Consider the following 57,671-nt stretch of genomic DNA (forward strand, 5'->3'; position numbering starts at 1 on the left):
AGACCGCCGACGTTACGCGAGATCGACATGTCGTTGTCGTTGAGCACGACCAGCATGTCGGCGCCGACTTCAGGGGCGTGGTTCAGGGCCTCGAAGGCCATGCCGGCGGTGAGCGCGCCGTCGCCGATCACGGCGATCGACTTGCGCTTTTTTCCCTGCAGGCGAGCAGCGATGGCCATGCCCAGGGCGGCACTGATCGAGGTGCTGGAATGGCCGACGCCAAAGGTGTCGTATTCGCTTTCGCTGCGGCGCGGAAAGGCTGCCAGACCGTCTTTCTGGCGCAGGCTGGCCATGCGTTCGCGGCGACCGGTGAGGATCTTGTGTGGATAGGCTTGATGGCCGACGTCCCAGACCAGACGGTCGCCGGGCGTGTCGTAAACGTAGTGCAGGGCGATGGTCAGCTCAATCACGCCGAGCCCGGCGCCGAAGTGTCCGCCGGTGCGGCCGACACTGTAAAGCAGGTCCTGACGCAGTTCGTTGGCGAGTTCTTCAAGTTCCGCTTCGCCCAGCCGGCGCAGTTGCTCGGGAGTGGCCGCGCGATCTAGAACGGGCGTTGCAGGGCGGACCCGAGGAATCTCATGGAACGTCTTGGGCATCGAACGAGTCGTTTTGGCTGAAAAAAGAGCCGCAGTTTACCCGATGGTTACAGCGAGAAGAACGACTCAAGCATCAACGGTTGCCGCCAGGTCGTGCCAGCGCAACGATCCGTGTGGCTCAGTTGCGGCGTTCGACGATAAAGCGGGCCAGCTGGCGCAACGGTTCGGCGCTGCTACCGAAGGAAACGACGGCTTCGAGTGCAAGATCGCGCAACTCCACCGCATAGGCCTTTGCCGCGTCCATGCCGAGCAGCGCGGGGTAGGTGGGTTTGTCACGGGCGATATCGGCGCCTTGGTGTTTGCCTAGCGTGGCGGTGTCGCTTTCCACGTCGAGAATGTCGTCCTGCACCTGAAAGGCCAGACCGATCGCCTGCGCGTATTGCTGCAGAGCGGCCAGCTTCTCGGCATCGGCACGGCCGCTGGCGAGGGCGCCGAGACGAACGCTGGCCTCGATCAGTGCGCCGGTCTTGTGCCGATGCATCAGTTCCAACGCGCTGCGGTCGAGCTTGCGGCCCACCGAACCCAGGTCGATGGCCTGCCCACCGACCATACCGGCCGGGCCGGCTGCGCGAGCGAGGCTGGTGACCATCTCCAGGCGCAGCGCGGGGTCTTGCGGATTGCGTACATCGGCTGCCAGCGCTTCGAACGCAAGGCTTTGCAGGCCATCACCGGCAAGGATCGCGCAGGCTTCGTCGAAGGCCTTGTGCGTCGTCGGCTGGCCGCGGCGCAGATCGTCGTCGTCCATGGCCGGCAGGTCATCGTGAACCAGCGAATAGGCGTGGATCAGCTCGACGGCGCAGGCTGCGCCATCGGCCTGTGCACTGTCTCCTTCAAGCGCCTCGCAGGCGGCATAGACCAGCAGCGGGCGCACGCGCTTGCCACCGTTCATGACGCTGTAGCGCATGGCTTGGTAAAGGCGTTCGAGTTGCGGGCGGGGGGGGACGAAGAGCGTCTCGAGGCAGTTGTCGACGCGTTGCTGACAGCGTTTCTGGTAGTCGCCGATCATGCTTCGGGATCCACCTCGAACGGTGCTTCCTGCAGCTTGCCGTCGCGTTCGAGCAGGATCTGTACTTTCTGTTCGGCCTGGCTGAGCGCGGCCTGACAGTCGCGGGTCAAGCCGATTCCCTGTTCGAAACAGGTCAGCGAGTCTTCCAGCGACAGCTCGCCGCTTTCCAGACGCTCGACCAGCTGTTGCAGCTCGGCGAGGGATTGTTCGAAATCGAGGGCGACTTTCTTGCGGGCCATGGCGGAACCTGTTCTTTGCGGCGGCTGTAAAACGGTCGCGACACTAGCAGAGCTGGGCGGCATAAGCCATACACCAAGCGGGCTACGCGCCTGTCGGTTATCGCCAGTAAACCGCCTGGAAGTAATAGAGCGTCATGAAGCTGCCAACCAGGATGACGAAGACCCGCAACCAATTGGCGGGTAGCTTCTTGCTCAGCGCGCCGCCAGCGTAGCCGCCGAGCGTGGTGCCGATCAGCAGGATCGCCAGTTCGTACCCGCTCACCCGACCGGCGATGATGAAGGTGGCCGTGGCGACGCTGTAGATCACGGCCGATATAAGGTTCTTCAGCGCGTTGGCGCGAACCAACTGATGACCTTCGATGGAAAATGCCGCCAACTGCAAAATGCCCATGCCCGCACCGAAATAACCACCGTAGATCGAAACCAGGCCATGTGCGGCGAGCGATGCCGGAGCGTGCGGAGGCACTGCGTTTTCTTCCTTGCGCCGTGCCGCCAGCCAGCGGCTCAGCCAGGGACTGGCGGCGAACAGTGCGGTGGCGAGCAGCAGCAACCAGGGGATCAGCAGGCTGAACACGTCGTCGCCGCTGGCCAGCAATAACAGACCACCGAGCAGGCCGCCGGCCAGTCCGGCCAGCAACAGTGGGATCAAATAGCGGCCCAGCGGACGCAGCGCCGAGCGCGCGGCCCAGGCAGCGGCGACGCTGGCGGGCCAGAGCGCCACGGCGTTGGTCGCGTTCGCCGTGACCGGAGGAAGGCCCGTTGCCAGCAGCGCAGGGAAGGAGAAGAAGGTACCGCCGCCGGCCAGGGCATTCATTCCACCCGCTGCGAAACCGGCAGCGATGAGCAGCAATATGTCGAACAGGGGCATCGGATGGGCTCGCGGCAAAAGGACGCAGATTATCGCTGCCGTCCCGCTGAGCCAAGCGTGCGGCTCTATTTGTCGGATGGACTTCGATCTTCATCCAGGCGGGTACTGGCCAGTTCGTCGAGGATGCCGCAGCCACCGGACGATTGACTACCGGCGCAGCAGCTACGTAAGTCCTGGAGCTGTCGCTCCAGCGCATGGAGGCTTTCCAGGCGCGTGCGGACGCGCTCGAGCTGCTCATCGATCAACAGGTTGATATCGCCACAGCTGGCATCCGGATGGTTGGAGAACTCCAGCAACCGACGGATATCGGCCAGCCCAATGTCCAGCGCCCGGCAATGACGGATGAATACCAGATGCGCGAGTTGCTTCGATGAGTAGGACCGGTAGCCGTTGGGTCCCCGTTCCGGGGCCGGCATCAAGCCGACCTTCTCGTAGTAGCGGATCGTCTCGACATCGACGTCTGCCGCCGTGCTCAGCTCACCGATGCGCATCATGGCCTCCTTCTTAATGCTGCGTTCGTTGACCGAAATGGGCTTGACCCTGGAGCCGCTCCAGGGTGTGCAATGGCTCCGAATATAGTTCAGGAGGCATTCCATGTCGTCGAGATGCTGTGATTCCGGTTGTTCAACCCAGGCGGTCAGCCCACGCTTTCGCAAAGCCTTGTGGATTGCGTTGGCGATCAACCTGGCCATGTTCGTCGTGGAAATCGTCAGTGGCTTACGCGCTGGCTCGGTCTCGCTGCTGGCGGACGCCATCGATTTCGCCGGTGACGCCGCCAACTACGGCATCACCCTGGTCGTGCTGTCGATGGGGCTGGTGTGGCGCTCACGCGCCGCAATGGTGAAGGGGTTGTCGATGCTCGCCTTCGGGGTTTTCGTCGTCGCCCGCGCCGGTTGGTCGATCTATGCCAACGTCGTGCCGGAGCCGCTGACCATGGGCGTCATTGGCGCGCTGGCGTTGGTTGCTAATGTCGTCGTGGCGCTGATGCTTTACGCCTTTCGTGAGGGCGACTCCAACATGCGTTCCGTCTGGTTGTGCAGCCGCAACGACGCAATCGGTAACATCGCCGTGATGATCGCAGCGGCCGGTGTGTTCGGTACCGGTTCTGGCTGGCCTGATTTTGTTGTGGCGCTGATCATGGCCGGGCTGGCGTTGTCTGCCGGTTTCTCGGTGGTACGTCAGGCTCGGCAGGAGTTGCGTACGTCCCGCTAGGCACGCCTAGTTGGCAATGGCAGCAACCAGCACCACGGCAACCACAGCCACCAGCGCCAGTCCGGCGGCGGCCAGCTTGCCTACCGTTTCGGCGCTCATGGCCAGCGCCTTGCCCTTCGCCTGATCTCCAAAACGGCCTTCGAGACGATGCAAGCCTTCTACAGGCTGGAACAGATTGTCTGGCTGCTCGGCGGTGGTTGGCTCATCGGTCATCTGGCCGCTCCAGGCCTGTTTGGCCATCATCCTATCGAGCAGGCCGGGCATGAACATATTGCCGATAATCGCCTGGAACGAGGCGCGCCCGAGCCACAATTCGCGCGGCGCATCGGTTGCAGCGCGGACAATCGCGCGAGCCGCGACCTCGGGCGTATGGATCGGCGGGACCGGCTGTGGACGTTTTTGCATTTTGTTACGCGACCAGTCGAACTGCGGCGTGTTGTGCGCCGGTAACTGGACCATTGTCAGCCGCACCCGGCTATTGGTATGGATCAGTTCGCAACGCAGCGAATCGGTAAAACCGCGAATGGCGAACTTGGCCGCGCAATAGGCCGACTGCAGGGGAATCGCCCGGTAGGACAATGCCGAACCCACCTGGACGATGGTGCCGCGATTGCGCGCCTCCATATATCGCAGCGCGGCCAGCGTGCCATGGACGAAGCCCAGATAGGTCACCTCGGTGACCCGCTTGAATTCCGCGGCGCTAATCTTGTTCACCGGACCGAACACCGTCGCCATGGCGGCGTTGACCCAGACCTCGATTGGCCCCAGTTCTGCCTCGATTCGTTCGGCCGCCTGATCGATCGCTCCAGCGTCGGCAACGTCGGCGGAAATGGCCAGGACCTTGACGCCGGCAGCTTCAAGTTCGTCGCGCGTGTCAGACAGGCCCTGTTCGCCGCGCGCAATCACGGCCACACGAAAGCCTGCCTGCGCGAATGCATGGGCCGTTGCGCGGCCCACGCCAGCGGTGCCTCCACAAACCACAGCAGCCAGTCCGCGGTCGCTCATAAAAAACTCCTGTCTGGATCGGGTTAACGCAGCAGCCTGTTCCAGCCGGCATAGCGATGACGAATCGGCCCGCGCGGCAGGCTCAGGCTGATCACCAGCACACCGGCGATCAAGCTACCAACGGTGGCGGCGAAACCGGCGCCCTCGAGAAATGAGGGCGCGGCGATCAACCAGGCGCCAATCGGCACATTGAGCAAACGCAGCGGTCGCGCGACTTCGGCGAAGGCCAGCACCGAGACGGTGATCAGCAACGAGCCCATGAGGTGGTCGTTGTTAGCCATCGCACCTTCGGTACCGAAGATCAGCCGCGTGCACATCAGCCAGACGCCGAGTGCACAAAGCAGCGTGAGCCCCCAAGGCAAGTTGACCCCGCGAAGCCCTTTCAATGTCATGGCCGACAGGCTGCCATCGAACTCGGGCGTGTTGTCTTCGCGCGCACCGTCCATGGCATCGCCCTGGAAAAATGTTTTCCAGAACGGTTTGCCGCGGCGGCGGGCATCCTTCAGAAACTGCCCCATGGCGACGAGCTCATCCAGCGCATAGGGCATCATCACCAGCATCGCCAGAGCCTGGATCAGGCACAGGGTGCACCAGGTATTGATGAAGATCGGCTGGGCAATGATGAAGAAGATGCTCACCGCGCCCAGCGGTACCACCACCACGCCGAAAGCGGCGACCATCCAGGGCATGGTCCGCCAGCGGCGTGCATCGCCCATCACCGCCATTAGCAGCTCGATCATATAAGCCATGACGCCGACTCCGGCGTCGGGCACCGGCCAGGCGCGGGACATATCGGAGGTGATTATGGTTTCCGTGCCGTTGGGCTGACTGCCAAAGAATGGTTCCCAGGCAGTCGAGGTATGGCCGAGTTGATAGGCGGCGAGATAGCGCGCCAGCAGAATGCCGATCACGGCGAGAATCGCGATGGGCAATCGCTGCAGCCAGGTCGACGGGTTGTAATCCCAGCCCGGTGGCACCGCGGCCTTCTGCATCATTCCGGACATGCTCATGCCGGGCATCATCGGCACCAGTGTGGAGAAGGCGATCACCAACCCGCCGACCAGCAATGCGTTTCCATAGCTGGCCGGGGAGGGCGTCCAGAACAGCAGCGGGGCGAACATCAGCCACAGCCCCATCGTCGTGTTCGCCCACTGGGCCCACGCGATTCGCCTCAACGAAAGGACCGAGAACAGCACGATCAGGCACCCGCTGGCGACGTCGCTCCAGGTCATCAGCAGCGCGCGAGTGGCCACGTCTGGCAAGTCACGTTCGGTCGCCAAACGGGCAAGATCGAGGTCGGTTGCCGAGATGTTCGTATAGCCGAATATGAACGGTGCGCTAAGCACCCATAAGCCGAGCAAGGCGTTAGCGAAATGGCACCACAAGGTGGCGAGACGGCGGCGCTTCATCATCTGCATGTGCGCGTCCATGCTCATATCCGACGGCATGGCGGCCTGTCTCAAGTATTCCCCCTGGTGCTCCATGAACCTCTCCCGCGCCAGTATCGGTTGTGTTCACAAGTCGCTGGTCAATTGACAGGGGCACTTGGGGTGAGTTGCAGAAAACTGGAAATCGCAGGGGCAGCGAGCCGCACCGACGAAGAATGTAACCGCCGACGTTGGCCCCTTCGTTGCCTTACGCAAGCAGGGAAATGACAGCGAGAGCCGGCGGGATGATCTGAACGCTATTCAGAGCAATCCGGCTCGACCGTGAAGGTTTTGGACGAATCCACCAGACCGATGTCTTCCAGCGTTCGGCGGCCTATCAGCACCGGGTAATTCATCTTGTCCCGGTCGTTCAGCGAGAACTGTTCTTCATGGATACGGTTTCCAAGACAGACCCTCATCATAACCACGGGCCGCTCCTCAGCGCCGCCCGCGCCGCGCACCGTAATGTCCCTGGCCACCTTACGCTCCAGACGCTTCTCGACTTCCTTATCGGTATCGATGTCTTCCAATTCAAGGGTAAAGCGCACCCAGTCCTCGCCATCCTTCTCGAATCGGTCGATATCTTCTGCATGCATTGATGAAGTCAGGGCGCCGGTATCGAGCTTGAACTTCACCGCGACCTTTTCCGGAAAGATCAGGCCTTTCTCGACCCAGCCAAAGACCTGTGGCGAATCAGCCAATGCTTGCGCGCTACAGACAGGCAGTAATACCGCCACCCCTAGGCATTTGAATAGACGGTTGGGGCGTATGGAATGGAACATCGATCACCTCTGGTCAGCAGTGCTTAAGGCAACGATAGAGTCCCTAGCGCCGGATATGTTCACGGCGGGCGCAGCGATGCGAGCGGTACGCATGCGTTGCCGACGGCATCCGAGACCGCGTGCAAGACAGTAACTAAAGCAAAGAGATCGATTGTTTTAATCAATTCGCCTCATAGGAAAACACAATCGGACGGCTGCCTTGGCTCGAACTCAACAAGTAGGGTCACTGATGATGTTGAGGTTCGCGGTGGCTCAATCTGACCAAAAGGAGGCAGTTACTAGGGAAGTCCAATTTGAGAGGTGAACCATGTTCGTCCACAACAAACGACTTCAGTACACCGTGAGAGTGGCGGGCCCCAATCCTGGGCTGGCCAATCTGATGCTCGAGCAGTTCGGCGGTCCTCAAGGGGAGCTTGCCGCAGCCATGCGCTACTTCACCCAGGGCGTGTCCGAGGATGATCCAGGCCGTAAGGACATGCTCATGGATATCGCCACCGAAGAACTCAGCCACCTGGAGGTGATCGGCTCGATCGTCGGCATGCTCAACAAAGGTGCGAAAGGGCAGCTGGCGGAAGGGGTCGAGCAAGAAGCCGACCTGTACCGTTCGCTCACCGACGGCGGCAACGACTCCCACGTCACCTCGCTGTTGTACGGTGGCGGACCTGCGCTAACCAACTCGGGTGGGGTTCCTTGGTCTGCCGCCTATATCGATACCATCGGCGAGCCGACGGCTGATCTGCGTTCCAACATTGCCGCCGAGGCGCGGGCCAAGATCATTTACGAACGCTTGATCAACGTGACGGACGACCCTGGAATCAAGGACGCGCTGAAATTCCTGATGACCCGCGAGATAGCCCACCAGAAGTCCTTCGAGAAGGCGCTACATGCCATTCAACCCAACTTCCCTCAAGGCAAACTGCCGGGCGAGCCGGAATTTGCCAGCGTCTACTACAACCTGTCGCAAGGCGAGGGCGACCTGCGCGGGCCTTGGAACCAGGGGCCGGAATGGGAATTTGTCGAGAACCCGCAGCCGGCGGTGGACGGTGGCGATGGCAAGCCGTCTGTGGATCTGAGTAAAGATCAACAGAAGGTGCTGCAACAAATGGCGGTACGGACCCAGTCCGATGTCTCTGTAGACCCCATGACAGGAGCCGACCTCGGCTCGGGCAAAGCGGTAAAAAAAGGCAAAGCCTGACGGGCGAAACGCAGTGCTGATACGTCTGTGACAGGGCGCCTCGACGCTGCGTTTTGTTTGTGGCTGATACTCGTTCGAAGCCGGCCTCGAGCCGGCTTTTTGTGCCGCATTGTCGAAATGTGCCGGTGCCGAGTGGGCGCGTTCAATGACGGTTGTGCAGCGGCACCACGACACCCGAATTCGGACGCCCGAGCGTGTCGCTGATCGCTACGTTGAGCGAGTGTTGTGTGAACGGCTTGGCCAGCGTGTGCAGTGGGCGACCTTCCTCCGACAGTTCCGCATAGCCGCTGACCAACAGGACCGGCAGATCGGACCTTTCAGCTTTTACAATCTTGGCCAGCTGGGTTCCGGTCATGCCAGGCATCATCTGATCGGTGATCAGAATATCGAAAGTCCCTTGCTGGCGGAGGACGTTGAGCGCGGCCTCGCCACTATCGACCGCAGTGACTCGATGGCCCAGATCTTCGAGCAACTCAGACGTATTGGTTAGCACGAGTGGGTCATCGTCCACCACCAGAATCGACAACATGGGTACGGATGTCACGATGGGCTCGTTTGCGAACTCTGGTGCCGGCGCGGCCGCTGGCGCGGGGACACCCAGCGGTAGCCACAGCTCGACTGTTGTCCCTTTGCCTAGGCTGCTCTCGATCACCAGTCGCCCCCCTGACTGCTCGGCTAAACCGTGAGCCATTGAAAGGCCTAGGCCCGTGCCCTTGCCTGGTCCTTTAGTGGTGAAGAACGGTTCGGCTGCCCGGGCAAGCGTCTCCGGGCTCATGCCGGTGCCGTCGTCGCGCACGATCAAGGCGACGAACTCCTGCGTCGGGTATTCCGGCGATGGGCTGAAGGCACGCAGTTGGCCTTCGATGCAGATCGTGCCGCCTGCCAGCATGGCATCTCTTGCGTTGACGACCAGGTTGATCAGCACCATTTCGAGCTGATTCGCGTCGACATAAGCAGGCGGAAGGCTGAGAGGGAACCGCGTTTCAATGTTGATGTTGGCCTCGACCGAGCGCTGCAGCAGCCCCCGCATATTCAACACCACGTCCGGTAGCACGACGGAACTAGGTTTCAACTCCTGCTTGCGGGCAAAGGCCAGCATGCGTTGAACCAGACCTGAACCACGTTGCGTCGCCTGCAGCGCGTTCTCGATCAGGCTGCCGACACGAGCTGTGTCGTTCGGCAACCGTTTACGAAGCAGTTCGAGATTTCCACCTACTACCGCGAGCAGGTTATTGAAGTCATGAGCGATGCCGCCGGTGAGCTTGCCGATCGCTTCCATTTTCTGGGCCTGACGGAGCGCGGCCTCTGCATGCCGACGTTCGGTGATGTTCACCAGGCCGCCGATAATGAGCGCGCCGCGGTTGGTCTGCTCGAGACGCGTGGAGGCCAGCACATCGATGAACGCACCAGCCCTGGCCACCAGGCGGTATTCGGCGTTGAGGCATTCGCCGGTTTCGAGCAACACCGGCCAATCCTGGCTGAGCATCTGGCGCGAGGAGTTTTCGGTCATGAAGTTGATCAATGGCCGGCCGATCACGTCCTCTCGGCGATGGCCCATCAACACCAGCCAGGCATCGCTGACCGACTCCAATCGGCCTTCTTCGTCCAGCGAATGCAGGGGCAACGGTGTCTTGCTATAGAGTTCGCGGAACCGTTCTTCGCTCTGACGCAATGCCGCCGCTTCCCGCTCGCTGATGATCGCCATGCGCCTGTCGTGCATCGAGGCGGCAAGGCCGAAAAACAGCACGATGAAGGTCGAGCCGGCGACCGATAGCGCTATTGTCATCAGGTCCAGGCCGCTGCCGGGTAGTGCGGGCATTGCGTCGTCCATCGGCGTAAAGCGAGCGCCTGCCATGGCCGAGTAATGCATGCCGGCCACGGCAAACCCCATGGCCACGGCGGAGACAGTCTGCAGCGACAATCGTCGTCCCCGCGCGGAGAGCCAGAGCGCTACGGTGGAGGCACCGATTGCGATGATGAGCGAGATGATGACCCATAGCGGGTCATAAGACAGTTCGGCATGCATCGTCATGGCGGCCATGCCCATGTAGTGCATCGCGCCAATTCCCAGACCCATGAACAGTCCGCCGATCCCTAGCGTTCCCCGGCCCAGTCCACGGGTGCCTACTGCGAAAAAGCTGATCGCCGTCACCGCAATCGGCACGACCAGCGACCAGAGGGTAAGCGCCAGATCGTATTGGATCTCCATGCCGGGCATGCCGAACGCAAGCATCCCAACAAAGTGCATCGACCAAATGCTGCCGCCCATGCATACAGCTGCTGCGCACAGCCAGGCGTGTTGCATCCAGCCTGTCGCAGCTCGTGCGCGGCTGGCTAGGTCGAGCGCCGTGAAGGAGCCGGCAATGGCAATCAGGATGGACAGGCTCACCAATGCGGTGTTGTAGGTGGTAGGCATAGCAAGATCCATTCAGACATTCGAGGCTGTCGCCCTTTATGTATTGCACGAGTCGTCGATGAGCGCCAGGTCGCTGGTCTATAGGTGCGATCGACGGATGCTGGGGCGGGCGACTTTCACGACGATCGGTTAGGCCTGGTAAACGTTGCAACTGACGGCACAGCCTGTCATCAATGGTGCTCGGTGCTAGCTGACCGGAAGCTAGCACGAGGGGAGCGGCAGGTACGTGGCCCTTCGGGAGCGGATCAGTTGCCAAGCTGAGAAAACTAAAAGCATAAAAAAGCCGGCTTGTGGCCGGCTTTCCGTTAGCGGTATTGGCTTATTTTTGGTAAGCCGCCACAGCCTTGGTGATTGCTGCACGGGCGGCGTCGGCGCCTTCCCAGCCTTCGACCTTGACCCATTTGCCTTTCTCCAGATCCTTGTAGTTCTCGAAGAAGTGCTTGATCTGCTCGATCAGCAGCGGCGGCAGGTCGGTGTATTCCTTCACGTCTTTGTAGAGCTGGGTCAGCTTGTCGTGCGGAACGGCGATCAGCTTGGCGTCGCCGCCGGCTTCATCGGTCATGTTCAGCACGCCGACCGGACGGGCGCGGATGACCGAACCTGGCGCGACCGGGTAGGGCGTTACGACCAGTACGTCGAGCGGGTCGCCATCGTCGGCGAGGGTGTGCGGAATGAAGCCGTAGTTGGCTGGATAGAACATCGGCGTGGCCATGAAGCGGTCGACGAACAGGCAGTCGGTGTCGTGATCGATCTCATACTTGATCGGCGCATGGTTGGCCGGGATTTCGATGGCGACGTAGATATCGTTGGGCAGGTCTTTGCCGGCCGGGACTTTGCTGTAGCTCATGAACATTGCTCCGTGATCGGCCAGCGCGGCCAGGGGCGAAAAAGTGGGCGCGATTATAGGCGCACTGTCGGGCGTTTTGCCATGCCGGCCGTGGCGGGCCGTTGCTGGCGTAGTGATGCGCGCATTCGACGGTCCGAAGTCATTGAGGTTCCGCGTACTGCGGATGGCTGTGCTGTAGCTGTCGCAGGCGCGTCAGCGGGTCCTGCCGATAGAAGGCCGCGAGTTGCTGGTAAACCTTGGGGTAGGCCTCGTGCAACAGGTCCGGCGCGCTGAAGAAATACTCGCTGGTGACGGCAAAGAACTCGGCGGGATTTTCGGCGGCATAGGGATCGATAGTTGTGTGAGCGTCGGGGTCGGCGTCCAGCGTGGCATTGAGCGAGTCGTAGGCGCCCTGCATCACGCTCGCCCAGGTGTCGATGCGCATGTTCCGGTGCAGCGGGGGCAGGCCATTGGCGTCGCCGTTGAGCATGTCCAGCTTGTGCGCGAGTTCGTGGATCACCAGGTTGTAACCTTCCCAGCCGCCGCTTTCCTGTACACCCGGCCAGGCCAGAATCACCGGGCCCTGTAGCCAGGCCTCGCCGCTGTGCTCGCCATCCCATTCATGCACCACACCGGCTGAGTCGCGGTGTTTCTGTGGGCTGTGAAAGTCATCCGGGTAGATGACGATTTCGTGGAAGCCTTGATACCAGTCCAAGTCGGAGAGATGCAGCAATGGCAGTTGTGCCTGAGCGGCCAGCCGCAGGCGGTCGACCAGTTCCAGGTCGACCCCGGGCAGGGCCGTCAGGCGCTTGGCATGCAGGAATAGCAGGCTACGGTCACGAAGGTGCTCGGTTTCCTCAAGGCTCAGGCCGTCGAGGATCGGCAGGCTGTTCAGAACGCGTTGCCAGAGTGCGGGTTCGATGGAGAGGCGGGCGAGGATGCGCTTGCGGCGCCAGTCACTAAATGACCACATGGGAAAGGTTCCAGCCTGGGGCCGACAACCTTAAGCGGGGCGCTGACCATCGGCAAGCGGTCGAGGCCGTAGCACGGGCGTCACGCCGCTATGGTGGGGTAGCTGAGCAGCGCATTCGCGTGCAGAGCGGTATGTCTTGTTTTTTGTCGCCGCGCTGACCGTAAAGCGCTTCGACTCAACCCAGCAGGAAGTTGCCGACCTTCGGCGCGGCGCCGAGGCTAAGCATCTCCGCTTCGTCCTTTAGGTTGACGCCCGAGAGCTGGCGTCGACAGGCCTCGCGCATCAGGTGGATCAGGCGGTGCGCGGCGAGGTTGTAGCTCAGGCCTTCGAGGCGGATGTTGGAGATGCAATTGCGGTCGGCATCGGTGCGCCCGACTTTTGGCGCATAGGTGAAATACAGACCGAGGCTGTCCGGTGAACTCAGGCCTGGACGTTCGCCCAGCAGCATCACCACCATTTTCGCCTTGAGTCGCTCACCCACTTCGTCGCCGAGCGCGACGCGGCCCTGCTGCACCAGGCTTATCGGCGCGAGGCTCCAGCCCTCTTTCTCGATCTGCTCCTCGATGCGCTGGAGCAAGGGTAACGCGTGACGCTGTACCGCCAGCGCGGAAAGGCCATCGGCAATGACGATCGCCAGGTCGTAGCCTGTCTCGTTTTGCCGCGCATGATTTTTGAGCAACTCAGCGGATTCATCGCTTAGCTGCCGGCCGAGATCGGGACGTTGAAGGTAGGTATTTCGATCCGGTGCGGCGCTGTGCAGTTGCAGGCAGCGATAGCCGCGCTGCTCCAGTTGCGCGGCCAGGTCGTCAATATTTAAGGCGAGGTGCACTGCATCGCGCGCCTGGGCATGGGCGAACTGGAAATCCAGCTGAGCGCCCGTAGGAAGGCTGGCGCCAGCCCGGCCCAAAGCGATGCGGGCGGGCGTGAGTTGGCGCAGGTGGTTCCAAGGGTTGGTGATGGTGGTGGGCCTATCGGACATAGCGACCTCCGAATGGTGGGCAAGCGTTATTCGCGAGCAAGCTCGCTCCTACGGAAGGGGGCTGGCGCTTTTTTGTAGGAACCAGCTTGCTGGCGAAGCGGGATGGGCGGCTCGTTATAACGGCCGGCGGCCGTTTCATGCCATCCGCTCCAGCGCCCGGCGAAAGGCCGGCGGAAGTTGCTCACCCATCTGCAATCGCCCGCCGTCCTGGCGCAGGATCTCCATCTTCATCAGCCATTCCTCGAACTCCGGCGCCGGCTTGAGGCCAAGGCTCTGACGTAGATAAAGGGCATCGTGGAACGATGTGGTCTGATAGTTGAGCATTACGTCGTCGGAGCCGGGGATGCCCATGATGAAGTTGATGCCGGCGGTGCCGAGCAGGGTCAGCAGCGTGTCCATGTCGTCCTGATCGGCTTCGGCGTGGTTGGTGTAGCAGATGTCGCAGCCCATGGGTACGCCGAGCAGCTTGGCACAGAAGTGATCTTCCAGCCCGGCGCGGATGATCTGCTTGCCGTTGTAGAGGTATTCCGGCCCGATGAAGCCGACCACGGTGTTCACCAGCAGCGGTTTGAATTTACGCGCCACGGCATAGGCGCGGGCTTCGCAGGTTTGCTGGTCGACGCCGTGATGCGCGTTGGCCGACAGCGCGCTGCCCTGACCGGTTTCGAAGTACATCAGGTTGTCGCCCACCGTGCCGCGCTTTTGCGACAGCCCCGCCTCGTGGCCCTCCTGGAGCACTGCAAGGTTGATTCCGAAGCTGGCGTTGGCCGCCTCGGTGCCGGCGATGGACTGAAACACCAGATCCAGCGGTGCGCCACGGTTGATCGCTTCGATGGACATGGTGACGTGGGTGAGGATGCAGCCCTGGGTCGGGATCTCGTAGCGCTGGATGATAGCGTCGAGCATCTTCAGCAGTTCGCAGATGCCGGCCGTGCTGTCGGTGGCCGGGTTGATGCCGATCACCGCATCGCCGTTGCCGTAGAGCAGACCGTCCACAATGCTCGCGGCAATGCCAGCGGCTTCGTCTGTGGGATGGTTGGGTTGCAGACGAGTGGACATGCGCCCGCGCAGGCCGATGGTGTTGCGGAAACGGCTGACCACACGGACTTTCTGCGCGACCAGAATCAGGTCTTGCACGCGCATGATCTTCGACACCGCGGCGACCATTTCTGGCGTTAGCCCCGGCGCCAGGGCTTTAAGCGCCGCCTCGTCGGCATCGTCGCCCAGTAACCAGTTACGGAAGTCGCCGACGGTCAGGTGGCTGACCGGGGCGAAGGCTTCTGCGTCGTGGCTGTCGATGATCAGGCGAGTGACTTCGTCCGTCTCGTAGGGAATCAGCGCTTCCTCGAGAAAGCGCTTGAGCGGGATCTGCGCCAGGCACATCTGCGCGGCAACCCGCTCGGCATCACTGCCCGCCGCGACTTCGGCGAGGTAGTCGCCGGAGCGCGCCGGGCTGGCCTTCGCCATAACATCGCGCAGGCAGTCGAACCGCCAGTTGGTGCCGCCTACGCTGTGCGCGTATCCCGTCATGCTCGTCTCCCATTGGCGGATCGTTGAAAATTACCTGCGTTGGCATTACTGCGTTGAAAGCAGCCTCGGTTGCGCGCCCAGTCGACATGCTCATTTCCAACATAAACTCGTACGCGAGCCCGGTCCGCTTTGTCGGCGTCCTGACTCGCGCCGCTCGCCCTTCCGTCTCCGTAGGGTGGGCCGGGCGGCGTTCCGTCAGCCCACCAATGAAGTGCACGGCTCGGTGGGCTGAAGCCCACCCTACTAGGCTGCTAGTTCAATGATGCTTCGGCATTTTCGATCGCCGCGAATTCCTCTTCCGGCGTGCCGGCTACCAGATGGTGCCGGCTGTACATCGCGAAATAGGCGATAAAGATTCCGTAGATGACCGCTGCGGCGATCACCACGCGCGGATCCACCAGGAAACCGGCGACGACGGCGATGCAGGCCAGCACCAATGCGATGCCGGACGTGACGATGCCACCGGGCGTTTTGTAGGGCCGAGGCATTTCCGGGCGCCGCAGGCGCAAGGCGATATGCGATGCCATCATCAGCACGTAGGAAATGGTCGCGCCGAACACCGCCACGAGAATCAGCAAGTCGCCCTGGCCGGTCAGCGAGAGCACGAAGCCGATGATGCCCGGTACCACCAGCGCCATCACCGGCGCCTTGTTCTTGTTGGTCAGCGACAGCTTGCGCGGCAGGTAGCCGGCACGCGACAGCGCGAAAATCTGCCGCGAGTAGGCGTAAATGATCGAGAAGAAGCTGGCAATCAGCCCGGCCAGGCCCACCAGATTGACGAAGCTGCTCATCCAGGTCGACGAGCCATAGGCGGTGGTCAGCGCTTCCACTAGCGGGTTGCCGGACTCGATAAGCGTGCTGGAGCCGGCGCCACCGGGGCCGACCAGCAAGATCAGCCCGGCGAAAGCCGCCAGAATCAGCATGGCGCCAATCAGCCCGCGGGGCATGTCGCGCTGCGGATTCTTGGTTTCCTCGGCCGCCAGCGGCACGCCCTCGACGGCGAGGAAAAACCAGATCGCGTAGGGAATCGCCGCCCAGATGCCGACGTAGCCGTAGGGCAGGAAGCTGCTGGCGCCCGCGGCAGTGGTCGGCGCGATGTCCAGCAGTTTATCGACGGAGAAGTGCGGCACCATCGCGACGATGAACACACCCAGCGCCAGCGCCGCCACGGCGGTGATGATGAACATCAGCTTCAACGCCTCACCGACGCCGAAGATGTGGATGCCGATGAAGATGATGTAGAACGCGAGGTAAATCGCCCAACCGCCGATGCCGAACAGCGACTCGCAATAGGCGCCGATGAACACGGCGATGGCGGCCGGAGCGATGGCGTATTCGATGAGGATCGCCGTGCCGGTGAGAAATCCACCGAGCGGGCCGAAGGCGCTGCGGGCGAAGCCATAACCGCCGCCTGCGGTCGGGATCATCGAGGACAGCTCGGCCAGCGAAAAGCACATGCACAGGTACATGGTCGCCATCAGCAGCGTGGCGATGAACAGCCCGCCCCAGCCGCCTTGGGCGAGGCCGAAGTTCCAGCCGGCATAGTCGCCGGAAATCACGTAGGCAACGCCGAGCCCGACCAGCAGCACCCAACCGGCGGCGCCTTTCTTCAGTTCGCGTTCCTTGAAATAGGTGCTGCCAACTGCTTCGAAATCGATGGCGTGTGTCGGGGGTGTCGCACTGCTGTGTTCGAGAGCCATGGGAATCATCCTCTGATGGGGTCGGGTACGGCAGGATCGTTAAAGCAAGCGCTGTGCCTTCGCAGAAGACCGCTGATTGCGGCGCACGACAGGCAGTGACGGAGACACAGGCGCACCAGCCCGACGCCGTTCGGCGCGGGCGGGCACTTTTTCAGAGCGTTGTGGGTGCTAGAAGAACCCCAGTGGATTGATGTCGTAGCTCACCAGCAGATTCTTGGTTTGCTGATAGTGGTCGAGGATCATCTTGTGAGTCTCGCGACCGACGCCGGACTTCTTGTAACCACCGAACGCCGCATGGGCGGGGTAAAGGTGGTAGCAGTTGGTCCACACGCGACCGGCCTTGATAGCCCGGCCCATGCGGTAAGCGCGGTTGATGTCGCGAGTCCAGACGCCCGCGCCGAGGCCGTATTCGGTGTCGTTGGCAATGGCCAAGGCCTCTTCCTCGTCCTTGAAGGTGGTGACGCCAATCACCGGCCCGAAGATTTCCTCCTGGAACACGCGCATTTTGTTGGTGCCCTTGAGCAGGGTCGGCTGGATGTAATAGCCCGTGGCCAGGCTGCCTTCCAGTTTCTCCACGCCGCCGCCGGCCAGCACTTCGGCGCCTTCCTGCTGGGCGATTTCCAGGTAGGACATGATCTTGTCGAACTGCTGCTGGCTGGCCTGGGCGCCAACCATGGTGTCGGTGTCTAGCGGGTCGCCGCGCTTGATCTGCGAGACCTTCTTCATCACCGCTTCCATGAACGGCCCGTAGATCGACTCCTGCACCAACGCCCGCGACGGGCAGGTGCAGACTTCGCCCTGGTTGAAGAAGCCCAGCACCAGCCCTTCGGCGGCTTTCTCGATGAAGGTCGGCTCGGCCTGCATGATGTCTTCGAAGTAGATGTTCGGCGACTTGCCGCCCAGCTCGACGGTGCTCGGGATGATGCTCTCGGCGGCGCGCTGCATGATGTGCGAGCCCACCGGAGTCGAGCCGGTAAAGGCGATCTTGGCGATGCGCTTGCTGCTGGCCAGCGCCTCGCCGGCTTCCTTGCCATAGCCTTGAACGATGTTCAGCACGCCGGGCGGCAGCAGGTCGCCCACCAGTTCCATCAGCACGGCGATGCCCAGCGGCGTCTGCTCCGCCGGCTTGAGTATCACGCAGTTGCCGGCGGCCAGTGCCGGGGCGAGTTTCCAGGCGGCCATCAGGATCGGAAAGTTCCACGGGATGATTTGTCCGACCACACCCAGCGGTTCGTGGAAGTGATAGGCGGCGGTGTGCTCGTCGATCTCGGCGCTGGTGCCTTCCTGAGCGCGGATGCAGCCGGCGAAATAACGGAAATGATCAGCGGCCAGCGGAATATCGGCGTTCAGGGTTTCACGCACCGCCTTGCCGTTGTCCCAGGTTTCGGTGACGGCGAGCATTTCGAGGTTCTGCTCGATGCGATCGGCGATCTTCAGCAGGATCAGTGACCGCGCTTGCACGCTGGTCTTGCCCCAGGCGTCGGCCGCGGCGTGGGCGGCGTCCAGCGCCTTCTCGATATCCGCTGCGTCGGAACGGGGGAATTCGGCGATGGGCTGGCCGTTAACCGGGGAGAGGTTGGTGAAGTACTGGCCGTTGACCGGTTCGACGAACTGGCCGCCGATGTAGTTGCCGTAACGGGATTTGAAGGAAACGACAGCGCCGTCGCTGCCGGGATGGGCGTAACGCATGGTGGGTCTCCGGGTCTTTTAATTGTGCTGGGACTACTGAGATTGAGCGTAGATCAACGCCCGTTCGTCGGTTGGCGAGGCGACGTGCGGTGGTGTCCGTGGCGGGGACTTCCAGCGGCATCGCTGTGCTAATCTGCCGCGCAGTTTTCGGTGCTGGCGATCACGGCTGAAGTCGTCTCTCATGTCTGCCGGCGCGGCTTTTTCAGAGGTCATTCATGCATATCCATATTCTCGGTATCTGCGGCACCTTTATGGGTTCGCTGGCCGTTCTCGCCAAGGAACTGGGCCATCGCGTTACCGGTTCCGACGCCAACGTCTACCCACCGATGAGCACGCAGCTCGAAGCCCAGGGCATCGAGTTGACCCAAGGGTACGAGCCGAGCCAGCTCGAACCGGCACCGGATCTGGTGGTGATCGGCAATGCGCTGTCGCGTGGCAACCCGGCGGTGGAGTACGTGCTGAACAAGGGACTACCCTATGTTTCGGGGCCCCAGTGGCTGGCCGATCACGTCCTGCAGGGCCGTTGGGTACTGGCCGCTGCCGGCACCCACGGCAAGACCACCACCAGCAGCATGCTGGCCTGGGTGCTGGAGCACGCCGGCATGAGCCCGGGCTTTCTCATCGGCGGGGTGCCGCAGAATTTCGGTATCTCGGCGCGCCTGGGCGGCACGCCGTTCTTCGTGGTCGAGGCGGATGAATATGACAGCGCCTTCTTCGACAAGCGCAGCAAGTTTGTCCATTACCGTCCGCGTACGGCGATCCTCAATAACCTCGAGTTCGACCACGCCGATATTTTTCCGGACCTAGCGGCTATCGAAAGGCAGTTCCACCATCTGGTGCGCACCGTGCCGAGCGAAGGGCTAGTCATCCATCCGCAATCCGAAGAAGCGCTCAAGCGCGTGATCGGCATGGGCTGCTGGACGCCGGTGCAGACCACCGGTGAGGGCGGCCAATGGCAGGCGAACCTGCTCAGTGCCGATGGTTCGCGCTTCGAGGTGATCTTCGACGGCGCCGTGCAAGGCGTGGTGGACTGGGAGCTGACCGGCCAGCACAACGTTAATAACGCGCTGGCCACGCTCGCCGCGGCGCGTCATGTCGGCGTGTTGCCGAAGCAGGGTGCCGAGGCGCTGAGCGAATTCCGCAGCGTCAAGCGGCGCATGGAGAAGGTTGCCGAGGTCAACGGCGTGACCATCTATGACGACTTCGCCCATCACCCGACCGCTATCGCGACCACGCTTGATGGTCTGCGCAAGCGTGTCGGCGATACGCCGATCATTGCCGTGATCGAGCCGCGTTCCAATTCCATGAAGCTCGGCGCCCACCGTGAGGGCCTGGCCGAGTCGGTAGTGCTGGCGGATCAGGCGATCTGGTACGCGCCGGCCAATCTCGGTTGGGATCTGGCGGCGACGGTCGCCGGCTCGCCGGTCGCGACCACGGTGTGTGATTCGCTGGAAGCGATCATCGCCAAGGTAAAGGCCGACGCCACGCCGGGCACACAGGTAGTGGTGATGAGCAATGGTGGCTTTGGTGGGTTGCACGGGAAATTGGCTGAGGCGCTGGCATAGGGTCTGATTGGTGGGCTGAAGCCCACCCTACGGGTATTCGGGCGGCTCCGGACCTGGTGATGCACAGAGCCGGGGTAGGGTGGGCTTCAGCCCACCAAAAAAACAACGCAATAGTGCGAGAAGAAACGAATGAGCGGCCCCGAACGCATCACCCTGGCCATGACCGGCGCCTCTGGCGCTCAATACGGCCTGCGCCTGCTGGATTGCCTGATCCAAGAAGACCGCGAGGTGCACTTCCTGATCTCCAAGGCTGCACAGCTGGTGATGGCCACCGAGACCGACGTCGTGCTGCCAGCCAAACCACAGGCGATGCAAGCGTTTCTCTCCGAATACACCGGCGCTGCGGTTGGACAGATCCGCGTGTTCGCCAAGGAAGACTGGATGGCGCCGCCGGCCTCCGGCTCCGGCGCGCCGACGGCCATGGTAGTGGTGCCGTGCTCGACCGGAACCCTTTCGGCGATTGCCACCGGCGCCTGCAACAACCTGATCGAGCGTGCCGCCGACGTTGCGCTAAAGGAGCGTCGCCAGCTGATCCTGGTGCCGCGCGAGGCGCCGTATTCGAGCATCCATCTGGAGAACATGCTCAAGCTGTCCAATCTCGGCGCGACCATCCTGCCGGCGTCGCCGGGCTTCTATCATCAACCGCAGACCATCGATGACCTGATCGACTTCGTTGTGGCGCGGATACTCAATCTGCTCAATATTCCGCAGGACATGCTGCCGCGTTGGGGCGAACACCATATCGTCAGTGACGACTGAGCTTCGCTTCGTAGGGCTGGTGAGCGCAGCAATGTTCATCAAGTGCTGCGAAGAACGAATTAAGGAGAGCGGCTGTGAAACGTTTAGCGATGCGACTCTGCTCGACGCTATTGACCGTCCTGCTGCTTTCCGGCTGCGCCACGGTGCGCACCCTCGATGCGGCCAAGCCCGGCGCACCGATCGTCTACTCCGGCACACGCCTGGACTGGTACAGCCTCAACGGCGGCTGCTGCCCGCTTGACCGTTTCGGTGCCCAGGCACCTAAGCATGCTGCACTCGATCTGCCAGCCAGCTTGCTACTCGACACACTCCTGCTGCCGTTCTCGCTTGCTGCCGTGCTCGGGTTGGGCCTGAACGTGCAGGGCGGTCTCTAGTTCTTCAGCCTGAACCATACGTCTGCCGCCCCGCATTAGCTGTTCGCTTCCGTACCGATAAGAAACGGTTATCGCTAGATCAGTGGCTGTCATTAGGCAGCACGCATGGCGGTTCTTAGAGTGGTGACATGCAGGGGCCACCTTGGCCACCACGAAGAACAAGAAAAGCGAGGGAAGACGATGAGGTCTGGCCTGATCGCGAGCCGTGAGCGGAGCATTCAAGCGTCCGCCAGTTATCATTCATATGATCTGATCCGAGACGAGTCTGTTTCGCGCGCGTCTATGCGCGCCGGTCGGTTGCGTCTGGTTAAGCTCTGCAAAGCGCGTCCCTGCCGCTCTATAGCCTTAGTTATGCAGCGTATGCCGGAGCGGATTTCCATCGTTCTCGCGGCGCCGATGACATCGTTCGGGCGAATTCGATACGAAACTGGCCGGGTAAATTTGACAGCCAATCATATGATGATAGGGTTCAGTAGAACCAATGGCAGCCGAGCGGAGGCTCGCATGTCGAACAACTATCACAGCGCAACGGTTGAATGGCTGGGTTCTTGGATCGCGTCGGGCAAGGTTCAGCCTGGTGAGGCGCTGAAGGTCGAAGCCGGCCTTTGCGAGGAACTGGGTGTCAGCCGTACCGTGATCCGCGAGGCGATCAAGACGCTGGTGGCCAAGGGCATGCTCGACGTCGGCCCGAAGGTCGGTACGCGGGTGACCCCGGTGCGCTCCTGGAATCTCTTTGACGTACAGGTCGTAGGCTGGCTAGCCGAAAACGGCCTGCCGGAAAGCTTCGTGATGGACCTGCTCGATCTGCGCCGGACCATCGAGCCGACCGCCGTGCGCTGGGCCTGCGAGCGCGCCACGCCGCAGCAGATCGCCGAAATCCAGGCTGCCTATCAGGCGCTTGCTGCTTCCCTGGGCGACAAGGACGAATACAACCGCGCCGACAAGCTGTTCCATGAAGCGGTGCTCGCGGCCAGCCACAACCAGTTCATCGAGCGCATGGTGCCGGCGCTGGGCGCCTTGCTGGCGGTGTCCTTCGAAGTGTCATCAACGGTCCCCGATGAACTTGGGCTGACCCTGCCTCTGCACAAGGAAATTGCCGACGCCATCGCCACCCGCGATGCCGCTCGCGGCGTCTGGGCGTGCATGACGCTGATCGAGCGCGCCGCCCTGACCATTTCACGTCATTACCCGGAGCTGGTCGTATTACGCGGCGAGCAGACAGCGCCATAACAATAATCGCGGAGCGCGACCATGCAATGGCTGCCCATCTCGCAACAACGTTACAGCCTGGCCGAGGGCCCTTTCTGGGATACCGAGGGTCAGACGCTCTACTGGGCCGACATCGTCGGTCGAATGGCCTGTCGGCTGAGCCCCGACGGCTACCGGCAATGGCAGCTGGCCGAGCCGGTATCGGCCTTCATTCCCTGCAATCGTGGCGATGCGCTGGTGACCCTGACCAGCGGCGTCTACCGCCTCGATCTCGCCTCCGCTGAGGCTGAACCCGTTCTCGAACGGTTCTGCGTTGCTGACGCCACGCCTGGCAACCGGGCCAACGAGGCGCGCTGCGACGCCCAGGGGCGGCTCTGGCTGGGCACCATGCAGAACAACATCGCCGAAAACGGTGGTGACCTGCCGATTACGCGGCGCTCCGGTGGGCTGTTTCGGGTCGACCCGGACGGCTCGGTGACGCAGCTGCTCAGTGATTTGGGCATCGTCAATACGTTGCTGTGGAGCGAGGCGGGCGACCGAGTCATCTGTGGCGATACGCTGGATGAATCGCTGTACGTCCACCGTGTCGCCGACGATGGGAGGCTGGTCGACCGTCACGCCTGGGCTGGCCCGCATCCCCGTGGCGCGCCTGACGGTTCGGCGATGGATGCCCAGGGCTACGTCTGGAATGCGCGCTGGGGCGGGCATTGCCTGCTGCGTTTCGCGCCCGACGGCTGCCTGGATCGCATCATCGAACTGCCCCTCAGCCATCCCACCAGCTGCGTATTCGGCGGGCCGAACCTGACCCATTTGTACGTCACCTCGGCCACGCCAGGCGAGATGGCGAACGAGCTGGACGGTGCCGTGCTGATGGCCGATGTCGGCATCTCCGGTAGGCCCTGCACACGCTTCGCGGGTTGACCCGTTAATCCGGCCGCGGCGCGGCCCTCTATTTGCTCAGGAGTTGTTTAAATGGTCTCACCGCTCACATTGCCACCGACACCCGAACCCCCACGCGGCGAACGCCTGAAGGGCAAGGTCGTGGTCGTCACCGGCGGCGCCCAGGGCATCGGCGAGGCCATCGTGGCCTGCTTCCAAGCGCAGCAGGCCAAGGTTGTCATCGGTGACATCCAGGACGAAAAGGCCGAGCGGGTCGCCGCTGGCTGGCGCGAGCGGGGCGGTGAAGTGCGTGCGCTGAAAACGGACGTCACCAAGCCTGCCGAGCTGGAAGCGCTGGTCGGCCTGGCGCTCGAGCATTACGGCCAGGTCGATGTGCTGGTCAACTGCGCCGGCGTCAACGTATTTCGCGATCCGCTGGAAATGACCGAGGAAGACTGGCGGCGCTGCTTCGCCATCGACCTTGACGGCGTCTGGTTCGGTTGCAAGGCCGCGTTGCCGCATATGGTGCAGCGCGGCGTCGGCAACATCATCAACATCGCTTCGGTGCATTCGACCAACATCATTCCCGGCTGCTTTCCCTATCCAGTCGCCAAGCACGGCCTGCTCGGGCTGACCCGCGCGCTGGGCATCGAATATGCGCCCAAGGGCATTCGCGTGAATGCCATCGCGCCGGGCTACATCGAGACGCAACTCAACGTCGATTACTGGAACGATTTCGCCGACCCGCATGCCGAGCGCCAGCGCGCCTTCGATATGCACCCGCCGCGGCGCATCGGCCAGCCGATCGAGGTGGCGATGACGGCGCTGTTTCTCGCCACCGACGAGGCGCCGTTCATCAATGCCGCCTGCATCACCATCGATGGCGGCCGTTCGGTGCTGTACCACGATTGAGTGCGACGAGGTTTCGATTCAAAAGGGCCGCACGCGGCCCTGCGGCAAGCCGCCAGCAAAGCATTCGGTGGTGACGTATCAGGGTGGTAAACCCTGACGAGTCAACAAAAGCTATTCAATAAGAACAATGGAGGTAGCTATGTTCCGGTCTTTCGGAATCCGTTCGCTTTGCTGTGCCGCGCTGACTGTCGGCGCGATGAGTTTTGCCGGTGCAACCCTGGCCCAAGAAGAGGTCAAGATCGGCTTTCTAGTCAAACAGCCCGAGGAGCCTTGGTTCCAGACTGAGTGGGCGTTCGCCGAGAAGGCCGCTAAGGAGCACGGTTTCACCCTGCTCAAGATTGCCGTGCCGGACGGCGAGAAAACCCTCTCTGCCATCGACAGCCTGGCGGCCAACGGCGCCAAGGGCTTCGTCATCTGCCCGCCGGATGTTGCGCTCGGCCCGGCGATCGTCGCCAAATCCAAGTTCAACGATCTCAAGGTCATGGCCGTCGACGATCGCTTCGTCGATGCCAAGGGCCAGTTCATGGAAGACGTGCCGTACCTCGGCATGGCTGCGTTCGAAGTCGGCCAGAAGCAGGGCGCGGCGATGGCCGAAGAAGCCAAGAAGCGTGGTTGGGACTGGAGCGAGACGTACGCGGTGATCAACACCTACAACGAGCTCGACACCGGCAAGAAACGCACCGACGGCTCGGTGGATTCACTGAAGAAGGCCGGCTTTCCCGAAGACCACATCCTCTATACCCCGCAGAAAACGCTCGATGTTCCGGGAAGCATGAACGCCACCACCTCGGCGCTGGTGAAACTGCCGCGCGGCGCGAAGAACCTGATCATCGGCGGCATGAACGACAACACGGTGCTGGGCGGTGTGCGCGCTACCGAAAGCGCCGGCTTCAGCGCCGAGAACGTGATCGGTATCGGCATCAACGGCACCGACGCGATCGGCGAGCTGAAGAAGGACAACAGCGGCTTCTACGGCTCGATGCTGCCCAGCCCGCACATCGAAGGCTACGAAACCGCGCGGATGATGTACGAGTGGGTGACCACTGGCAAAGAGCCGCCCAAGTACACCGCGATGGACGAAGTCACCCTGATCACCCGCGAGAACTTCCAGGAAGAACTGGAAAAGATCGGCCTCTGGAAATAAGCCGGTTCATTCGTGGGAGGCCTGTTGCCAGGCCGATTTCAGCATCGAACTCGCCCGGTCTTTCGGGCGAGGGTGGAGACGCTCCATGCTTCAACAAGTCAAAGCGGGCGACAGCCTGCGATTCAATGGCATCGGCAAGAACTTCCCAGGCGTGAGTGCATTGTCGGAGATCAGCTTCGTGGCTCGACCCGGCACCGTGCACGCCCTGATGGGGGAGAACGGTGCCGGCAAGTCCACGCTGCTGAAGATTCTGGGCGGCGCCTACCAGCCGAGCAGCGGCGACCTGCAGATCGGCGAGCGCAGCCTGGCATTCAAGTCAGCCGGTGAGAGCATCGCCAGCGGCGTCGCGGTGATCCATCAGGAGCTGCACCTGGTACCGGAAATGAGCGTGGCCGAAAACCTGATGCTCGGGCACATGCCGTCGCGCTTCGGGCTGGTCAACCGTCGCGCGATGCAGCGTCAGGCGCGTGAACTGCTCAAGGGGCTGGCGGATGAGATCGATCCGACCGCACGTCTGGGTAGTCTGTCACTGGGGCAACGCCAGCTGGTGGAAATCGCCAAAGCGATGTCCCGTAACGCTCATGTGATCGCTTTCGACGAGCCCACCAGCAGCCTGTCCGCGCGGGAAATCGAGCGGCTGATGGCAATCATCGGTCGGTTGCGGGACGAGGGGCGGGTGGTGCTCTACGTCTCGCACCGGATGGAAGAGATCTTCCGCATTTGCGACGCGGTCACGGTGTTCAAGGACGGCCGCTTCGTCTGCACCTTCGACGACATGAGCGAGCTGACTCACGACGCGCTGGTGACCTGCATGGTTGGCCGCGATATCCAGGACATCTACAACTACCGGCCCCGCGAGCAGCAAGGCGAGGCCCTGCGCGTCGAAGGCCTGCTTGGCCACGGTTTGCAGGAGCCGGTGAGTTTCTCAGTCAGCCGTGGCGAGGTGCTCGGCTTCTTCGGTTTGGTCGGCGCCGGGCGTACCGAACTGCTGCGTCTGCTAGCCGGACTGGCTCCGCACAAGGCGGGAACGGTGCAGCTCGATGGCCAGCCGGTGAAGTTGAAATCCGCGCGCGACGCCATCGCGTCGGGAATCCTGCTCTGCCCCGAGGACCGCAAGAAAGAAGGCATCGTGCCGCTGGGCAGCGTGGCGGAGAACATCAACATCGGCGCGCGCGGCCGCAATGCCCGCTTGGGCTGCCTGGTACAGGGCCGCTGGGAACGCGAAAACGCCGACCGGCAGATCCGTGCGCTGAACATCAAGACGCCTTCGCCCGATCAGCAGATCGTTTATCTCTCGGGCGGCAACCAGCAAAAGGTGATCCTGGGTCGCTGGCTGTCGATGCCAATGAAGGTGCTGCTGCTCGACGAGCCCACCCGTGGCATCGACATCGGCGCCAAGGCCGAGATCTACCAGATCATCCATGACCTCGCGGCGAGCGGCATCGCGGTGATCGTCGTCTCCAGCGATCTGATGGAGGTCATCGGCATCTCCGACCGCATTCTGGTCATGAGCGAGGGCGCGATCACCGGAGAGGTCGCCCGCGATCAGGCTGAAGAATCGCGCCTGCTGCAACTGGCACTCCCGCGTTCGCGCGGCTGAACAACAATGATGAGGTGCTTTATGTCTGCTCAACAAAACGCTCTGTCCGCGCCGCGGCAGGGTCTCAACATGCGCCGCTTTCTCGATGACTGGGTCATGGTGCTGGCCGCGCTCGGCATCTTCGTACTGTCGGCGATCTTCATCGATAATTTTCTATCGCCATTGAATATGCGTGGCCTCGGTCTCGCCATATCCACTGTCGGCATCGCGGCCTGCACCATGCTGTTCTGCTTGGCGTCCGGCCACTTCGACCTGTCGGTCGGCTCGGTGATCGCCTGCGCCGGCGTGGTGGCAGCGGTGGTGATGCGCGACACCGAAAGCGTGTTCCTCGGTGTCTCGGCAGCGTTGGCGATGGGCCTGGTGGTCGGGCTGATCAACGGCATCGTGATCGCTAAGCTGCGCATCAACGCACTGATTGCGACGTTGGCGACCATGCAGATTGTGCGCGGGCTGGCCTACATCTTTTCCGATGGCAAGGCCGTGGGGGTGATGCAGGAGGAATTCTTCCTGTTCGGTAACGGCGGGCTGTTCGGCGTACCGGTGCCCATCCTGATCACCATCCTCTGCTTCGTCTTCTTCGGTTGGCTGCTCAACTACACCACCTACGGCCGCAACACCATGGCCATCGGCGGCAACGAAGAGGCGGCTCGGCTGGCTGGGGTCAATGTCGACCGCACCAAGATCATCATCTTCGCCGTGCACGGATTGATCGGTGCGCTGGCCGGCGTGGTGCTGGCGTCGCGGATGACCTCGGGGCAGCCGATGATCGGCCAGGGCTTCGAGCTGACCGTGATCTCCGCCTGCGTGCTCGGTGGCGTCTCGCTCAGCGGCGGCATCGGCATGATTCGCCATGTGATCGCGGGGGTGTTGATTCTGGCCATCATCGAGAATGCGATGAACCTGAAAAACATCGACACCTTCTACCAGTACGTCATCCGCGGCACGATTCTGCTGCTGGCGGTGATCATCGATCGGCTGAAGCAGCGCTGATCCCAATCGCGCCGATGGCGGCGCGCTGGAGAATCCGTGAAGACACATCTGATCGCGCTGGACTGGGGCACCAGTTCACTGAGTGCCTATCGGCTCGGTGCGGCCGGCGAAACGTTGGAAGAGCGCAGCCTGCCGCTGGGCATCATGCAGCTCGATGGCAGCGAGGCCGGCTTTGAAAGCGCGCTGGAACAGGCCTGCGGCGATTGGCAGGCGGCCGGTCCCGAGGTCCCGATAATCGCCTGCGGCATGATCGGCAGTGCCCAGGGTTGGCGCGAAGCGACCTATGTCGAGGCGCCGCTTGGTGTCGGAGAATTGGGTTCGGCGTTGTTGCCGATCAAGCGACCGCGCGGCATGCCGCTGTGGCTGGTGCCCGGCGTGATTCAGCGCGGCACGCTGCCCAACGTGATGCGTGGCGAGGAGACCCAGGTGTTCGGTCTGCTCGACGGCGATGCCGATCACGCTGCGCCATTGCTGATTGGCTTGCCGGGCAGTCACAGCAAATGGGTCACGATGGAAGGCGGCCGGCTCCGCCATTTCCAGACCTTCATGACCGGTGAGGTTTATCAGGCGCTGCTCGGCCACACCATTCTCGGACGCACGGCGGTTGCCAATGACGCCTTCAATGCCGCCGCGTTCGAGCGCGGTCTTTGCGTGGCCAGATTGCACGAGGGGCAGGGCGGCCCGCTGGCCACCATTTTCAGCAGCCGCACGCTGGTGCTGACTGGCGAACTCAGCGGCACGGCCCAGGCCGACTATCTGTCCGGGCTGCTGATCGGCCACGAGCTGGCCGCCATGACATCAACGCTGCAGGTGCTGCCGTTGCAGCCCATCGTCCTCATCGGTAATTCGACCCTGTGCGCCCGTTACCTGTGGGCGCTGGAATATTGCGGCTTCGAGTCGCTGCGCTTCGCACCCGAGGCGACGGCCGCCGGGCTCTGGAAAATCGCCGAAGGGGCTGGTCTGGTCGCTGCCGAGGCAGCAGGAGAGCCGCATGTTCGACACCACGCTGGCCATTAACGGGCTGACCGCAACCTTAGAGACTGCCGAATGAAGATAACTCGCCTCACCACACTGGTCGTGCCGCCACGCTGGCTGTTCCTCAAGATCGAAACCGATGAAGGCGTCACCGGCTGGGGCGAGCCTGTCGTCGAAGGCCGCGCGCATAGTGTCGCCGCGGCGGTGGAAGAGCTGGCCGACTACCTCATCGGCCGCGACCCGCGCAACGTCGAAGACCTCTGGACGGTGATGTACCGCGGCGGCTTCTATCGCGGCGGGCCCATCCTCATGAGCGCCATTGCCGGCATCGATCAAGCGCTGTGGGACATCAAGGGCAAGGCATTGGGTGTCTCGGTCAGCGAGTTGCTGGGTGGTCGGGTGCGCGAGCGCATCCGCGTGTATTCCTGGATCGGCGGTGATCGCCCAGCCGACACCGCCAACGCCGCCCGCGATGCAGTGGCGCGCGGCTTCACGGCGGTGAAAATGAACGCCAGCGAGGAGCTGCAGTTCGTCGACAGCCACGCCAAGGTCGATGCGGTGCTGGCGAATATGGCCGCGGTGCGCGATGCGGTGGGCAAGAACATCGGTATTGGCGTTGATTTTCACGGCCGTGTGCACAAGCCCATGGCGAAGATTCTGATCAAGGAACTCGAGCCGTATCGGCCGATGTTCATCGAGGAGCCGGTGCTCAGCGATAACTACGAGGCGCTCAAGGAGCTGGCGCCGCTGTCCTGCGCACCGATTGCCTTAGGCGAGCGGCTGTACTCGCGCTGGGATTTCAAACGCATCCTCGCCGAGGGCTACGTCGACATCATTCAACCAGACACCTCTCACGCTGGCGGCATCACCGAGACGCGCAAGATCGCCAGCATGGCCGAGGCCTACGACGTCGCGCTGGCGTTACATTGTCCGCTGGGGCCGATCGCGCTAGCTGCCTGCTTGCAACTGGATGGCGTCTGTTACAACGCGTTCATTCAAGAGCAGAGCCTGGGTATTCATTACAACCAGGGCAACGACCTGCTCGACTACATCAGCAATCGGCAGGTGTTCGATTATGAGGATGGCTTCGTTGCGATTCCGAACGGGCCGGGCCTGGGCATTGAGGTCAACGAGGCCTATGTGCTGGAGCAGGCGCGCATCGGTCATCGCTGGCGCAACCCGATCTGGCGTCACGCCGACGGCAGCGTGGCGGAGTGGTAGGGCTGCGATTGGGCGGCCGGCGCGTTCCGCTTTAGCCCAGCGCGTCGCGCCGGAGCCGGTGGGCTGAAGCCCACCCTACGATACTCAGGAGTGGCGCACGTACCAGCGCGGGGAATGCAAAAAAAATTGTAGGGTGGGCTTTAGCCCACCAGAAAAACGGCCGCGAACTCGTAACCGTTGAGGTGGGCGGCCGGAACCAGGCAAAAGGCCCCATGTGGGGCCTTCCGCATCAGGGCTTGGGAAATTTATAGATAGTGGTCTGGGTATAGGTCTCGCCCGGGTCGAGGCGGGTACTTGGAAAGTTCGGCTGATTGGGCGAGTCCGGGTAGTGCTGCGTTTCGAGGGTAAAGGCGCTCCAGTGCGGGTACGCCTTACCACCTTTTCCGTGGATGCTGCCGTCGAGGAAGTTGCCGGTATAGAGCTGGACGCCGGGCTCGGTGGTGTACATCAGCAGCCGCCGACCGGACTCGGGATCTAGCACTTCGGCGGCCAGCTTGCTCAGGTCTCCATCGGTATCCAGCACCCAGTTGAAATCGAAGCCGCCGGCCTTGGGTTCGGCGAATTTCAGTTGTTGGTGATCATCTTTGATATGTGCGCCAAAGCTGGTCGGCCGGAGGAAATCCATCGGCGTGCCCTTGACCTCAGCCAGCTCGCCGGTGGGGATCAGCTTCTTGGTCACCGGCGTATAGCGCGACGCGTGAAGCGTGGCGACCTGATCGAGCACACTCGGGCTGCCGGCCCCGGCGAGATTGAAGTAGCTGTGGTTGGTCAGGTTGAGCGCTGTGGGTTTATCGGTGGTGGCGCTGTACTGGATGCGCAGCTCGTTGTCTTCGTTGAGGCTGTAGGTCACGTGAGTGGTCATGGTGCCGGGAAAGCCCATCTCACCGTCGGGAGATACATAGCTCAGCTCGACACCGACCCAGCCGTCTTCATCGGCGGGTTTGGCCTTCCAGACCCGCTTATCGAATCCCTGCGGCCCGCCGTGCAGTGCATTGCTGCCATCGTTCTGCGGGATCTGGTACGTCGTGCCGTCGAGTTCGAAGCGGCCATCGGCGATGCGGTTGCCGAAGCGCCCAATGGTGGCGCCGAAATAGACATTACCGTTCTTGATGTACCCGTCGACGTCATCGAAGCCGAGCACGATGTCCTCGAGCTTGCCGTTCTTGTCCGGTACCAGCAGCGATTGCAGCACGCCGCCATAGGTGATCACGACCGCCTCCACCCCCTGGCTGTTCTTCAGGGTGTATTTTTCGATGGGCGTGCCGTCCGGCATCTTGCCGAAGCTGCCGTGCTGGTTGGACAGGCCTGCGGCCTGGGCGCCGAATGTGCTGATCATAAGAGCGAGGGCAATTCCGTTGAGTAACAGTCTGTGTTGCATGGCTTCACCTGACATTGTTGTTGTTTTCTGCGTGAACGCACGTCGCCAGGGCTGTATGGATGCAGGGCGGCGCTGCGCCGGCTGAAGCCTAGACAGCCGAGCCATTCCCTCCCAATACGAATTCAGGTGTTTGTCATACGCAAAACGATATGCCTGCAGTGCTGATAGCCGGGGCGGTCAGCTGTTCTGGCGGGCTTCATGTTGTGCGAGCGCCCAGTGCACATGCTCGCGCACCAGCTCCGAGGGGTCGTCGCGACGCGCCTGGAGCGCTTCCAGCACGGGAATGCTGGACGGGGCGTTGCCCAGCCCGACCGCCAGGTTGCGCAACCAGTTCTGATAACCCGTCCGACGCAGCGGCGAGCCTTCGGTACGGCTGAGGAATTCGTCTTCGGTCCAGCGAAACAGGCTCGCTAGTTCGGCATTGTCCAGGCTATGGCGCGGCTGGAAGTCGCTCTGCTCGGTCGGCCGGGCGAAGCGATTCCAGGGGCAGACGATCTGGCAGTCATCGCAGCCGAATACGCGGTTGCCAATTTTCGACCGCAGCTCGACGGGGATCGGGCCTTTCAGCTCGATGGTGAGGTAGGAAATGCAGCGCCGCGCATCCAGCACGCGTTCACCGACGAAAGCCTCCGTCGGGCAGATGTCCAGACAGGCACGGCAACTGCCGCAATGATCCCGCGCGGTAGGCTCGTCGACCGGCAGGGCGATATCGACGAAAAGTTCGCCAAGAAAGAACCAGCTGCCAGCCTTGCGGTTGAGCACCAGGGTGTTCTTGCCGATCCAGCCGAGGCCGGCCTGCTGCGCCACGGCCTTTTCCAGTACCGGTGCGCTGTCGACGAACGCACGAAAGCCGAAGGGGCCGATCACTTGCTGAATGCGCTCGGCCAGATGTTGCAGGCGCTTGCGGATCAGCTTGTGATAGTCACGGCCCAGCGCGTAGCGGGACACATAGGCCTTTTCGGGATGCGCCAGTTGCTCGGTCATGCGTGTGTCGCCCGGCAGATAGTCCATGCGCAGCGAGATGACCCGCAGCGTGCCAGGAACCAGCTGATCCGGATGGGAACGTTTGCTGCCATGGGCAGCCATATAGTCCATCTCGCCGTGATAACCGGCTTCTAGCCAGCGCTCGAGGTGCGCTTCGTGCTCAGCCAGATCGACACCGGTAATGCCGACTTGCTGGAAGCCGAGCTCACGGCCCCATTCCTTGATGGACTGGGCGAGGGCAGCGGGGTCGGGAGCGTTGCTGGACATTGAATCGGATCTTCGAGAATTCGCGGCGTGCGGCGTCGTTTGTGCGGTGCGCCCGCGGAAGTTTCTAGTTTGCTGCCGTCGAACCTTGCGCGGTCGCCATGAGGCTGGATGCGCCGCGGGCGGCACGGCGGTCGCATGCGTATAATTCTGCCAGATATTCGCTCGGGTGATTCATGTCTCAGACCACCGATACTCTGCCTACCTCTTTATATTCCGCGGCTCAGGTGCGCGAGCTCGATACCCGTCTGATCGCTGCTGGAACGCCTGGTTTCGAGTTGATGCAGCGCGCGGCTCACGCTTCTTGGCGCGCGCTGCGCAAGCGCTGGCCTGATGAAGAGCCAATCACGGTATTGGCGGGGCGCGGCAATAATGCCGGTGACGGCTACCTGATAGCGGCGTTGGCGCAGCGTGCCGGTCGTCGGGTCGAGGTGTTTGCGATCGGTGACCCGCAGCAATTACAGGGCGACGCTGCGCAAGCCTTCGCTGAGGCGCAGAGCGCCGGAGTGGCCATTCGGCAATGGACGCAGGAAGCAAGGTTGCGGGGCGTATTGGTCGATGCGCTGCTGGGCACGGGTATCTCTGGCGATGTCCGAGAGCCTTATGCGGCTGCGATCCACTCGATCAATGAAAGTACCCTGCCGGTATTGGCGGTCGATTTGCCGTCTGGCCTGTGCGCCGATACCGGCCGCGTGCTCGGACAAGCGGTGCGCGCCGACCTGACGGTGTCTTTCATCGGTCTCAAGGTCGGTCTATTTACGGGTGAGGGGCCGGATCGGGTGGGTGCTTTGGTTTTCGACGATCTGCAAGCCGATGCGGTGGTAGTCGAGCAGATCGAGCCTTCGGCAGTGCGCTTGTCCAAAGCGAATCTGCCGGTGCTCGCGCCCCGCTCTCCGACTGCTCATAAAGGCAGCTTTGGTCAGGTACTGGTGATCGGTGGAGACCTCGGTACGGGCGGCGCCGCACTGCTGTCTGCCGAAGCTGCGTTGCGCTGCGGGGCTGGCATGGTGACCCTGGCGACACGCCCCGAGCACGTCACCGCCGCGCTGGTGCGGCGCCCGGAAATCATGTGCAGCGGTGTCGAATCCACATATGCGCTGACAGCGCTGACCCAGCGCGCCGATGTGCTGGTAATCGGACCTGGCCTGGGGCAGGCCCCGTGGGGGCGCAGTTTGCTGTCGTTGGCCCCTCAGTGTCGCGTACCTCAGGTGTGGGACGCCGATGCGCTGAATTTACTGGCAGCCGGTGCGGTCGAGCTGCCGAGCGATTGCCTGTTGACGCCACATCCCGGCGAGGCCGCGCGACTGCTGGATATTTCGGTAGCCGAGGTCCAGGCCGATCGACCCGCCGCTGCGCGCGCCCTGGCTGTTCGTTTCGATTGTGCCGTGCTGCTCAAGGGCGCCGGAACCCTGATCGCCGACCGCGATGGCCGACTGGCGCTATGTGATCGCGGACACCCGGCGATGGCCAGCGCTGGCCTCGGCGATGTGCTGGCTGGTGTCGGTGGCGCATTGCTTGCGCAGGGACTGGCGCCGTTCGAAGCGGCTTGTCTCTCCGTCTGGTTGCATGCTGCGGCGGGCGAACGTCTGGGTGTGCAAGGTCGAGGACTTGCTGCAGCCGATCTGATCCCAGCTGTCCGCCAATTGCTCGAGGAACAATCGCCATGTCGGAAGTGACGCTGTTTGCAGCAGATGAAGAGGCGATGCTGGCGCTCGGTGCGCGCATCGCTGAGGCGACCGCTGGTCGGGGCGTGATCTACCTGCACGGTGATCTAGGGGCGGGCAAAACCACATTATCGCGCGGGCTGATCCGCGGTTTCGGCCACGAGGGCAAGGTCAAGAGTCCGACTTTTACCCTGGTCGAGCCATACGAGACGCCGCACGCGCGCGTCTTTCATTTCGATCTGTACCGGCTCGTCGATCCGGAAGAACTGGAATTTCTAGGCATTCGCGACTATTTCGAAGGAGACGCCCTGTGCCTGGTAGAGTGGCCGGAACGTGGCGCCGGTATTTTGCCAAAGGCCGACCTGGACATTACCATTACGCCGCACGGGGCCGGTCGTACGCTGCGTTTGACGCCACGGGGCAAGCGCGGTGAAGGCTGGTGTTCCGCCCTGACCATTAGTAATCAATGAAAAACATGGGGTTGGGTATGCGCATGCGCGCGCTGGTAAGTGGTTTGGCATTAATGCTCGCGGCCGTACAGGTCCTGGCTGCTTCCGACGTGCAAAGCGTGCGTCTGTGGCGAGCGCCGGATAATACGCGGCTGGTATTCGATCTCTCCGGCCCGGTACAGCACAAGGTTTTCACCTTGACGTCACCGGATCGCATCGTCATCGATGTAGATGGCGGCAACCTGCCGAAGCCGTTCGAACAATTACCGCTAAAGAACACGCCCATTTCTGGCCTGCGGGCGGCGAAGTTCGACGCCGATACGCTGCGCGTGGTCATTGATCTTTCCGCGCAGGTCACCCCCAAAAGCTTCACGCTGACGCCCAACCAGCAATATGGGCACCGCCTCGTGGTCGATTTGTACGATGACGAAGCCGATGCTTCGGCGGCCACCGCCAATGTTCCAGCCACGACTACTCCGAGCACCCCCGCTACGCCAGTTTCGCCGACCCTCCCTTCGTTGAAGCTGCCGCCGTTGCCAACGAGCAAGCGTGACATCGTCATCGCCATCGATGCTGGCCATGGTGGCGAAGACCCTGGTGCGATCGGGCCGGGCAAGGTCTATGAGAAGGGTGTGGTGTTGCAGATAGCCAAGGAACTGCAGCGACAGATCAATACTGAAAAAGGCTTCCGCGCCGAGCTGGTGCGCACCGGTGATTACTTCATCCCTCTGCGTAAGCGTACCGAGATCGCGCGGAAGAAAGGCGCCGACCTTTTCGTTTCGATACACGCCGACGCCGCGCCGCGCTCGGCCGCCTATGGGGCGTCCGTGTTCGCGCTGTCGGACCGTGGCGCTACATCGGAAACCGCACGTTGGCTGGCCGACAGCGAGAACCGTTCGGACTTGATCGGCGGCGCGGGCAACGTCAGCCTCGACGACAAGGACCAGATGCTCGCTGGCGTGTTGTTGGATTTGTCGATGACCGCATCGCTGTCCTCCAGCCTCAACGTTGGGCAGAAGGTGCTGAGTAATATGGGCCGCATTACGCCGCTGCACAAACGCAGGGTGGAGCAGGCGGGGTTCATGGTGTTGAAATCGCCGGATATTCCATCGATTCTCGTGGAAACTGGTTTCATCTCTAATCCGTCCGAGGCGCGCAAGCTGCAGACCGCTTCTCATCAGCAGTCGCTGGCGCGCTCGATTCACAGCGGCGTGCGGCAGTTCTTCCATGAAAATCCGCCGCCAGGCACTTATGTAGCCTGGATGCGTGACTCCGGAAAAATCGCTAGTGGCCCGCGCGAGCATGTGGTGCGTTCCGGCGAAAGCCTGGCGTTACTTGCAGAGCGCTATCAGATCAGTCTGCCGGCGTTGCGCAACGCCAATAGCCTGAAGAGCGACCTGATCAAGGTCGGCCAGACGCTGAATATTCCTGCGACCACATTGGCGTCGCAGCCATGACCGAAGCTGCCCGCATCCAGCTGCTGAGCCCGCGGCTGGCGAATCAGATTGCGGCCGGGGAAGTAGTCGAGCGGCCTGCTTCGGTGATCAAGGAACTGCTGGAAAACAGCCTGGATTCGGGCGCCACGCGAATTGAGATAGATGTCGAGCAGGGTGGCGTGAAACTGCTGCGCGTGCGTGACGATGGTTGCGGTATTCCGGCAGATGATTTGCCGCTTGCCTTGGCTCGGCACGCCACCAGCAAAATCCGTGATCTGGAAGATCTTGAGCGTGTGATGAGCCTGGGCTTCCGCGGCGAGGCCCTGGCGTCGATCAGTTCGGTATCGCGCCTGACGTTGACCTCGCGCACCGCCGATGCCGCCGAGGCCTGGCAGGTGGAAACCGAGGGTCGCGATATGGAGGCGCGTGTTCAACCGGCGGCACACCCGGTCGGCAGTTCGGTCGAGGTTCGCGATCTGTTCTTCAACACGCCGGCGCGCCGTAAATTTTTGCGTACCGAGAAGACGGAATTCGATCATCTGCAGGAAGTTATCAAGCGTCTGGCTCTGGCGCGTTTCGATGTGGCTTTTCATCTGCGTCACAACGGCAAGGTTGTGTTGGCGCTGCATCAGGCCTGTGATGCCGCCTCCCGGGCGCGGCGCGTAGCTTCGGTGTGCGGGCCTGCCTTTCTCGAGCAGGCGCTGCCGGTCGAGATAGAGCGCAACGGCCTGCATCTCTGGGGCTGGGTTGGTTTGCCGACATTTTCCCGCAGTCAGGCAGATCTACAGTATTTCTACGTGAACGGGCGGATGGTGCGCGACAAGCTGGTCGCCCATGCGGTGCGCCAGGCTTACCGCGACGTGTTGTTCAACGGTCGCCATCCGACCTTCGTGTTATTCCTCGATGTGGATCCATCGGTGGTCGACGTCAATGTCCATCCGACCAAGCACGAAGTGCGCTTCCGCGATAACCGGATGGTGCATGACTTCCTCTACGGAACCCTGCATCGAGCGCTGGGCGATGTGCGCCCGGAAGATCAACTGGCTGCGCCGGCCAGTGTGACGCCGATGACCCAGGTCACTGGTCTTGCCGCGGGTGAGTTTGCTGGGCAGAACGAAATGAGCCTCGCTGCTAGTGCGCTGGAACAGCCGCAGGCGCCGCAACCTGCCTGGCGCGGTGCCGGGGCTGGCTACCAGGCGCCTCGATCAATGCCGGCCGGCAATATTGCGGAAGCGCAGGGCGCCTATCGCGAGTTCTTTTCGCCGCTGGCCGAAGCGAGTCCGAGTCCTGTGGTCTTGCCGGAGAGCCAGGATGACGTCCCCCCGCTGGGCTACGCATTGGCCCAGCTTAAAGGTATCTACATCCTCGCCGAAAATGCTCAGGGGTTGGTGCTTGTAGACATGCATGCCGCCCATGAGCGGATCATGTATGAGCGGCTGAAAACGGCGATGGCCAGCGAAGGGCTACGAGGCCAGCCGTTGCTGGTACCCGAATCGATCGCCGTTAGCCAGCGCGAGGCGGACTGCGCTGAAGAACATGACCACTGGTTTCAGATGCTCGGGTTCGAGCTGCAGCGGCTTGGCCCGGAGAGTCTGGCTATTCGCCAGACTCCGTCGTTGCTCAAGCAGGCCGAGGCAACCCGGTTGGTGCAGGATGTGCTTGCCGATCTGCTGGAATATGGCACTAGCGACCGAATCCAGGCGCACCTCAACGAACTACTGGGCACGATGGCCTGCCACGGTGCGGTTCGCGCCAATCGACGTCTGACCTTGCCGGAGATGAATGGTCTGTTGCGCGATATGGAACAGACTGAGCGCAGCGGCCAATGCAATCACGGTCGCCCGACCTGGACTCAGATGGGGATGGGTGAGCTGGATAAGTTATTTTTGCGTGGTAGATAGGGGGCATGCTTGAAACTGAAAAGCCCAAGCTTGAAGTAATGCTTGGCAGGCTTTTTCGGCTGCCGGCCCCCTCAGACTGATTCGCTTCCACGCTTCCAGCTTTTTTATGATGGATCCCAGCATGCCCCCGTTTCCCCCCGCCATCTTTCTCATGGGCCCTACCGCGGCTGGCAAGACTGACTTGGCAGTTGCGCTTGCTCGAGTGTTGCCGTGCGATTTGATCAGTGTCGATTCAGCATTGGTGTACCGGGGAATGGACATCGGTACCGCCAAACCGTCAGCCGAGCTGCTCCAGGAGTTTCCCCATCGGCTGATCGATATCCGTGACCCGGCGCAAAGTTACTCGGCTGCGGAATTCGTCAGCGACGCTCTGGCGGCGATGGCGGAAAGTACTGCCGCGGGGCGGATTCCGCTACTGGTCGGTGGCACCATGCTTTACTTCAAGGCCCTTAGCGAAGGTTTGGCCGATATGCCCGCGGCCAATGCCGTAGTGCGCGCTGAGCTGGAAGCGCAGGCGCAGGCAGAAGGGCTAGCAGCGCTCCATCGGCAGCTTACCGAGGTCGATCCGGAGTCGGCCGCGCGTATTCATCCCAACGATCCTCAACGCCTTATCAGAGCGCTGGAGGTCTACCGGGTCAGCGGTGTCAGCATGACTGAGCACCGTGTCCGACAAAGGTTGCAAAAAGCCGGAGCAGGCACGCCAGAGGCCGGCGTCTTACCTTATACTGTCGCGCAGCTGTCCATTGCTCCCGCGCAGCGACAGGTCCTGCATCAGCGTATCGAGCAGCGCTTCGTAGAGATGGTTGAACAGGGATTTGTCGAAGAGGTCGAAGCACTTCGTAGACGTAGCGATTTGAATCCTGAACTTCCCTCCATGCGCGCCGTAGGTTATCGCCAGGTCTGGAGTTATCTGGATGGCGCCTACTCAAGGACTGAGATGGTTCAGCGTGGCGTTATCGCGACCCGACAACTGGCCAAGCGTCAATTGACCTGGTTGCGCGGATGGGAAGGGGTTCACTGGCTGGAAAGCTCGGCCTGCGACAATCTGCCGCGAGCATTGAAATACTTGAAGACGCTCACCATATTGAGCTGACACTGCAATTTGACCGGCTATTCTCAGATAGACCAGCCGTGTTTGATTTTACTAATGAAAATGATCCTCTAAGGAGTGCGGCACATGTCAAAAGGGCATTCGCTACAAGACCCTTACCTGAACACTTTGCGTAAGGAACGCGTTCCGGTTTCCATTTACCTGGTCAATGGTATCAAGCTCCAAGGGCAAATCGAGTCATTCGATCAATTCGTCATTCTTCTGAAGAACACCGTTAGCCAGATGGTTTACAAGCACGCCATCTCGACGGTTGTCCCCGGGCGCCCGGTGCGTTTGCCTGCGACCGGCGATGCGGAGCAGTCCGAGTCGGGTAACGACTAAAAGGGGGGCCGTCATTGTTCTTCGAACGTCCCGGTGGTGGTGAGCGGGCTGTCCTGGTTCACTTGGATGGTCAGGATCCAGCGGCGCGTGAAGACCCTCAAGAGTTTCAGGAACTGGCACGGTCTGCTGGCGCTGAAACCGTTGGCTTCGTCAATGTAGCCAGGCATCAGCCTTCCGCCAAGTTCCTGATTGGCAGCGGCAAGGTTGAGGAACTGCACGATCTCGTCAAGGATGGCGAGATCGAATTGGTCATTTTCAATCACACGCTGACCCCCAGTCAGGAGCGCAACCTCGAACGTGCTCTCGAATGCCGCGTGCTCGATCGGACCGGCCTAATTCTGGATATCTTCGCCCAGCGAGCACGTACCCATGAAGGCAAGCTACAGGTCGAACTGGCACAGCTCGAGCACATGAGTACGCGCCTGGTTCGCGGCTGGACACACCTTGAGCGGCAGAAAGGCGGTATCGGTCTGCGTGGTCCGGGTGAGACGCAGCTTGAAACGGACCGACGCCTTCTGCGTGTACGCATTCGTCAGATCAAACAGCGTCTGGAAAAGGTCCGCGGCCAGCGCGAGCAGGCGCGTCGTGGCCGGCGGCGTGCCGATATTCCGTTGATTTCCTTGGTGGGGTACACCAACGCCGGTAAGTCGACGCTGTTCAATGCCCTGACCGAATCCGATGTCTACGCCGCCAACCAGCTGTTCGCAACGCTCGATCCAACCTTGCGCCGCCTCGAACTGGTCGATCTTGGTCCGGTGGTGCTTGCCGATACGGTAGGTTTTATTCGGCATTTGCCGCATAAGTTGGTCGAATCCTTCCGGGCTACGCTCGAAGAGTCGAGTAATGCCGACTTGTTGCTGCATGTTATCGATGCGCATGAGCCTGAGCGTGATCAGCAGATCGAGCAGGTATTGGCGGTGCTGGCAGAGATTGGTGCAAATGAGCTGCCGATCCTTGAGATCTATAACAAGGTGGATCTACTCGAAGGTATCGAGCCGCAGATTCAGCGTAACGCCGATGGCGTTCCGCAGCGGGTATGGGTTTCGGCGCAGCAGGGGTTGGGTCTCGATCTGCTGAAGCAAGCCGTGGCCGAACTGCTTGGAAATGATCTGTTCGTGGGGACGATTCGACTCCCGCAGCGTCTTGGGCGTATGCGGGCGCAGCTATTCGAGCTAGGGGCGGTGCAGTCCGAATCCCATGATGAAGAGGGCGGTAGCTTGCTCGATGTAAGGCTGCAGCGTGTCGAGCTGCACCGGTTGATTAGCCGCGAAGGCCTCGATTCGGAGCAGTTCTTCGACCAACATACTTTGCAATAAAGCTTGGAAGGCATTTAAGCCGTTTGTTTCGGGCTTTCGGTAGCATTGGCGGGCGCGCCGTTGGCGCGCCTTTAGCTTTATCTGAATGGAGAGCGCTATGGCTTGGAATGAGCCGGGTGGCAACTCGAATAACCAGGATCCCTGGGGTAGTGGTGGCGGTGGTCGTCGCGGTGGTGGCGATCAGAAAGGTCCGCCGGACCTGGATGAGGCTTTCCGCAAGTTGCAGGACAGCCTTAACGGCATGTTTGGTGGCAAGAAGCGTGGTGGTGGTTCGTCAGGTGGTGGCAGCGGCAAACGTGGCGGTTTCGGACTTGTCTGGATCGGTCTGGTGGTGCTGCTTGTCGTCTGGCTGTTCAATGCGATCTATATCGTCGACGAACAGGAGCAGGCGGTTGTGCTGCGTTTCGGTAAGTATCACGAAACCGTCGGGCCGGGTCTGAATATCTATTTCCCGCCGTTCGATCGCAAGTTCCAGGCTAACGTCACTCGCGAGCGCTCTTACAGCAAGCAGGGTCAGATGCTGACCGAAGACGAGAACATCATCGAAGTACCGCTAACGGTGCAATACAAGATCAGCGATCTGCAGGCCTTCGTACTCAACGTCGAAGACCCAGAGGCCTCGCTGCAGCATGCAACCGATAGTGCGGTTCGTCATGTGGTGGGCTCGACAGCGATGGATCAAGTATTGACCGAAGGCCGTGAGGCGATGGCGAACGAGGTCGAAGAGCGGCTACAGCGCTTCCTCGATAACTACGGCACTGGCATCGTCGTCACGCAGGTCAACCTTCAGAGTGCGGCAGCGCCTCGTGAAGTGCAGGAAGCCTTCGATGACGTAATTCGTGCGCGGGAAGATGAGCAGCGTGAGAAGAATCAGGCCGAATCCTACGCCAACGGCGTTATTCCTGAGGCCCGTGGTCAGGCCCAGCGCATGCTGGAAGAGGCCAGCGGTTATCGAGATGCGGTGATTTCCCGCGCTCAGGGTGAGGCGGATCGCTTCACCAAACTGCTTGCCGAGTATCGCAAGGCGCCTGACGTAACGCGCGAACGCCTGTATCTGGAAACCATCCAGGAAGTCATGAGCAATACCAGCAAGGTTCTTGTTACCGGCGAGAGCGGACAGAACAACCTGCTCTATTTACCGTTGGACAAGATGATCAATAGCCGTAATGGCACCGAGCGATCTTCAGCAGCACCCGCATCGGCGGCCTCGACTCAGGCCACGCGTCTGCCGCCGGAGCTCGATCCGCGTGAAGTGCGTACACGGGAGGTTCGCTAATGAGCAATAAGTCCCTGACGGCGCTTATCGTGGGCGTGGTGCTAGCGATCGTTCTATGGAACAGCTTCTATATCGTTTCGCAGACCGAGCGTGCGGTGCTGTTGCGCTTCGGTCGTATCGTCGAGCCGGATGTGAAGCCGGGTCTTCATATGAAGATTCCGTACGTAAACAGCGTTCGTAAGTTCGATGCGCGCTTGATGACGCTCGATACGGCCACCGCGCGTTACCTGACGCTGGAAAAGAAGGCATTGATGGTCGATTCCTATGCCAAGTGGCGGGTCGACAACGCTGAGCGTTTCTACACAGCCACCTCCGGTATGAAACAGATCGCCGATGAGCGTCTTGCGCGTCGTCTCGAAGCGGCACTGCGCGACCAGTTCGGTAAGCGCACGCTGCACGAGTCGGTATCCGGCCAGCGAGACGAACTGATGGCCTTGGTCACCAATAGTCTGAATCAGGCTGCGCAGCAGGAGCTCGGTATCGAGGTTGTTGATGTGCGCGTCAAGGGCATCGACTTACCTCGCGAAGTGAATCGAAGCGTGTTCGAGCGCATGAGCTCCGAGCGTGAGCGTGAAGCCCGTGAACATCGTGCGAAGGGTAAGGAACTGGCCGAGGGTATTCGGGCTGATGCTGATCGCCAGCGCCGGGTATTGCTCGCCGAGGCCTTCCGTGAGTCCGAGGAGCTGCGTGGTGATGGTGATGCGCAGGCTGCGGCGATTTATGCCGCGGCGTACGAGCAGGATCGCGAGTTCTACTCGTTCCATCGTAGTTTGCAGGCTTATCGCGATAGTTTCGCCAACAAAGAAGATGTCTTGGTGTTGGATCCCAATAGCGATTTCTTCCGCTACCTGGAATCCGCAACAGCACAATAGCTGCAAGGGCAATTACCCGGCGGGACGATGTGGTCCGCCGGGTGACCCCCTGGCAAAAGATTGCTATGATCCGCCAGCCGGGGAAAACCCGGCTTTTTTGCGTCTGCGCCCTTGTGGAAAGCAGGCTTATCCGAGCATGGTCAGCCATGCTAATCCCCTTGCGGGGCATGGCACGGCGCCATGGTTCAAACACAATCGCACGCGACCGATGGCCGGCTCAGGCTGTAGCCTCGGTGTTCGTCTGCTTGACTAGGCTTGCCGTATCGAGAGGTGATTGGCGAAATGGCAACGGTAGACCGCTGGCTCCTGCCAGATGGCATCGAAGAGGTGCTGCCGCCCGAGGCGGCGCGTATCGAAACCGCGCGACGTCGCGTGCTGGATCTGTTCCAGCGCTGGGGCTACGAGTTGGTCATTACCCCTCACGTGGAATTTCTCGAGTCGCTGCTCACCGGCGCGGGGCAGGATCTTGATCTCAAAACATTCAAGGTCATCGATCCGTTGTCGGGTAGGCAGATGGGCTTGCGTGCAGATATCACGCCGCAAGTGGCGAGAGTGGATGCTCACACCTTGCGCCGCGAAGGGCCCAGCCGTCTTTGCTATGCCGGTAGCGTGCTGCACGCCAAGCCCCAGGCGCTTGCCACCTCGCGTAGCCCGATTCAGTTGGGTGCCGAGCTTTATGGCGATGGCAGCACTTCCAGCGATATTGAAGTGATCAGTCTGATGCTGGAAACGCTCGCTCTCGCGGATGTGCCTGATGTGCATATGGATCTTGGGCATGTCGGCATCTACCGCGGCTTGGCTCGCGCGGCCGGCTTGTCTGGCGATGCCGAGCAGCGTCTGTTCGATGCGCTGCAGCGCAAAGCGATGGATGAAATAGCTGCCTTGACCGCCGATCTCGAGCCGGCGCTTGCAAGCATGCTGCGCGCGCTGGCCCGTCTCTGCGGCGGTCGCGAGACGCTCGATGCTGCGCGTGCCGCGCTTGCCGACGCACCGGTTGAGGTGCGCGAGGCGCTCGAAGGCCTAGTTCATATCGCTGATCAATTGGCGATACGGTATCCGACCCTGCCGCTGTACTTTGATCTGGGCGAGTTGCGCGGTTATCACTACCACACTGGCGTCGTGTTCGCGGTGTTCGTTCCGGGCGTAGGGCAGTCGATCGCACAGGGTGGACGTTATGACGACATCGGTGCGGATTTCGGTCGCGCGCGGCCAGCGACCGGTTTTTCGACGGATCTGAAGACCCTGGTCGCCCTGGGTAATGCCGAGCTCGTGGCTCCCGTAGTTGGTGTCTGGGCGCCGCACAGCACTGATCCAGCGTTATGGCAGACGATCTGTCGACTGCGCAAGCAGGGCGAGCGGGTCGTGCAGGCCTTGGATGGGCAGCAGAGCGATGCCGCGTCGAGTGTCGGCTGTGACCGCCAGCTGCTGTTGAAAGATGATTTCTGGACTGTGACACCGCTGGCGCGCTGATCCGGGTCGCGCTGAATGCGCTAGGCTGGTTTTCAAGTTTTTTCGCCGGTTGTGACCGGTATGCTTCGCCGAAGAGGACAAAGATTTATGGGTAAGAATGTCGTGGTCCTGGGCACCCAGTGGGGTGATGAGGGCAAGGGCAAGATTGTCGATCTGCTGACCGACCAGGCGGCTGCCGTGGTTCGTTTCCAGGGCGGTCACAATGCGGGTCATACGCTGGTTATCGATGGCGAAAAAACCGTGCTGCATCTGATTCCGTCCGGCATTTTGCGCGAAAAGGTGCAATGCCTGATCGGTAATGGTGTGGTGGTGGCGCCGGATGCGCTGATGCGCGAAATCACCAAGCTGGAAGAAAAGGGCGTGCCGGTGCGCGAGCGCCTGCGTATCAGTCCAGCCTGTACGTTGATCCTGCCGTATCACGTAGCCTTGGACCAGGCGCGCGAAGCGTCACGCTCAGAAGGCAAGATTGGCACCACGGGGCGTGGGATCGGGCCGGCCTATGAGGACAAAGTTGCCCGTCGGGGTCTACGTATTGGCGATCTGTTCAACCCGGAGCGCTTCGCCGTCAAGCTGCGTGAACTCCTCGAATATCACAACTTTATTCTGCAGAATTTCTACAAAGTAGAGCCTGTCGATTTCCAGAAAACCCTGGACGAAGCGCTGGGTTATGCCGAAATTCTCAAGCCGATGATGGCTGACGTGTCGGCTCGCCTGCATGAGCTGCGAAAGCAGGGCGCGCGCATCATGTTCGAGGGGGCCCAAGGCTCGCTGCTGGACATCGATCACGGTACCTATCCGTATGTTACAAGCTCCAGCACCACGGCTGGTGGTACGGCTACCGGTTCCGGCTTCGGTCCGCTTTATCTGGACTACATTCTGGGTATCACCAAGGCCTATACGACTCGTGTTGGCTCTGGTCCGTTTCCGACTGAGCTGTTCGATGATATCGGTGCGCGTCTGGCGGAACGTGGTCACGAGTTCGGCTCTACGACCGGTCGTGCTCGGCGTTGCGGCTGGTTTGATGCGGTGATTCTGCGTCGCGCCATTGAGATCAACAGCGTTTCTGGTATCTGCCTGACCAAGCTGGATGTGCTCGATGGGCTGGAAACTATTCGAATCTGCGTTGCGTATAAAGATCGCAACGGCGAGGTGTTGGTTGATGCGCCGACCGATGCAGACAGTTACCAAGGTTTGCAGCCGGTATATGAAGAAATGCCGGGTTGGAGCGAATCCACCATCGGAGTCAAGACGCTAGAAGAGCTGCCAGCCAATGCTCGCGCTTACATCAAGCGAATCGAAGAGCTCGTCGAGGCGCCGATCGACATCATTTCCACCGGGCCGGATCGCAACGAGACGATAGTGTTGCGTCATCCTTACGCCTGATAGCTCGCCTATACAAACAGGCCGCCCAAGGGCGGCCTTCTTATTTGGGTTCGGGTTGATTGCGAATGAACGAGCCTTAGGCTCGGAAAGGGTTCATCCTTTCGCAATCGTGCTGTTGCTCGGCGGCTAATTGGTTTTCAAGCGCAGAAACGAAAAAACCGAGCCAGTGGCTCGGTTTTTTCTGAAGAGTGGTGCCCAGGAGAAGACTCGAACTTCCACGATGTTGCCATCGCTAGGACCTGAACCTAGTGCGTCTACCAATTCCGCCACCTGGGCACATTGCGATGATTGCTCACCGACTTCTGTCGATTGCTGGTCGAGGCCGACAAACCTCGTGTCTACAAGATTCTCCGGAAGAGAAATCTCATCAAATAAATGGTGCCCAGGAGAAGACTCGAACTTCCACGATGTTGCCATCGCTAGGACCTGAACCTAGTGCGTCTACCAATTCCGCCACCTGGGCACTGCAAACGATGATAGTTCATCGTTTCCGTGCTACAACGTCTACCAGACATTGTGGGCGCGAACTATACGGGCGGGGTTATGCCTTGTAAAGGCCCGCAGGGGAAAAATAATTCGCTCGAAAGCTGCCGTCAGCAGGCGTTTCGCGCTTCAATAGATATAGGGCGTTCTGCCTCTATAAATGAATGAAAGGTGACATCTCTTAATGGCCGATTGGCAATCCCTCGACCCCGAGGCCGCACGTGAAGCGGAAAAGTACGAAAACCCCATCCCCAGCCGTGAGCTGATTCTCCAACACTTGAGTGAGCGCGGCTCGCCAGCGGCGCGTGAGCAGCTGGTGGAAGAGTTCGGACTGGCCTCCGAAGAAGATATTGAAGCTCTGCGCCGCCGTTTGCGCGCGATGGAGCGTGACGGTCAGCTGATCTATACCCGGCGCGGCGCTTATGCCCCGGTGGACAAGCTGGACCTGGTTTGCGGTCGTGTCAGCGGCCATCGCGATGGCTTCGGTTTCCTGATCCCAGATGATGGCAGTGATGACCTGTTCCTCAGTCCTGCACAGATGCGCCTGGTATTCGACGGCGACCGCTGCCTTGCAAGGGTCGCCGGCCTCGATCGTCGCGGTCGCCGCGAGGGCGCGATCGTCGAAGTGATCAGCCGGGCTCATGAAACGATCGTTGGACGCTATCAGGAGGAGAGCGGCATCGGTTTCGTCATGGCCGACAACCCCAAGATCCAACAGGAAGTATTGGTAACACCTGGCCGCTCAATGGATGCCAAGCCCGGTCAATTCGTCGAAATCAAGATTACCCATTGGCCGACTCAGCGCTTCCAGCCTCAGGGTGATGTGGTCGAGGTGATTGGCAACTACATGGCTCCGGGCATGGAGATCGACGTCGCGCTGCGCAGCTTCGATATACCTCACGTCTGGCCTGACGCCGTAAAACGCGAGGCTGCCAAACTCAAGCCTGAAGTAGAAGAGAAGGACAAGCACAAGCGTGTCGACCTGCGCCATCTACCCTTCGTCACCATCGATGGTGAGGATGCGCGGGATTTCGACGATGCGGTGTATTGCGAGAAGCTCAGCGGCTGGAAGCTTTTTTCTGGGGGCTTCCGCTTGTACGTTGCGATCGCGGACGTATCGCACTATGTGAAGGTGGGGTCGGCGCTGGACAAGGAAGCCGAGCTGCGCGGCACCTCAGTGTACTTCCCTGAGCGGGTGGTGCCGATGCTCCCGGAAGAGCTTTCCAACGGTCTCTGCTCGCTGAATCCGCATGTCGATCGTCTGGCGATGGTTTGCGAAATCACCCTGAGCAAATCAGGGAAGATGACCGACTATCAGTTCTACGAAGCGGTTATCCATTCCCATGCCCGGCTGACCTACAACAAGGTCAGCAGCATGCTGGAGCAGCCGTCCTCGGCTGAAGGCAAGCGCCTGATCGGTGAGTATGCGGAGATCCTGCCGGACCTCAAACAACTGTACGCGCTATACAAGGTATTGCTAAAAGCGCGTCATACCCGCGGTGCGATCGACTTCGAAACCCAGGAGACGCGCATCGTCTTCGGCGCGGAGCGCAAGATCGCGGCCATCAAGCCCACCGAACGCAACGACGCGCACAAGCTGATCGAAGAATGCATGCTCTGCGCCAACGTGGCCACCGCACGCTTCCTTCAGGATCACGACATTCCCGGTTTGTATCGCGTTCACGATGGTCCGCCGCTGGAGCGTCAGGAAAAACTACGTGCGTTCCTCGGCGAGTTGGGCCTGACCTTGCACAAGGGTAAGGAGGGACCGACGCCTAAGGACTATCAGGCGTTGCTGGAGCGCATCCAGGGGCGTCCCGATTTCCACGTGATCCAGACTGTGATGCTGCGGTCGCTCAGTCAGGCGGTCTACAGTCCGGACAATAACGGGCATTTCGGTCTCAACTACGAGGCTTATGCGCACTTTACTTCGCCGATCCGTCGCTATCCGGACCTGCTGATCCATCGTGCGATTCGCAGCGTGATTCGCTCTCGCCGCGATACCTCGCATGTGCGTCGAGAAGGGGCGACCAGCATGCCCAAAGCGCGCATCTATCCGTACGATGAGGCCGCGTTGGAGCAGTTGGGCGAGCAGTGCTCGATGACCGAGCGCCGCGCCGATGAAGCGACCCGTGACGTGGTGAACTGGCTGAAGTGCGAGTTCATGAAAGACCGGGTCGGCGAGAGCTTCCCTGGTGTCATCACGGCGGTAACGGGGTTTGGCCTGTTTGTCGAGCTGACCGATATCTATGTCGAAGGCCTAGTGCACGTGACCGCCATGCCCGGCGATTACTACCATTTCGATCCCCTGCACCATCGCCTCTCCGGCGAGCGCAGTGGGCGCAGCTTCCGTCTCGGCGACCGCGTTGAAGTGCGGGTGATGCGCGTCGATCTCGACGAACGCAAGATCGACTTCGAGCTGATCAGTGGCGGCAGCAGGATCGGCATTGGCGAGCGTACCGTGGCTGATACCAAGGGCGGCGCTCGTAAGGATGGGCGCGGCAAGAAGGGCGCCGATACCTCGTTCAGCGAGCGGGAGCCTGTCAGTGCCGATGTTCGCAAAAGCCGTGAAATGAAGAAGGCGCTGCTCGCCGATGCAAAAGAGGGCAAGTCGGCGAGGACCAAGCCCAAGCGCAGCTCGTCGAAGCCAAAGGCGGTCAGCAAGCCGGCCACCAAGACCGACGGCAGCGCGCCGCGCAAGCGTAAGGCCAAGACATGAGCGATCTTGAAAAAATCTACGGCTTGCATGCCGTGGAGGCTTTGCTTCGCTATCATCCGAAACGAGTCAAACAGGTCTGGCTGGCCGAGGGGCGCGACGATCCGCGGGTACAGGCGCTGGTGCAATTGGCAGAACAGTCGAAAGTTCGCGTTGGCCAGTGCGAGCGCCGCGAGATGGATGCCTGGGTCGAGGGGGTGCATCAGGGCGTGGTAGCCGATGTCAGTCCCAGCCAGGTCTGGGGCGATGCGATGCTCGAGGAGCTTCTGGATCGGGCCGAAGGTGCGCCTTTGTTGCTGGTGCTCGATGGCGTCACGGATCCGCACAATCTCGGCGCCTGTTTGCGTACCGCTGATGCTGCCGGGGTGCTGGCGGTGATCATCCCCAAGGACAAATCAGCGACGCTGAACGCCACGGTGCGCAAGGTGGCCTGCGGTGCTGCGGAAGTCATTCCACTGGTTGCGGTCACCAACCTTGCGCGAACGTTGGAAAAGCTACAGCAGCGAGGTTTGTGGATCGTCGGCACGGCCGGTGAAGCCGACCAGGAGCTCTACGATCAGGACCTCAGCGGGCCCATCGTGTTGGTGATGGGGGCTGAGGGCAAGGGCATGCGGCGTCTGACTCGTGAGCATTGCGATTATCTGGTACGGCTGCCAATGGGTGGGAGCGTCAGCAGCTTAAACGTATCCGTCGCCACCGGCGTCTGCTTGTTCGAGGCGCTGCGCCAACGCCGCTCAGGCAAGGCTGCGAGTTAGTAAGGCGGTGCCGTCAGGCGCCGATCTACTGCAAAGCTGCTGCTCATCTCGAAACGGATCGCCCCGTTAGCGGTCAATTGTCCGTTCTGAGGCTTACTGTCGGCTCCATCGTGTTTTTGGTTTGGTTGTGTGTTCGGATGCGAGCCTGCGCCAGCTATTGATTAGAGCTGGCGCAGGCTCCCATCATGGAGGTCGTATGCCGCAACGCCCGTCGTTCGAGACGCTATTCAGAGTTTCACCGAACGCCTATTTATTGCTTGATCGAGAGCTGGCCATCCTGGATGCCAACTCGGCTTATCTGAAACTCACCGCTCGCGCACTTGAAGATATCGTTGGGCGGCGCATACATGAGGCGTTCGCGGCTGATCCCCAATTCCCGGACGCGAGCCATGTCGAGGAGCTGCTTGAATCTTTTGGCCGCGTACTGCGCACCAAAACGGTGGATACGCTGCCGGTAATTCACTACTCGATAGCGGTCAACTCCGAAGCCGGTGCCGCATACGAGGATCGTTACTGGAGTGCGACGCATACGCCGGTGCTGGATGAGCAGGGTGAGGTGACCGCCATCCTGCAGCACACCGTTGATATCACCGAGTTGCAATCGCTGAAGGCTTCCTTGCGTTCGGCCGAGTTCCCTGAGCAGCCATCGCAGCAGATCGAGGCGGCGATTTTGTCGCGCGCCAAGATGATGCAGGATGAAGGTAACCAGTTGCGCCAACTGTTTGCTCAGGCGCCGGGCTTCGTCTGCTTCTTGCGCGGTCCCGAGCATGTATTCGAGCTGGTCAACGAGGCTTATCAGCAGCTCACCGGTCATCGGCAATTGTTAGGCAAGGCGGTGCGCGATGGTTTACCCGAGCTGGCGGGGCAAGCGTTTATTGGTCTGCTGGACCAGGTTTACCTCACTGGCGAGCCTTATATTGGCAGGGGCATGCGAGCGCTTTTGCAGCGCCGCTCCGACGTAAAGCCGGAGGAGGTCTACGTTGACTTTGTGTTCCAGCCAATCATCGAGCGTGACGGGCGAACGTCGGGCATTTTCGTGCAAGGCAGTGATGTGACCGAGCGGCATCGCAGCCAGCAGGAACTGCGCGAGCATCGTGAACATCTCGAAGAGTTGGTCCGCGAACGCACGCGCGAGTTGCTGCATAGCGAGTCCGAGCGTCGCGTGGCACAGGCGGCTCTGATGCAATCGCAGAAGCTCGAGGCGGTGGGCAAGCTGACCGGCGGCATAGCCCATGACTTCAACAACATGCTGCAGATCATCGGCGGCAACCTGCAGCTGTTGCGGCGCAATCTAGGTACTGACGAGACGGCTCAGCGCCGACTGGAATCGGCTGTTGGTGGCGTGGAGAAAGGTGCGCGTTTGGCGTCCCAGTTGCTTGCTTTTGCTAGTCGCCAACCGCTTCAGCCGCAATCGGTAGACCTTGGAGAGCTGCTCGGGCAGATGAGCGAATTGCTGAGCGGTGCGCTTGGTCGAGCCACGCAAGTGAACGCCGATGTGCAGCCAGACCTATGGCCGGTTTTCGCTGACGTGGGCAATCTGCAAGCGGCGATCCTCAACCTTGCAGCCAATGCGCGTGACGCAATGACAGGTGGCGGCGCGTTGTGCATACGTCTGCGCAACCGGTCTCTGAATACCGCGCAGCTCGGTGGGCAGCCAGGTGTCGTGGCCGGCCCTTACGTGGAGCTGAGCGTTATCGACGAGGGTGAAGGGATGCGCCCCGAAATACTAGAGCGCGCATTCGAACCATTCTTCACGACACGCAAAGACGCCAATGCGTCTGGCCTGGGTTTGAGTATGGTTTACGGTTTCGTCAAGCAGAGCGGCGGTTTCGTCGAGTTGGAGAGCGAAGAGGGCAGCGGGACTTCGGTTCGTGTGTATTTGCCGAGCAGCGCTGCACAGAGTGAGGCGGGCGTGCAGGAGACGGTGGCTGGATATGGTCGACATCCGGCGCCTGCGACAACATTCGGTGCGCCCGGGGCCGCAGAGGGTTCCAGTGGGCTGAGGATTCTGTTCGTCGAGGATGACCCCACGCTGCGCATGCTTACTGGGGAGGTGATGGAAGAACTTGGTCACGAGGTGAGCCTTTGCGAGTCGGCGGAAACCGCGCTGGAGCGGCTCGATCAGTGTCGCTTCGACGTGCTGCTGACGGATGTCGGTCTGGCTGGAATAAGTGGCATCGAGTTGGTGCGTCAAGCCAAGTTGCGCGACGCCGCGCTGAGCGTCGTTATCGCCTCCGGTTACGCCGTCAATGCGCATGAGGTAGGGCTCGAGAATCTGAGGACGATGCTCAAGCCCTACGATATTCACCAAGTCAGGACCTTGCTTGAAAGCATCCAGGCCGAGCGGTCCGCTGATGGGCGCGGTTGAGCGCCGGCTGGTTAAATAATCACCAAATCGCCTTGCACGGCCGGCCGGCCTTCTCTAGAATTGCGCCCCTTGCCCGGATGGCAGGCGTTTGCGCGCCTCTCTGGCTGGCAAGAAACAACTCATTCACTCCTTGCCTGACCCGCGTTGTGCGGCAGGCTGCAACCCGTAAGGAGCAACAATGCGTCATTACGAAATCATCTTTCTGGTCCACCCCGACCAGAGCGAGCAGGTTGGCGGCATGGTGGAGCGTTACACCAAGCTGATCGAAGAAGACGGCGGCAAGATTCATCGCCTGGAAGACTGGGGCCGTCGTCAGCTGGCTTACGCTATCAACAATGTGCACAAGGCGCATTACGTGATGCTGAACGTCGAGTGCAGCGGTAAGGCACTGGCTGAGCTAGAAGATAACTTCCGCTACAACGACGCCGTCATCCGTAACCTGGTCATCCGTCGCGACGCAGCCGAGACTGAACAGTCCGAGATGCTCAAGGCTGAGGAAAACCGTAGCGAGCGCCGTGAGCGTCGTGATCGCCCTGAATCTGACAATGTCAACGATGACAGCGACAGTGACAGCCGCGACAACAACGCTGACGAGTAATCCACGGACCTATTGAGGAGCCTATTCATGGCACGTTTTTTCCGTCGTCGTAAGTTCTGCCGTTTTACCGCAGAAAACGTGAAAGAGATCGACTACAAGGATCTCAACACACTGAAAGCCTATATTTCCGAAACCGGCAAGATCGTTCCTAGCCGTATCACCGGAACCAAAGCACGCTATCAGCGCCAGCTGGCTACCGCTATCAAGCGCGCCCGTTTTCTGGCCCTGTTGCCCTACACCGACAGCCACGGCCGTTGATCGAACTGTTCGGCAGAAGTAAAGGATAGATCGCATGCGCGCCTTGGCTGACTTCATCATGCGCGGCCGTATGCAAGCGATTGCTGTGGTAGCTGGCTCTGCGGCACTGCCAATGTTGTTCTGGCTGTGTGCCGCTGCGGGTAGCCTGGTGTTGTTGCGCCGTGGATTGAATGATGCGCTGGGTGTGTTGGTCTGGGCTGTATTGCCGGCACTGGCCTGGTGGTACTTCGGTGATCCACGGACTCTGTTGGTGCTGCTGGGATCGTTCGGGTTGGCGCTGTTGTTGCGCAGCCAGAACTCCTGGTCCCGTGTGATGCTGTGCAGCGTAGGGCTCGGGATGCTGTATGCCTGGGCGCTCGGAGTGGTTTTTGGCGAGCCGATCACGGCGCTGGCTACCGAGTTGCAGAATGTGTTGCCCGACATGCTGTCGGATGCCTATCAGCAGCTTTCGGAGGAAGAGCAGGCGCGGTTGGGGGCGTTGCTAATACCGGTTCTGACCGGTCTGTTGGCGGCGCTGCTACAAATCACCACCTTGCTCAGCTTGATGCTCGGGCGGTACTGGCAGGCGCTGTTATATAACCCGGGTGGCTTCGGGCTCGAATTCCGGGCGCTGCGTTTTTCGCCAGCGCTGGCGATGGTGCTCCTGATGGGCATGTTGCTCGGGCCGAGCCTTGGTGCGCAGTTGGCGATGCTGGCTCCGCTCTGCAGTGTTCCGCTGGTGTTTGCCGGCATCGCACTGGTGCACGGGCTGGTGGCAAAGAACCGGATGTCGCGGTTCTGGCTGGTGGGGCTTTACGTCACGCTGGTGCTGTTCATGCAATTGATTTATCCGCTACTGGCCGTCTTGGCCATTGTCGACAGTTTGTTTGATTTTCGCGGTCGGGCATCTCGTGATGACGATGCGGGGCCTGCGAACGGTGAAGGTTAAGTTAGAGAGGTAAGACTCAAATGGAAGTCATCCTGCTGGAAAAAGTCGCAAACCTGGGCAACCTGGGCGACAAGGTAAACGTCAAGTCTGGTTACGGCCGCAACTACCTGCTGCCGCAGCGCAAGGCTACTGCTGCAACCCCGGCCAACATCGCCGAGTTCGAAGCTCGCCGTGCCGAGCTGGAAAAAGCTGCTGCCGAGCGCAAGGCTTCTGCTGAAACTCGCGCTGCCCAGTTGGCCGAACTGGAAGTCACTATCACCGCTACCGCGGGCGATGAGGGCAAGCTGTTCGGTTCCATCGGTACTCACGACATCGCCGATGCCCTGACCGCCTCTGGCGTGGAAGTGGCCAAGAGCGAAATTCGTCTGCCGAACGGCACCATCCGTCAGGTTGGTGAGTACGACGTAGCCGTGCACCTGCACACCGACGTCGAAGCGACCGTAAAGCTGATCGTGATCGCTGGCTGATACCGGCTGTCGTCTGGCACCTCGGGTGCCTGACGGGTAACATCGGGCACGTTTCCACGCGAGTGGAACGTGCCCTTTGTCTTTCTGAACATCAATATTCCGAGTGCCATGAACGACATCAGCATCCCTCAGCAGTACGACCTGGAAACCGCCGCGCTCAAGGTGCCGCCGCATTCCATCGAGGCCGAACAGGCCGTGCTTGGCGGGCTGATGCTGGACAACAATGCCTGGGAACGTGTGCTCGACCAAGTCTCCGACGGCGACTTCTATCGTCATGATCACCGCCTGATCTTCCGCGCCATTTTCGTTCTGGCCGAGCGCAACTCGCCGTTCGATGTAGTGACTCTTTCCGAACAACTGGATAAGGAAGGTCATCTGCCGCAGGTCGGTGGGCTCGCATATTTGGGCGAGCTGGCAAAGAACACGCCGTCCGTGGCCAATATCAAGGCCTACGCGCAAATCATTCGCGAGCGGGCGACGCTGCGTCAGCTGATCGGTATCAGCAACGAGATTGCCGACAGCGCTTATGCGCCGCAAGGCCGTACGGGCGAGGAGATCCTCGACGAAGCCGAGCGGATGATCTTCCAGATCGCCGAAGCACGACCGAAAACCGGCGGGCCTATCGGCATCAATGACATTTTGGTGAAGGCAATCGACCGCATCGACTCGTTGTTCAATGCGGGCGAGGCGATCACCGGAATTTCCACCGGGTTTACCGACCTCGACGAGGCTACCAGTGGTCTTCAACCGGCCGACCTGATTATCGTTGCCGGTCGTCCTTCGATGGGCAAAACTACCTTTGCTATGAACCTGGTCGAGAACGCTGTGCTGCGTTCTGATAAAGCGATTCTGGTGTATTCGCTGGAAATGCCCGCCGACTCCATTGTGATTCGTATGCTTGCCTCGCTTGGCCGCATCGACCAGACCAAGGTGCGGACCGGCAAACTCAGCGACGACGACTGGCCGCGACTGACCTCGGCGGTCAATCTGCTCAACGACCGCAAGCTGTTCATCGACGATACCGCTGGCATTAGTCCTTCAGAGATGCGTGCACGTACGCGGCGCTTGGCGCGCGAGCACGGCGAAATCGGCATGATCATGGTCGACTACTTGCAACTGATGCAGATTCCCGGCTCCAGCGGCGACAACCGCACCAACGAGATTTCCGAAATATCCCGTTCGTTGAAAGGCCTGGCCAAGGAGTTCAACTGTCCGGTAGTCGCCCTGTCGCAGCTCAACCGTTCGCTTGAGCAGCGCCCCAATAAACGTCCGGTCAACTCCGACCTCCGTGAATCCGGCGCCATCGAGCAGGACGCCGACATCATCATGTTCGTCTACCGGGACGAGGTGTATCACCCGGAAACGGAATACAAGGGCGTTGCCGAAATCATCATCGGCAAGCAGCGGAACGGCCCGATCGGGACCACGCGACTGGCGTTTCTCGGCAAATACTCTCGCTTCGAGAATCTGGCACCGGGCAGCTACCAGTTCGACGACGAATAATCGGCTGGCGTTCAGCTGCTTGCGGGGCTGGCGGAAAGCACCGGACAATAGCGGCCTAACTTTCGCCTCGAAGGACATTCCATGCGTCCCCTGGTTGCCACGGTCGATCTTGCCGCGCTTCGCCACAACTATCAGCTCGCAAAGCAATGCGCGCCCGGGCGCAAGGCGTTTGCTGTGGTCAAGGCCGATGCGTACGGGCATGGTGCGCAAGCAGCGGTCGAATGCCTGCGTGATCTGGCTGACGGCTTCGCGGTAGCGTCGCTGGAAGAGGCTGAGCAGGTTCGAGCGGTTGACGCCGGTACGCGGCTGCTACTGCTTGAGGGCTGCTTCGAGCCCAAGGAGTATTCGGTAGCGGCCAAACTTGGCCTGGACGTCGCGATCCAGGGTGAGGCCCAGGCGGCTGCGCTGTTGGACGCCACGATTGAGCGGCCCTTGAATGTATGGTTGAAGCTGGACTCGGGCATGCATCGCCTGGGCTTCAGTGTCGATGCATTGCGCCGCACTCATGCTCGCCTGCAGGGTGCGGCATCGGTGGCAGAACTAAATCTGATGAGCCATTTCGCTTGCGCCGACGAGCGAGGTCACCCGCTCAACGAGACGCAGCTGGAACAGTTCGTCAGTCTTCTGGATCTCCAATTCGACAACCGCTCATTTGCCAATTCGGCTGCAGTGTTGACTCTGTCCGCTGCGCACATGGATTGGCTGCGACCTGGGATTATGCTGTACGGCGCATCTCCGTTTGCCGAACTGAGCGCAGAGACGCTGGGGTTGAAGCCGGTGATGACCCTAACCGCTTCGGTCATCGCGGTGCGTGATGTCCCCGTGGGCGAAAGCGTGGGCTATGGTGCCGGCTGGGTCGCGCAGCGGCCTTCGCGTATCGCCACGGTCAGCTGTGGTTATGCCGATGGTTATCCGCGTACGGCGCCGCCCGGTACGTGCGTGGCGATCCGTGGGCAGCGGGTTCCCCTGGCTGGGCGGGTCTCGATGGACATGCTCGCCGTCGACATCACTGACCTGCCGCAGGCGGGCCTTAATGATGCAGTGGAGCTGTGGGGCACACAGATCCCTATCGATGAACTGGCGCAAGCCTGCGGCACCATCGGCTACGAACTGCTGACCAAAGTTACTCAACGCGTTCCGCGGCGCTATATCAACGACTGACTGCCGTTTCGTCTGTTTGCGGTCGGTAAAAGCCGACCAACGTGGTCGGCCTTCCTGATCATTTTTTGTGCTATATTCCGCGCCCGTTTTCGTTGCCCCGGTTTCTAGCCATGCACGCAGCCAAGCCTTTGTTCGACTATCCCAAGTACTGGGCCGAGTGTTTCGGTCCGGCGCCGTTCCTGCCGATGAGCAGGGAGGAGATGGATCAGCTCGGCTGGGATTCGTGCGACGTGATCATCGTCACGGGTGATGCCTATGTCGACCATCCGTCGTTCGGCATGGCGATCATTGGGCGGCTGCTGGAAGCCCAGGGCTTTCGCGTCGGCATCATCAGCCAGCCGGACTGGCAAAGCAAAGACGACTTCATGAAGCTCGGCCAGCCAAATCTGTTCTTCGGCATCGCCGCGGGCAACATGGACTCGATGATCAACCGCTACACGGCCGATCGCAAGATTCGCTCCGATGACGCCTACACAGCAGGTGGCCTGGCCGGCAAGCGCCCGGATCGCGCGAGCCTGGTTTACAGCCAGCGCTGCAA

General features: G+C 61.1%; 51 protein-coding genes and 2 tRNA genes (2 of these 53 cut by a window edge). 34 read left to right on the forward strand and 19 right to left on the reverse strand.

Going from position 1 to position 57,671, the window contains the following annotated elements:
* The 5 genes from dxs to D7241_RS14470 form a co-directional block, all read right to left on the reverse strand.
* Positions 1-596: the 5' portion of a 1-deoxy-D-xylulose-5-phosphate synthase gene (dxs, locus tag D7241_RS14450; protein ID WP_408102087.1), read on the reverse strand. It extends 1,315 nt beyond the left edge of the window; 596 of the gene's 1,911 nt are visible here — the first part of the coding sequence; its start codon is at positions 594-596; its stop codon lies beyond the left edge, outside the window.
* Between the two features lie 118 nt (positions 597-714).
* Positions 715-1,602: a polyprenyl synthetase family protein gene (locus D7241_RS14455; protein WP_408102088.1), complete on the reverse strand. Its 888-nt coding sequence runs from the start codon at positions 1,600-1,602 to the stop codon at positions 715-717.
* The gene (locus tag D7241_RS14460) at positions 1,599-1,841 is read right to left on the reverse strand and encodes an exodeoxyribonuclease VII small subunit (protein ID WP_102837024.1); all 243 of its coding nucleotides are present in this window, start codon (positions 1,839-1,841) and stop codon (positions 1,599-1,601) included. The genes D7241_RS14455 and D7241_RS14460 overlap by 4 nt, the downstream gene beginning before the upstream one ends.
* Before the next feature lie 97 nt (positions 1,842-1,938).
* Complete coding sequence (locus D7241_RS14465) at positions 1,939-2,709, reverse strand: sulfite exporter TauE/SafE family protein (RefSeq protein ID WP_408102089.1); 771 nt, start codon at positions 2,707-2,709, stop codon at positions 1,939-1,941.
* Positions 2,710-2,774: 65 nt separating this feature from the next.
* Positions 2,775-3,200 (reverse strand): Cd(II)/Pb(II)-responsive transcriptional regulator, encoded by a 426-nt coding sequence (locus tag D7241_RS14470; protein ID WP_408102090.1) that lies wholly within the window; start codon positions 3,198-3,200, stop codon positions 2,775-2,777.
* Between the two features lie 103 nt (positions 3,201-3,303).
* Between D7241_RS14470 and D7241_RS14475 the strand changes: the two genes are divergently transcribed.
* Positions 3,304-3,921 carry a cation transporter gene (locus D7241_RS14475; RefSeq protein ID WP_408102091.1) on the forward strand — a complete coding sequence of 206 codons (618 nt, stop codon included), beginning with the start codon at positions 3,304-3,306 and terminating at the stop codon, positions 3,919-3,921.
* Between the two features lie 6 nt (positions 3,922-3,927).
* On the opposite strand, the gene D7241_RS14480 is transcribed toward D7241_RS14475, so the two are convergent.
* From D7241_RS14480 to D7241_RS14490, 3 genes are all read right to left on the reverse strand, one after another.
* Entirely contained in the window at positions 3,928-4,926 is a 999-nt protein-coding gene (locus D7241_RS14480; RefSeq protein WP_408102092.1) for an SDR family oxidoreductase, read from the reverse strand.
* Positions 4,927-4,949: 23 nt separating this feature from the next.
* Positions 4,950-6,410: a vitamin K epoxide reductase family protein gene (locus D7241_RS14485; protein WP_408102093.1), complete on the reverse strand. Its 1,461-nt coding sequence runs from the start codon at positions 6,408-6,410 to the stop codon at positions 4,950-4,952.
* A 200-nt stretch (positions 6,411-6,610) separates the two neighbouring features.
* Positions 6,611-7,135 carry an ATP-dependent zinc protease gene (locus D7241_RS14490; protein ID WP_408102094.1) on the reverse strand — a complete coding sequence of 175 codons (525 nt, stop codon included), beginning with the start codon at positions 7,133-7,135 and terminating at the stop codon, positions 6,611-6,613.
* A 307-nt stretch (positions 7,136-7,442) separates the two neighbouring features.
* Between D7241_RS14490 and D7241_RS14495 the strand changes: the two genes are divergently transcribed.
* Positions 7,443-8,330 (forward strand): manganese catalase family protein, encoded by an 888-nt coding sequence (locus D7241_RS14495; RefSeq protein ID WP_408102095.1) that lies wholly within the window; start codon positions 7,443-7,445, stop codon positions 8,328-8,330.
* Between the two features lie 142 nt (positions 8,331-8,472).
* On the opposite strand, the gene D7241_RS14500 is transcribed toward D7241_RS14495, so the two are convergent.
* The 7 genes from D7241_RS14500 to D7241_RS14530 form a co-directional block, all read right to left on the reverse strand.
* Positions 8,473-10,746 carry an MHYT domain-containing protein gene (locus D7241_RS14500; RefSeq protein WP_408102096.1) on the reverse strand — a complete coding sequence of 758 codons (2,274 nt, stop codon included), beginning with the start codon at positions 10,744-10,746 and terminating at the stop codon, positions 8,473-8,475.
* Positions 10,747-11,065: 319 nt separating this feature from the next.
* Complete coding sequence (gene ppa / locus D7241_RS14505; protein ID WP_255977207.1) at positions 11,066-11,593, reverse strand: inorganic diphosphatase; 528 nt, start codon at positions 11,591-11,593, stop codon at positions 11,066-11,068.
* A gap of 139 nt (positions 11,594-11,732) precedes the next feature.
* Positions 11,733-12,545, reverse strand: a complete 813-nt coding sequence (locus D7241_RS14510) for a zinc-dependent peptidase (RefSeq protein ID WP_408102097.1) — start codon at positions 12,543-12,545, stop codon at positions 11,733-11,735.
* Between the two features lie 175 nt (positions 12,546-12,720).
* Complete coding sequence (eutC, locus tag D7241_RS14515; protein ID WP_408102098.1) at positions 12,721-13,524, reverse strand: ethanolamine ammonia-lyase subunit EutC; 804 nt, start codon at positions 13,522-13,524, stop codon at positions 12,721-12,723.
* A gap of 135 nt (positions 13,525-13,659) precedes the next feature.
* Entirely contained in the window at positions 13,660-15,054 is a 1,395-nt protein-coding gene (locus tag D7241_RS14520; protein ID WP_408102099.1) for an ethanolamine ammonia-lyase subunit EutB, read from the reverse strand.
* A 251-nt stretch (positions 15,055-15,305) separates the two neighbouring features.
* Complete coding sequence (gene eat / locus D7241_RS14525; RefSeq protein ID WP_255977199.1) at positions 15,306-16,754, reverse strand: ethanolamine permease; 1,449 nt, start codon at positions 16,752-16,754, stop codon at positions 15,306-15,308.
* Positions 16,755-16,922: 168 nt separating this feature from the next.
* Positions 16,923-18,443 carry an aldehyde dehydrogenase family protein gene (locus D7241_RS14530; protein WP_408102100.1) on the reverse strand — a complete coding sequence of 507 codons (1,521 nt, stop codon included), beginning with the start codon at positions 18,441-18,443 and terminating at the stop codon, positions 16,923-16,925.
* Between the two features lie 215 nt (positions 18,444-18,658).
* Here D7241_RS14530 and mpl point away from each other — a divergent pair, with 215 nt between their 5' ends.
* The 11 genes from mpl to dgoD all read left to right on the forward strand — a co-directional run bounded on the left by mpl (position 18,659) and on the right by dgoD (position 30,071).
* A complete protein-coding gene (mpl, locus tag D7241_RS14535) occupies positions 18,659-20,008 on the forward strand; it encodes a UDP-N-acetylmuramate:L-alanyl-gamma-D-glutamyl-meso-diaminopimelate ligase (protein WP_408102101.1) in 1,350 nt (449 codons plus the stop codon).
* Positions 20,009-20,137: 129 nt separating this feature from the next.
* Positions 20,138-20,767, forward strand: a complete 630-nt coding sequence (ubiX, locus tag D7241_RS14540) for a flavin prenyltransferase UbiX (protein WP_408102102.1) — start codon at positions 20,138-20,140, stop codon at positions 20,765-20,767.
* Between the two features lie 89 nt (positions 20,768-20,856).
* Positions 20,857-21,141, forward strand: coding sequence for a YceK/YidQ family lipoprotein (locus D7241_RS14545; RefSeq protein WP_255978149.1), 285 nt, complete (start codon positions 20,857-20,859; stop codon positions 21,139-21,141).
* A 504-nt stretch (positions 21,142-21,645) separates the two neighbouring features.
* The gene (locus tag D7241_RS14550; RefSeq protein ID WP_408102103.1) at positions 21,646-22,371 is read left to right on the forward strand and encodes a FadR/GntR family transcriptional regulator; all 726 of its coding nucleotides are present in this window, start codon (positions 21,646-21,648) and stop codon (positions 22,369-22,371) included.
* Between the two features lie 21 nt (positions 22,372-22,392).
* The gene (locus D7241_RS14555; RefSeq protein ID WP_408102104.1) at positions 22,393-23,271 is read left to right on the forward strand and encodes an SMP-30/gluconolactonase/LRE family protein; all 879 of its coding nucleotides are present in this window, start codon (positions 22,393-22,395) and stop codon (positions 23,269-23,271) included.
* A gap of 51 nt (positions 23,272-23,322) precedes the next feature.
* A complete protein-coding gene (locus D7241_RS14560) occupies positions 23,323-24,141 on the forward strand; it encodes an SDR family oxidoreductase (RefSeq protein WP_408102105.1) in 819 nt (272 codons plus the stop codon).
* A 139-nt stretch (positions 24,142-24,280) separates the two neighbouring features.
* Positions 24,281-25,285, forward strand: a complete 1,005-nt coding sequence (locus tag D7241_RS14565) for a substrate-binding domain-containing protein (RefSeq protein ID WP_408102106.1) — start codon at positions 24,281-24,283, stop codon at positions 25,283-25,285.
* Between the two features lie 85 nt (positions 25,286-25,370).
* Positions 25,371-26,885, forward strand: coding sequence for an L-arabinose ABC transporter ATP-binding protein AraG (gene araG / locus D7241_RS14570; protein ID WP_408102107.1), 1,515 nt, complete (start codon positions 25,371-25,373; stop codon positions 26,883-26,885).
* Positions 26,886-26,906: 21 nt separating this feature from the next.
* Positions 26,907-27,875: an L-arabinose ABC transporter permease AraH gene (gene araH, locus D7241_RS14575; RefSeq protein ID WP_408102108.1), complete on the forward strand. Its 969-nt coding sequence runs from the start codon at positions 26,907-26,909 to the stop codon at positions 27,873-27,875.
* Positions 27,876-27,911: 36 nt separating this feature from the next.
* The gene (locus D7241_RS14580; RefSeq protein WP_408102109.1) at positions 27,912-28,892 is read left to right on the forward strand and encodes a 2-dehydro-3-deoxygalactonokinase; all 981 of its coding nucleotides are present in this window, start codon (positions 27,912-27,914) and stop codon (positions 28,890-28,892) included.
* Positions 28,893-28,922: 30 nt separating this feature from the next.
* Positions 28,923-30,071, forward strand: a complete 1,149-nt coding sequence (gene dgoD, locus D7241_RS14585) for a galactonate dehydratase (RefSeq protein ID WP_408102110.1) — start codon at positions 28,923-28,925, stop codon at positions 30,069-30,071.
* Between the two features lie 229 nt (positions 30,072-30,300).
* On the opposite strand, the gene D7241_RS14590 is transcribed toward dgoD, so the two are convergent.
* A complete protein-coding gene (locus D7241_RS14590) occupies positions 30,301-31,449 on the reverse strand; it encodes an aldose epimerase family protein (protein WP_408102111.1) in 1,149 nt (382 codons plus the stop codon).
* Positions 31,450-31,626: 177 nt separating this feature from the next.
* The gene (queG, locus tag D7241_RS14595) at positions 31,627-32,700 is read right to left on the reverse strand and encodes a tRNA epoxyqueuosine(34) reductase QueG (RefSeq protein WP_408102112.1); all 1,074 of its coding nucleotides are present in this window, start codon (positions 32,698-32,700) and stop codon (positions 31,627-31,629) included.
* Positions 32,701-32,873: 173 nt separating this feature from the next.
* Between queG and D7241_RS14600 the strand changes: the two genes are divergently transcribed.
* The 11 genes from D7241_RS14600 (at position 32,874) to D7241_RS14650 (ending at position 45,896) form a co-directional block, all read left to right on the forward strand.
* Entirely contained in the window at positions 32,874-34,373 is a 1,500-nt protein-coding gene (locus D7241_RS14600; RefSeq protein WP_408102113.1) for an NAD(P)H-hydrate dehydratase, read from the forward strand.
* Complete coding sequence (gene tsaE / locus D7241_RS14605; RefSeq protein WP_408102114.1) at positions 34,361-34,831, forward strand: tRNA (adenosine(37)-N6)-threonylcarbamoyltransferase complex ATPase subunit type 1 TsaE; 471 nt, start codon at positions 34,361-34,363, stop codon at positions 34,829-34,831. The genes D7241_RS14600 and tsaE overlap by 13 nt, the downstream gene beginning before the upstream one ends.
* Before the next feature lie 5 nt (positions 34,832-34,836).
* Positions 34,837-36,267, forward strand: coding sequence for an N-acetylmuramoyl-L-alanine amidase (locus D7241_RS14610; RefSeq protein ID WP_408102115.1), 1,431 nt, complete (start codon positions 34,837-34,839; stop codon positions 36,265-36,267).
* Positions 36,264-38,147 carry a DNA mismatch repair endonuclease MutL gene (gene mutL / locus D7241_RS14615; RefSeq protein ID WP_408102116.1) on the forward strand — a complete coding sequence of 628 codons (1,884 nt, stop codon included), beginning with the start codon at positions 36,264-36,266 and terminating at the stop codon, positions 38,145-38,147. The genes D7241_RS14610 and mutL overlap by 4 nt, the downstream gene beginning before the upstream one ends.
* A gap of 121 nt (positions 38,148-38,268) precedes the next feature.
* Positions 38,269-39,240 (forward strand): tRNA (adenosine(37)-N6)-dimethylallyltransferase MiaA, encoded by a 972-nt coding sequence (miaA, locus tag D7241_RS14620; protein ID WP_408102117.1) that lies wholly within the window; start codon positions 38,269-38,271, stop codon positions 39,238-39,240.
* An 84-nt stretch (positions 39,241-39,324) separates the two neighbouring features.
* Positions 39,325-39,579, forward strand: a complete 255-nt coding sequence (gene hfq / locus D7241_RS14625) for an RNA chaperone Hfq (protein ID WP_168425119.1) — start codon at positions 39,325-39,327, stop codon at positions 39,577-39,579.
* A 14-nt stretch (positions 39,580-39,593) separates the two neighbouring features.
* Positions 39,594-40,895 carry a ribosome rescue GTPase HflX gene (gene hflX / locus D7241_RS14630; RefSeq protein ID WP_408102118.1) on the forward strand — a complete coding sequence of 434 codons (1,302 nt, stop codon included), beginning with the start codon at positions 39,594-39,596 and terminating at the stop codon, positions 40,893-40,895.
* A gap of 97 nt (positions 40,896-40,992) precedes the next feature.
* Positions 40,993-42,171 (forward strand): FtsH protease activity modulator HflK, encoded by a 1,179-nt coding sequence (gene hflK, locus D7241_RS14635; protein ID WP_255977161.1) that lies wholly within the window; start codon positions 40,993-40,995, stop codon positions 42,169-42,171.
* Positions 42,171-43,043 carry a protease modulator HflC gene (gene hflC, locus D7241_RS14640; RefSeq protein ID WP_408102119.1) on the forward strand — a complete coding sequence of 291 codons (873 nt, stop codon included), beginning with the start codon at positions 42,171-42,173 and terminating at the stop codon, positions 43,041-43,043. The genes hflK and hflC overlap by 1 nt, the downstream gene beginning before the upstream one ends.
* Positions 43,044-43,325: 282 nt before the next feature.
* Complete coding sequence (locus D7241_RS14645) at positions 43,326-44,513, forward strand: ATP phosphoribosyltransferase regulatory subunit (protein ID WP_408102120.1); 1,188 nt, start codon at positions 43,326-43,328, stop codon at positions 44,511-44,513.
* A gap of 87 nt (positions 44,514-44,600) precedes the next feature.
* Positions 44,601-45,896 carry an adenylosuccinate synthase gene (locus D7241_RS14650; RefSeq protein ID WP_408102121.1) on the forward strand — a complete coding sequence of 432 codons (1,296 nt, stop codon included), beginning with the start codon at positions 44,601-44,603 and terminating at the stop codon, positions 45,894-45,896.
* A 189-nt stretch (positions 45,897-46,085) separates the two neighbouring features.
* Here D7241_RS14650 and D7241_RS14655 read toward each other — a convergent pair.
* Positions 46,086-46,172, reverse strand: a tRNA-Leu gene (locus tag D7241_RS14655).
* Between the two features lie 100 nt (positions 46,173-46,272).
* Positions 46,273-46,359 (reverse strand) — tRNA-Leu (locus D7241_RS14660).
* Positions 46,360-46,563: 204 nt separating this feature from the next.
* On the opposite strand from D7241_RS14660, the gene rnr reads away from it, so the two are divergent.
* The 10 genes from rnr to D7241_RS14710 all read left to right on the forward strand — a co-directional run.
* Positions 46,564-49,098 carry a ribonuclease R gene (rnr, locus tag D7241_RS14665; RefSeq protein ID WP_408102122.1) on the forward strand — a complete coding sequence of 845 codons (2,535 nt, stop codon included), beginning with the start codon at positions 46,564-46,566 and terminating at the stop codon, positions 49,096-49,098.
* Complete coding sequence (gene rlmB / locus D7241_RS14670) at positions 49,095-49,850, forward strand: 23S rRNA (guanosine(2251)-2'-O)-methyltransferase RlmB (RefSeq protein ID WP_408102123.1); 756 nt, start codon at positions 49,095-49,097, stop codon at positions 49,848-49,850. Before rnr ends, rlmB begins: the two co-directional genes overlap by 4 nt.
* Before the next feature lie 196 nt (positions 49,851-50,046).
* Positions 50,047-52,218, forward strand: a complete 2,172-nt coding sequence (locus tag D7241_RS14675; protein ID WP_408102124.1) for a PAS domain-containing protein — start codon at positions 50,047-50,049, stop codon at positions 52,216-52,218.
* 178 nt (positions 52,219-52,396) lie between these two features.
* Positions 52,397-52,816: a 30S ribosomal protein S6 gene (gene rpsF, locus D7241_RS14680; protein ID WP_255977143.1), complete on the forward strand. Its 420-nt coding sequence runs from the start codon at positions 52,397-52,399 to the stop codon at positions 52,814-52,816.
* 27 nt (positions 52,817-52,843) lie between these two features.
* Complete coding sequence (gene rpsR, locus D7241_RS14685; protein WP_019340128.1) at positions 52,844-53,074, forward strand: 30S ribosomal protein S18; 231 nt, start codon at positions 52,844-52,846, stop codon at positions 53,072-53,074.
* 34 nt (positions 53,075-53,108) lie between these two features.
* Positions 53,109-54,002, forward strand: coding sequence for a hypothetical protein (locus D7241_RS14690; RefSeq protein WP_255977141.1), 894 nt, complete (start codon positions 53,109-53,111; stop codon positions 54,000-54,002).
* A gap of 20 nt (positions 54,003-54,022) precedes the next feature.
* Positions 54,023-54,469, forward strand: coding sequence for a 50S ribosomal protein L9 (rplI, locus tag D7241_RS14695; protein ID WP_021206774.1), 447 nt, complete (start codon positions 54,023-54,025; stop codon positions 54,467-54,469).
* A 108-nt stretch (positions 54,470-54,577) separates the two neighbouring features.
* Positions 54,578-55,972 carry a replicative DNA helicase gene (gene dnaB / locus D7241_RS14700; protein ID WP_408102337.1) on the forward strand — a complete coding sequence of 465 codons (1,395 nt, stop codon included), beginning with the start codon at positions 54,578-54,580 and terminating at the stop codon, positions 55,970-55,972.
* Positions 55,973-56,053: 81 nt separating this feature from the next.
* Positions 56,054-57,133, forward strand: coding sequence for an alanine racemase (gene alr / locus D7241_RS14705; protein ID WP_408102125.1), 1,080 nt, complete (start codon positions 56,054-56,056; stop codon positions 57,131-57,133).
* 110 nt (positions 57,134-57,243) lie between these two features.
* Positions 57,244-57,671, forward strand: partial view of a YgiQ family radical SAM protein gene (locus D7241_RS14710; RefSeq protein ID WP_408102126.1) — the start only. Its footprint extends 1,858 nt past the window's final position; the window shows 428 of its 2,286 coding nt (coding positions 1-428); its start codon is at positions 57,244-57,246; its stop codon lies beyond the right edge, outside the window.

Origin of the sequence: Stutzerimonas sp. VN223-3 (assembly GCF_045999685.1) — a bacterium.
In the GTDB taxonomy this organism is placed as follows: domain Bacteria; phylum Pseudomonadota; class Gammaproteobacteria; order Pseudomonadales; family Pseudomonadaceae; genus Stutzerimonas; species Stutzerimonas stutzeri_AR.

Coding starts and splice junctions, on each gene's coding strand:
- ubiX (WP_408102102.1), top strand. CDS start 20,138: ATGAGCGGCCCCGAACGCATCACCCTGGCCATGACCGGCGCCTCTGGC.
- hflK (WP_255977161.1), top strand. CDS start 40,993: ATGGCTTGGAATGAGCCGGGTGGCAACTCGAATAACCAGGATCCCTGG.
- D7241_RS14565 (WP_408102106.1), top strand. CDS start 24,281: ATGTTCCGGTCTTTCGGAATCCGTTCGCTTTGCTGTGCCGCGCTGACT.
- alr (WP_408102125.1), top strand. CDS start 56,054: ATGCGTCCCCTGGTTGCCACGGTCGATCTTGCCGCGCTTCGCCACAAC.
- rpsF (WP_255977143.1), top strand. CDS start 52,397: ATGCGTCATTACGAAATCATCTTTCTGGTCCACCCCGACCAGAGCGAG.
- D7241_RS14465 (WP_408102089.1), bottom strand. CDS start 2,709: ATGCCCCTGTTCGACATATTGCTGCTCATCGCTGCCGGTTTCGCAGCG.
- D7241_RS14675 (WP_408102124.1), top strand. CDS start 50,047: ATGCCGCAACGCCCGTCGTTCGAGACGCTATTCAGAGTTTCACCGAAC.
- dgoD (WP_408102110.1), top strand. CDS start 28,923: ATGAAGATAACTCGCCTCACCACACTGGTCGTGCCGCCACGCTGGCTG.
- tsaE (WP_408102114.1), top strand. CDS start 34,361: ATGTCGGAAGTGACGCTGTTTGCAGCAGATGAAGAGGCGATGCTGGCG.
- rlmB (WP_408102123.1), top strand. CDS start 49,095: ATGAGCGATCTTGAAAAAATCTACGGCTTGCATGCCGTGGAGGCTTTG.
- D7241_RS14470 (WP_408102090.1), bottom strand. CDS start 3,200: ATGCGCATCGGTGAGCTGAGCACGGCGGCAGACGTCGATGTCGAGACG.
- D7241_RS14555 (WP_408102104.1), top strand. CDS start 22,393: ATGCAATGGCTGCCCATCTCGCAACAACGTTACAGCCTGGCCGAGGGC.
- D7241_RS14600 (WP_408102113.1), top strand. CDS start 32,874: ATGTCTCAGACCACCGATACTCTGCCTACCTCTTTATATTCCGCGGCT.
- queG (WP_408102112.1), bottom strand. CDS start 32,700: ATGTCCAGCAACGCTCCCGACCCCGCTGCCCTCGCCCAGTCCATCAAG.
- mpl (WP_408102101.1), top strand. CDS start 18,659: ATGCATATCCATATTCTCGGTATCTGCGGCACCTTTATGGGTTCGCTG.
- ppa (WP_255977207.1), bottom strand. CDS start 11,593: ATGAGCTACAGCAAAGTCCCGGCCGGCAAAGACCTGCCCAACGATATC.
- D7241_RS14485 (WP_408102093.1), bottom strand. CDS start 6,410: ATGGAGCACCAGGGGGAATACTTGAGACAGGCCGCCATGCCGTCGGAT.
- D7241_RS14690 (WP_255977141.1), top strand. CDS start 53,109: ATGCGCGCCTTGGCTGACTTCATCATGCGCGGCCGTATGCAAGCGATT.
- dnaB (WP_408102337.1), top strand. CDS start 54,578: ATGAACGACATCAGCATCCCTCAGCAGTACGACCTGGAAACCGCCGCG.
- hflC (WP_408102119.1), top strand. CDS start 42,171: ATGAGCAATAAGTCCCTGACGGCGCTTATCGTGGGCGTGGTGCTAGCG.
- D7241_RS14495 (WP_408102095.1), top strand. CDS start 7,443: ATGTTCGTCCACAACAAACGACTTCAGTACACCGTGAGAGTGGCGGGC.
- D7241_RS14455 (WP_408102088.1), bottom strand. CDS start 1,602: ATGATCGGCGACTACCAGAAACGCTGTCAGCAACGCGTCGACAACTGC.
- araH (WP_408102108.1), top strand. CDS start 26,907: ATGTCTGCTCAACAAAACGCTCTGTCCGCGCCGCGGCAGGGTCTCAAC.
- rnr (WP_408102122.1), top strand. CDS start 46,564: ATGGCCGATTGGCAATCCCTCGACCCCGAGGCCGCACGTGAAGCGGAA.
- mutL (WP_408102116.1), top strand. CDS start 36,264: ATGACCGAAGCTGCCCGCATCCAGCTGCTGAGCCCGCGGCTGGCGAAT.
- eutC (WP_408102098.1), bottom strand. CDS start 13,524: ATGTCCGATAGGCCCACCACCATCACCAACCCTTGGAACCACCTGCGC.
- D7241_RS14560 (WP_408102105.1), top strand. CDS start 23,323: ATGGTCTCACCGCTCACATTGCCACCGACACCCGAACCCCCACGCGGC.
- D7241_RS14645 (WP_408102120.1), top strand. CDS start 43,326: ATGGCAACGGTAGACCGCTGGCTCCTGCCAGATGGCATCGAAGAGGTG.
- D7241_RS14550 (WP_408102103.1), top strand. CDS start 21,646: ATGTCGAACAACTATCACAGCGCAACGGTTGAATGGCTGGGTTCTTGG.
- D7241_RS14480 (WP_408102092.1), bottom strand. CDS start 4,926: ATGAGCGACCGCGGACTGGCTGCTGTGGTTTGTGGAGGCACCGCTGGC.
- D7241_RS14490 (WP_408102094.1), bottom strand. CDS start 7,135: ATGTTCCATTCCATACGCCCCAACCGTCTATTCAAATGCCTAGGGGTG.
- D7241_RS14520 (WP_408102099.1), bottom strand. CDS start 15,054: ATGACGGGATACGCGCACAGCGTAGGCGGCACCAACTGGCGGTTCGAC.
- D7241_RS14610 (WP_408102115.1), top strand. CDS start 34,837: ATGGGGTTGGGTATGCGCATGCGCGCGCTGGTAAGTGGTTTGGCATTA.
- D7241_RS14500 (WP_408102096.1), bottom strand. CDS start 10,746: ATGCCTACCACCTACAACACCGCATTGGTGAGCCTGTCCATCCTGATT.
- D7241_RS14650 (WP_408102121.1), top strand. CDS start 44,601: ATGGGTAAGAATGTCGTGGTCCTGGGCACCCAGTGGGGTGATGAGGGC.
- rplI (WP_021206774.1), top strand. CDS start 54,023: ATGGAAGTCATCCTGCTGGAAAAAGTCGCAAACCTGGGCAACCTGGGC.
- hfq (WP_168425119.1), top strand. CDS start 39,325: ATGTCAAAAGGGCATTCGCTACAAGACCCTTACCTGAACACTTTGCGT.
- D7241_RS14545 (WP_255978149.1), top strand. CDS start 20,857: ATGCGACTCTGCTCGACGCTATTGACCGTCCTGCTGCTTTCCGGCTGC.
- eat (WP_255977199.1), bottom strand. CDS start 16,754: ATGGCTCTCGAACACAGCAGTGCGACACCCCCGACACACGCCATCGAT.
- D7241_RS14460 (WP_102837024.1), bottom strand. CDS start 1,841: ATGGCCCGCAAGAAAGTCGCCCTCGATTTCGAACAATCCCTCGCCGAG.
- rpsR (WP_019340128.1), top strand. CDS start 52,844: ATGGCACGTTTTTTCCGTCGTCGTAAGTTCTGCCGTTTTACCGCAGAA.
- D7241_RS14475 (WP_408102091.1), top strand. CDS start 3,304: ATGTCGTCGAGATGCTGTGATTCCGGTTGTTCAACCCAGGCGGTCAGC.
- D7241_RS14590 (WP_408102111.1), bottom strand. CDS start 31,449: ATGCAACACAGACTGTTACTCAACGGAATTGCCCTCGCTCTTATGATC.
- miaA (WP_408102117.1), top strand. CDS start 38,269: ATGCCCCCGTTTCCCCCCGCCATCTTTCTCATGGGCCCTACCGCGGCT.
- D7241_RS14510 (WP_408102097.1), bottom strand. CDS start 12,545: ATGTGGTCATTTAGTGACTGGCGCCGCAAGCGCATCCTCGCCCGCCTC.
- araG (WP_408102107.1), top strand. CDS start 25,371: ATGCTTCAACAAGTCAAAGCGGGCGACAGCCTGCGATTCAATGGCATC.
- D7241_RS14530 (WP_408102100.1), bottom strand. CDS start 18,443: ATGCGTTACGCCCATCCCGGCAGCGACGGCGCTGTCGTTTCCTTCAAA.